Origin of the sequence: Vibrio kasasachensis, assembly GCF_050337565.1 — a bacterium.
Classification (GTDB): domain Bacteria; phylum Pseudomonadota; class Gammaproteobacteria; order Enterobacterales; family Vibrionaceae; genus Vibrio; species Vibrio kasasachensis.
The window spans coordinates 57,672-115,342 of the sequence record NZ_JAKJTB010000020.1 but is presented as its reverse complement, the minus strand read 5'-3'; the positions used below and the strand labels follow the sequence as shown (position 1 = coordinate 115,342).

The window sequence follows — 57,671 nt, the reverse complement described above, 5'->3', positions numbered from 1 at the left end:
CTTCACGTTGAAGCATACGAATACGACCTTTCACTTCCGGCTTACCTTCTGTTTCTTTGTATTCGTCTTTTATCTCTTGCTTGGTCATTTTCAACTGGTTAGCGTGTTGCCAAATCTGAAAAGGAATATCAATACCAACCACGATCAGCAGCGAACAACTGATCAACAAAATGAAGTTAAGCAGAATATCCAATGCATGAAAAATGTTTTGCGGAAAAACATCCAAACTCAGTTGGAATAAATCCTCTTTCGCTGCGTTGATCAAATAAAACGCCATACCAGAAACCAGCGAAACTTTTAAGATTGATTTAACCAACTCAACCCAACTTTGCATCCCAACCATACGTTTAAGACCGCTAAGCGGGTTCATTTTTGACAATTTAGGCATTGCCGCTTCAGCAGAAAAACTTATCCCGCCCAGCCCAGCAGCGCCAGCCAATGCTGCGACGAATAGCACCACGAGAATCATCAATAAGGGCAAAATCAGCGCAGTAAGAGAACCTAAGGCTATATCAAACAATTTCGTTTGATCGAACACCTCCTCTCGAGTGAGATCGAATAGCCGCCCCATAACACTGTACAACGCGCGCGCCAAGTCGTCGCCAAACCACATCAAAGCGATAGACCCAACTACTAATACCGAAACTGACGCCAACTCTTTTGACCTTGCAACCTGCCCTTTCTCTCGGGCCTGCTGCAAGCGCTTGGGCGTGGCGTCTTCGGTACGTTCTGCACCGTCTGATTCTGACAATTCAGTCTCCTAGCGCGACACTAACAATCTAAACGAATAAAACGACAAATTTGCTGCTCACCTTGTAGCCATATCAATTCGTAGTGATTAAACAATCCACCAATGATGTACCAGCACAACAGCAAGCCAACAATCAAGGCAAAGGCAAAACCCAACGAAAAAATGTTTAGCTGTGGTGCAGCACGAGTCATAACACCAAATGAAAGGTTGATGGTTAACAAGGCAATAATACCCGACAGCGACATACTCAGCGCCAATTTAAACATGGTACCGAGCCATAAGGCTAACTCTCGAAAATCAACCGCGGTGAGTGTACCTGAGCCAATGGGTAATGATTTGAAACTCATCACCACCAGCATCAACATTTTTAGATGACCATCAGTAGCCAAAAAGAACATGGTCGCCAGAAACATAAACAATTGACCAAGCAGCGGCGTATTTTGACCGTTCGCAGGGTCAACCATGGAAGCAAAACCCAAGCTCGATTGCATACCTAAGATCTGCCCCAAGATAACAAAAACCTGAATCATGAATTGGGTCACGGTACCCATTGCGACACCAATCACCAATTGCTCTAGCAGTACCATAAAGCCCTCAAAAGAGAGTAGCTCAATGGATTGTGGTACTTGAGGAATGGCTGGCATGACAGCAAAAGTGATGGCTAAGCCGAGGTATAACCTAATTTTGGTTGAGACAAAACGAGCGCCCGTTACCGTCATCACCATCAGCATGGCAGAAATACGAGTGTACGGCCAAAAGTAATTGGCTATCCACTCTAAAACGATATTCGCGGGATATTCCATCGCCTAACCTAATAAAGAACTTGAGGCAAACGCTCAATGATGGAGTAGAAGTACTCCGTCATCATTTGGGTCATCATGTGACCAAAGAACATCAACGCCAGCAGCGTCACCACTAAACGTGGCAAGAAGCTTAGTGTTTGTTCATTGATTGAGGTCGCCGCTTGGAAAACGGCAACCACTAAACCAATCAACAAACTGGGGATCACAATGGCGCACACCATGATCAGAACCATCCACAGTGCGTCACGAAATAGCTCAACAAACATTTCAGGAGTCATGATTTTCTCCCGCTACAAGGCAAAACTGCCAGCTAAGGTGGAGAGTATTAGATTCCACCCATCAACTAGCACAAATAGCATCAATTTAAATGGCAAAGACACGATCATCGGCGAGAGCATCATCATACCCATCGCCATCAGAACTGATGCCACCACCAAGTCGATGACCAAAAATGGCAAAAACAGCATAAAACCAATCTGGAATGCCGTTTTTAATTCTGACGTGATAAAGGCAGGGATAAGCACTGCCATTGATACATCTTCAGGGTTTTCAGCGGTTGAACCGGAAATATTAACGAACGTCTCTAAATCTTTCACTCGGGTTTGTTTAAGCATGAAATCCTTCATAGGGATCTGTGCTAAATCAAATGCACCACGGGCAGAGATCTGCTCATTAATATAAGGTTGAATCGCAGTATCGTTTATCTTGGTCAAAACTGGAGACATAATAAAAAAGGTCAAGAAAATCGCGATACCGATGATGACTTGGTTTGATGGTGTCTGCTGCAAACCCATGGCTTGGCGCAAAATCGACATCACCACCACAATGCGAGTGAACGAAGTCATCAAGATGACCATTGCAGGCAAGAAGCCTAGCATTGTCATCAAGGCTAAAATTTGTAAATTGACCGAGTAATCTTCAGTACCGTCGGTATTGGTGGTCACAGTGAATGCTGGAATTCCCCCACCACCAGAACCAATCAATGAACTAGTCGATATAGTTTTTGCTGCGCCCTGCTCTCGCTCCATAGCCGAGACGGTTACCGAATTAGAGGCGACATTATTATTTACTGGCGTTTGCAGCTCTTCAGTTGCATAAGTGAAGGCTGATACCATCGCCAACATCAACGCCAGCAAAAGCGTCGCAATGCGATTATTTTTTGTCATTCTTTTTCAATAGCTGAGTCAGTTGGTTTGCAAATGGACTGGCTGCTAGCTCCTCCTGAGATAAAGGTTTATCCAGTTTAGAAATCAGTTGGATTGATTGAGGAGTAATGCCTACCAAAAACTGCTCTTCTCCGGCTTGAACAATCACAATTCGCTCACGTGTGCCAACTGCAATTTGTCGCACGACACTTAACCCCTTTTGATTGGCCATGGTGGGTACGCGCATACGCTTTAACAACCAAGCCATCAGTAAAATAAGGGCTATAACGAACAAGAGCGACCCAAACGTGGTCGCCCAATCAAACTGGTTAGGTGGCGCTGAAGACGCCGCCATTACCGAAGGAGATAACAGTAGTAGCCACAAATAATTCGGCTTCATAAGTTACCTAAGCTTCTTAATTCGCTCAGTTTGGCTAATTACATCAGTCAAACGAATACCAAACTTGTCGTTTACCACAACAACTTCGCCATGAGCGATAAGTGTACCATTCACCAATACATCGAGAGATTCACCCGCCAAACGCTCAAGCTCCACTACCGACCCTTGGTTCAATTGCAATAAGTTGCGAATACTGATTTGTGAGCGACCAACTTCCATCGAAATCGTTACAGGGATATCTAATATCGTATCGAGCTTACGACGCTCGTCATCTGAAATTGGCGTAGAGGTATCTTGCAGCTCATCAAACTGCGCAGCCATCACTTCATCAACGTCAATATCGGGTGCACTCGGATCTTCACCTAATGCTGCCGCCCATTCGTCGGCTAGTCTTTGATCGTCACTTGGTTCCATACCTAAATACCTATCTAATCGATTTAATCTTCAATTTCACCGTCATCTTGCTCTAACTCAGAAATTACGTCTTTTCCAAGGAAAGCAATATCGGTTTTCACCACATCTGGGCGTCTAATTTTTTCTGAAACTTGAACGGCTAATTTTTCGCCTGAACGCCCCATCTTAACTCGATAGGTTGGCAGTTCTTCAACAAACATTACCGCATGTTTTGGCATCTCAATCGGGATGATGTCGCCAGGTTGCAACTCCATCAAATCTCGCAATGAAATGTCTTTTTCGAGTAAATCAACACGGAAGTTTACCGGCACGTCCATGATCTCTTCGCGTAAAGCTGAGCTCCAACGGACATCGGTTTCCATTTTGTCCGATTGCACACCCGCATCAAGCAATTCGCGGATCGGTTCGACCATCGAGTAAGGCATCACCATGTGGAAATCACCGCCACCGCCATCCACTTCAATATGGAATGAACTCACTACGATAACTTCGGTTGGGCTAACTATGTTCGCCATGCTCGGGTTTACTTCTGAGTCGAGATATTCGAACTCAACTCCCATCACCGGAGACCATGCTTCTTTGTAATCTTCAAAGACAATTTTCAGCAGAAGCTGGATGATACGACGCTCTGTTGGGGTAAATTCACGCCCTTCGATACGAGCATGGAAACGACCATCACCACCAAAGAAATTCTCTACTAAAATAAAGACTAATCGAGCTTCCATGGTAACCAGCGAGGTACCTTTAAGCGGTCTAAAGCGCACCATATTCAAACTGGTCGGCACGTAGAGTGTATTTTGGTACTCACCAAACTTCATCATCTGCACACCGTTGATCGATACTTCTGCGGTTTTACGCAGCATATTGAACAAGCTTATACGCATATGACGAGCAAAACGCTCGTTAATGAGTTCGAGCGTTGGCATTCGACCACGAACAATTCTGTCTTGTGACGAGAAGTCAAAGTCTACCGCATCTGTATCACTGACGACCTCATCATCATCGACGTCATCAACATCATCTACGCCATGCAGCAGCGCATCAATTTCGTCTTGGCTTAATAAATCGGTCACACTAATTCCTACTGAATAACAAAATCAGTGAACAGCACTCTTTCAATTACTGGCTGTCCTACTGCGCGAGTTAAACTCGCTTTAATATCTTCGGTTGCTTTTTTACGCAGTTCTACACGCCCATTGGCACTGCGTAATTGATCAACAGTGGCAGAAGCAAATGTTGCCAACAGCGAACTTTCAATCAACGGTGAGTGGTAACGAGCTAAGTTTTCATTGTCGATACCGCGCACCATCAGCTGTACATTAATTTGGACTAGACGATCTTTCTTATCACCCGTCACGTTGAACAAAAATGGCTGCGCTATATTCACGTATGACACTGGCAGCTCAGCTGAAGCGGCCGAAGCTTGTGCTGCAGAGCCGCTCTCTGCACTGTCGCTAGAACCCATCAAAAAGAATGCAGCCGCACCACCGCCAACAAGTAGCACGAGTACTGCAACAACAATTATGATCAGTTTTCCTTTGCCTTTTGGGGCTTCACTTGTGATTTCTTCTGCTGCCATAGTCTAAGATTCTCTAGCCAATCAATCCGTTAATACCATCTCTAATGGCATAGTCTAAGCGTAATAACTAATTCCATCACGCTTTGATGCCACATTCAAATCAAGTTTGACGTCAGGTTCAAGGTTTTCTTCACCATTGGTGCTCTGAATGCTGTTACCTTGACCAGTTCCATCCTCGTTAGAGGTAGCGTATTGCCCTTGTTGCTGCCCTGAAGCTTGTTGTTGTACTGACGTATCACCAAGTTGCAGCCCCTGTTGAGCCAGCATTTCACGTAGTCGAGGCATCGCTTGTTCAACTATATCTCGAGCCTGTTGGTTAGCGACCGTAAAATGCACTGTGGCATTATCGCCATTCATATTCATGCGAATCTGCATGCGACCTAGCTCAGGTGGGTCTAGGCGAATATCGATATTCTTCAAGTTTTTCGACATCATCATCTGAATGCGTTCAGACACTTGCTCGCTTGCCATCTCTCGGTTCAATTGCATAGTCGGTTGAGGCTGTGCTGTTGGCTCTGCTCTCACCAGTCCATTAACACTATTTTGCCCAGCTGCTTGACCCAACTGTTGTGCAAATGAAGCTTCTACACCATTATTGCTCGTCTCACCTTGCTGTCCTATTTTGCCAAGCGTTGCAGCAGCCTTTGCTCCCATTGTCGCTTGTAGTATTGCTTGTTCAGGTTTGACGGCTAGCGCTACACTCGCTTGTAGCTGCTGTACTGCCGAAAGATCCATTGGGGTCGCAGGTGTCAAAACACTCGCATTAGTCGCTGACGAAGTTTGATTGGTGCCTTGCGTTTGAGCAGCTGCCAAATTAGCTTGTAGCTGCTGATTAGCCGCAGCCTGATGAATCACAGGTTTATTCGCTTGCTTATCCAATACGTCATCGCTGACAGGTTTTGTCACTTCATTGGTCGACGTAGAGGTCGATTGCCATGCAATAGCTGCTGGTTGAACGGCTTCTTCACTTAACTCGCTGTTCAAATCATCCATCGATTCATTCAGTTTTACTTCACCTTGGGTGACCGTCACTTCACCTTCAGTGGCGACTGCTGTGCCATTTGCTTGTATTTGGTCAGCCGGTATTTGACTGGCTTGAATTGCAGGCGTCGCCACTTCCACGGCTTCTACTTCCGTAGCTTCTACTACTTCTCCAGCAGGGGCTACACCACCTTCAATCGCAACAGAGAGAGATTCTCCCTCTGCCGGTAGCAACTCAGAGGCCTGCGTAGCATTAGCTTCGATAGTTTGATTGTCAGATAAAGCTAGAACTGATGAAGTCGTCAGGGTTTCTTCGACTGGCAATGGAGATGACGATGTCTGCTGCGACTGATCCACTTGTTGTTGTGGCAAAGTGTTGCCGTCTACCTGTTGCAATGCCTTGCTAGACTGGTCTAGTCGCCCAAGCAGCTCTTCGCTCTCAGCGACGGTTTGTTCAACCTCAGAACTCATCAATTTTTGTTCGTCAGCGTTTTCGATAAATTTTTCTAGTTCTTTAGGGATAACGACCGCTTTATCACCGACTGTTTTTTCATTGGTAGATTGACCATCTTCGGCGTTTTCATGGCTTACTTTCTTAGCCAGTGCAGCCTCTCCTTCTTCGCTAAGTTCAAGGTTGGCTTCACTCTCAGCTGAATTTAATACTGCATCCGTGCTTTTTCCAGCGGTGGCATCAATCTTAACCGCGTCGTCTTCGCTCGTTTCTTCACTGTTTGTCTCGACAGCGACATCCGTCGTCTCAAGTTCAGCTTTGCTCTCGCCTTTGAGCATCGCGGTCAACTTTGCAAAAAAGCCCTCAGCTTCAGAAGTCTCATCCGAAGACGTGGTTTTTTCACGGCCCCCTTTGGTGAGCTTGGTTGATTCTGTAGCGGATGTTAAATTCACATTCATGGGCGCTGACTCGCTTTTTACTGACTGATCCAATCACAGTGTTCTTGGTGGTATTCAATATGCTGGCTTGTTCTGCTTATCCAGACCAGCCCGCACTCTATATTTGATTAAAAAAGAAACACCTAACTAAGCCTTAAATAAGCAAAAATCGCGCCAATACCTTGCTTTACTCTAACCGGTTTGAATGACGTCGAGAATATTGCAGCGTAGAGAATTCATCCAACAGCTTCTGCTCTCGAATGTTCTCCAAACGTTGCTTCTCTGTTTGTTTTTTCTCAATCAGCCATTCATATGAACGACGCTGCTTCCTACACTCAAGCCAATGATTCTCGCAACTTTCGACTTGGTCTTTAAAATGGGATTCAGCTTGCTTTTGTTTTGATAGCGTATTGTCTAGCGTGGTGAGGAATCGGTTTAAATGAGTGTATTGGCTTGCAGTCAGCCCTTGCTTACCGCGGTCAATTAACTGTTGGCAATAATCTAAACGATACTTTTCGATCTGCTGTAGCTGCAAGTAGTAACCATCTAGTTCAGTGCGTGCTGTTGTGAGCGCGAGTACTGCTTGGTTCTCGCGTTCTTTCGCCTGTTCAACTAAAAAGCCAAGTGCGTTATCCATAGCTTATGCTTACTCCCCTTTCAACAATCGTCCGAGCATATTGACGCACATGTCGTACGGCACACTCTCTTTCATGCTTTGCTGTAAGAACATATCCAACTTAGGTTTGAGAGTGAACGCGCTATCAATCGCCAGATCAGTGCCTGGTTTATATGCTCCAATCGAAACCAAGTCTTGGTTCTTACGACAAATTGACAACACTTGACGTACTGCTTTCGACATCAGCATATGCTCATCGGTAGTGATCTGTGGCATAACACGGCTAACAGACTTTTCAACATCAATCGCAGGGTAGTGACCAGCATCAGCCATTTCACGTGATAACACGATGTGACCATCCAAAATAGCACGAGAAGCATCCGCTATTGGATCTTGTAAATCATCACCCTCGGTCAATACCGTAAAGAATGCGGTTATAGAACCTTGTTCAGGGCTACCATTGCCCGCTCGTTCAACCAGTGCTGGCAATTTGGCAAACACCGATGGTGGGTAACCTTTGGTTGCTGGCGGTTCACCAACAGAAAGCGCTATTTCACGTTGAGCTTGAGCAAAACGAGTCAATGAATCCATCAATAGCAGAACATCTAAACCTTGATCTCGGAAGTATTCTGCGATGGTCAATGCGGTTTGGCACCCTTTTAAACGCATAAGGGGGGACGAATCGGCTGGTGCCGCTACGACCACCGAGCGCTGACGTCCATCGACACCTAAAATTTCTTCGATAAATTCTTTAACTTCTCGTCCACGCTCACCGATAAGACCAACCACCACAACTTGCGCTGTCGTGCCTCGTGTCATCATACCCAGCGTCACCGATTTACCCACACCGGAACCAGCAAAGAGACCAATACGTTGACCTTTACCTACGGTCAAAAGACCATTAATCGCCTTCAGACCAACATCTAACGGTTCACTAATAGGTTTACGTGATAATGGGTTGATAGGTTCTGCGTTAAATGAAGCGCGTTTCTCAGTGTAGATCGGCCCTAAACTATCAAGTGGATTGCCCACACCATCAATGACACGACCCAGTAACTCCATTCCTACCGGCAAACCTACCTCACTGGTGAGAGGGGTGACTTTAGCCCCCGGTAATACGCCGGTAATTTGTTCACTTGGCATCAAAAACAGGTTATCACCAGAAAAACCCACCACTTCAGCTTCCATTTCACCTTTCATGGTTTCAACTGTACACAAGCTACCAATCGGTGCACGGCAACCCGTTGCTTCAAGGGTTAAACCAACCACCCGAACTAACTTACCAGACGCGACTGGTCGGCAAGTTAACCCTTGTGTTTTGTATTGGGAGAGGCGATCAGCCAGTGCGAGCACTATTCACCACCTTGATAGCGGTTAACACCACAAAAGCTTTTTAGTACTGTGCGAATACGCTCTTCCATTCGATAATTAACACTGGATTCACCCGCCTCAATCTGAACATCACCTCGGTTGAGCGCAGGTTCAGCGACCAGCGTCCAATTACGGAACTCTAATGATTCTTCACCATAGGAAGAACGGATAATTTCGACATCATCTGGATGCAGCTTAAGGGTGATAGCGTGTCCAGAAACAGGCAGTGCTTCTACCGATTGTTTTATGGTATCGAGAATAACTTGTGGGTTTGTCTGTACTTCAACATGAACAACCTCTTTGACTAAGGTTAAGACCATGTCGACTAACTGTCTTTCAACTTGAGCGTTCATTAACTCAAGCGGCTGAGCAAATTGATTAGCAAGACCGACAAAGGTTTGTACTTGCTGCTGAATGAACTCTTGTCCAGCGGCTACACCTTCAATTTTTCCGGCTTCAAGACCTTCTTGCAGCCCCTCTTCCACACCTTGCTCTTTGCCTTTTTCGTAACCTTGTTTAAATCCAGCTTCTTGACCTTGATGCAAGCCTTCTTGATAGGCTTGTTGCTTGATAAGCTCAATGTCTTCATCAGTCAATTCGACTGGCACCTCTTCCTCTGGTTCAGAGAAACTCGGCACCCAAGCTGGATCGTAATTCATTGCGGTTTCACGAGCTTGTGAGTGCCTAGAAGGCGTGTAGTCAGGTAAGCCCCATTTTTGTGCTTTTTCGACTTGTTGATCGTCATCGAGACGCAAAAAGCCGCGTTTTCTATCACCTGACATGATTATTCCCCTTGCAACAGCAATTAATTATAGGAATTCGTCGGCACCGCCAGAGAGCATTAACTCACCAGCGTCTGCCATGCGACGCGCAATCGCCAACACTTCTTTTTGCGCAGCTTCAACATCAGAAACTTTAATTGGAGGCATTGCTTCTAGATCGTCACGCATCATTTCAGCAGCACGTTTCGACATGTTCTTGAATACTTTATCTCTTAGACCGTCATCAGCACCTTTCAGTGCACGCTGCAGAACATCTTGTGGTACGTCACGCAATAGCTTCTGAATACCTTGGTCGTCCACTTCGATAAGGTTCTCGAATACAAACATAAGATCTTGAATTTGAGTTGCCATATCTTCGTCTTGATCGCGAATCTGCTCCATCAAGACACCTTCTACATTGTTGTCCATGTAGTTCATGATCTCGGCGGCTGCTTTCAGGCCACCAATCTTGGCAGCTTGAGCACCCGCTTGACCAGCGAACTGCTTCTCCATGATCTCATTCAACTCAGCCAATGCCGATGGTTGAACTTCTTCAAGGTTGGCAATACGCATCATCAGATCGAGGCGGTCGCGTTCAGCAAACTGTGACAATATTTCCGCTGACTGGTCCGGATCAAGGTAGGAAAGAACGATAGTTTGTATCTGTGGGTGTTCGTTGATAATGATGCTGGCCACTTGACGTGGGTCCATCCATTTCAATGAATCAAGACCTTTAGAACCAGTACCTAACAGAATTTGGTCAACAAGATTATTTGCTTTATCTTGCCCTAACGCCGCTACAAGGGTATTTCGCATGAAGTCTTCACTGCCCATACCAATGTTGGTGTACTTCTGAATGTCTTCCAAGAAAGCACGATGAACCGCGCCTACTTTATCTTGACTAAGATCAGCAGCGCGCGCCATCGCACTACCAACACGTTGGACTTGTTTTGGTTCCAAGTGGCGAATGATTCCAGCCGCATCTTCTTCATTCAAACTCAGCAATAAAATAGCAGCACGCTCTTCACCGGGAATGGTTGAGATATCCACGGTGTTTTCAATGACTTCGCCGCCTTGGGCTTGAGGTACGATTTCGTTAGGCATCTTTCATCCAGTTTTTAACAACTTGCGCCGCTAACTCTGGCTCATTTGCCACAAGTGCACGCACAGCTTTCAATACATCTTCATCTTTATGGAGATTTGGCAGATCAATACTAGAGCCAAACTCAAACAGATCGCCACCATCAAGATCACCACCAATCAAGCTGGTTTCACCACCCGCTCCAATTGGTAAGCCATCTGGACCGTACATTTGATCTTCTTCTTCCGCTGCTGGGTTAAGAAGTTTCTTCATTGCAGGACGAACCAGTACCACAATTACAATAATAATAACGAGGGCACTCGCTAACCAACGAATCCAATCGTTGAAATTCGGATGTTCCCAAATTGGTGCATCAACAACAGCATCCATCTCTGGCTCTGCAAATTGCATACTAAGCACATTCAGCAAATCACCCCGGGCTTGACTAAAACCCACCGCACCAATAAGCACTTGGCGGATAGAGTTCAAATCGACTTCAGACAGAGGTTGGTAGCTGGTATCACCCGTTTCTGGATTGACGATCGCGCGGTTTTTAATCGCTACCGCGACAGTTTGGCGATTAACAACGCCCGTTTGGCGACGCTCGTGGCTAATGGTGGTATCAAGTTCAAAGTTGCGCGTAGCCTCTTTATGCACTGAACCTTGCCCAAGTACAGAGCCGTCCTTCATTTGCGCCACATCTTGTGGAATTGAGGCATCGGCAGGTGGTTGATTACTCAAAGCACCAGGAACTCCAGCCACCACGTTGCCATTGTTGTAATCTTCGAGAGTGTATTCACTGCGCGTTGATGGCGTATTAGGATCAAAGCTCTTGCGAGTTTGCTCTACGGCGCTGAAGTCGAGTTCAATATCCACCTGCGCGGTATAGTTACCAAAGCCCAGAATAGGAATAAGTACCGAGTCAATTTTATCTCTTAATGCGGCTTCTTGTTTGCGCTCTAATTCATGCTCTTTACGGCGAGCCATTGACGCTTCATCTTGAGAACCAGAACTGAGCAAGCGCCCATGTTGGTCGGTTACCGTAACGCGACTTGGCTTCATACCCGGAACGGCGCTAGAAACCATATCAACAATAGAATCAACTTCCCCTTGTTTGAGAGCATTACCGGATTTAAGGGTTAAGAAAACCGAAGCCGACGCTTCTTGATTATGACGAACAAAGACACTTTGTTTAGGCAACGCAAGTAACACGCGTGCTCGGCGAACTTGAGTCATCTCTTCCATTGTTTTTGAAAGCTGACGCTCACGGCTGAGCTTCAAACGCTCTAATTCAAGGCGTTGGGAAACACCAAAGCCCATATCTTGCAATAAGATATCATCACCCGCTTCCGTCGCTTGATTAAGTCCAGCGCGAGCAAGATTGAGCTTTAGACTGTTGTATTCACTGGTAGGAACAAGGATGGTGTTACCTTCAAGCTTGTATCCTTGTTTCTGTTGATCAAGATGATCGAGTATTGGGATAAGCTCTTCAGTTTCATAAGCGCCAAGAGGACGCATTTCGGGTTCTTTTACCCAAAAAAATAGCATTACAATGAGCGCGACACAGATCGAAATAGACAGTACTAACACGACCTGACGCATCAGATCGAGGTCACCAACTGCCAAGTCAAACTTAGAGCTGCTCTTTTCATCTAAATCGGGATTTTGCCCACCACCGTCTAAGTCATTGTGCGCAACAAGTGCACTGCCTGATGAAGAATCGGATAAAGCTAAGTCTGTTGACTGGTTTTGTTCAGACACTGACGATACCTAAATTATACTGGCATATTCATTAATTGTTTATACGAATCTACGAGCTTATTTCGTACCTGAATTGTAGCCTCAAACGCGACACTCGATTTGTTACGGGCGATCATCACATCTGACAATGAAACATTCTCATCACCACGATCAAAACGAGTTTGAAGGTCACTGGAAGTCTTTGCAAGGCTATTGACGTTATTGATGGCATTGTTCAATAGGTCTTTAAAATCGGCACCCACTACTTGACCGGTTGCGGCTGGTTTTGTGCTGGCAGCTTCCAACATCATCACCTGCATTTCGTTATTAAAGCCATCAATTCTCATTATTACCTCAGAAGTCAATTCTTTGACTGCCAATTTCGTTATTTTACTGACACTGCAAGCGCTATGCCATCAAGTTATTAACTTACGAAAATAGCACGTTAGTTTGGAATATCAATCCCCGAATCGCGCATTTTTGCGAGCTTGTAGCGTAAAGTTCGTGGGCTAATACCAAGCTTCTCCGCCATTTCTTTACGGCGACCTGCGCACTCAACTAAAGTGTCAAGGATGATAGCATACTCTTGATCCCTAAGTTCATTTCCAAGACCAGAATGGCTAACTAAACCGTTAAGTGCCTCGACTTCGGCAATCGGTCTAATTGTAGGCGCGATAACAGCACTATTTTCAACCACTCGTTGTAAGCTACTTGCATCTTGCCAATCTAATCCTTCGAGTAAGATATGCTCACCGCCAATATGACCATTTTCACTCAGGATCAACGCACGCTGAATGACATTATCCAGCTCGCGAACATTACCCGGCCATGAGTAAATCAATAGTTTGTTGAGCGCATCTTGATTGAGGGTTGGCACTGCGATCCCTTGTTTCTGACAATGGCGCTCGACAAGATGCTTGGCAAGAGGTTCAATGTCGTCTTGACGTTCGCACAAAGCAGGCCAAGTAATTGGGAATACATTCAGACGATAGTATAAATCTTCACGGAAATTGCCTTCTTGTACGTATTGCTTAAGATCTCGGTTACTGGTTGCCAATACACGTACATCAAGCTTGATGCTCTTACGGCTACCAAGGCGTTCCACTTCACGCTCTTGAAGAACACGTAGTAATTTTGCTTGTAAGCTAAGTTCCATCTCACTAATTTCATCGAGTAAAATGGTTCCGCCTTGTGCTTGCTCAAATTTACCAGGACACGCTTGTACCGCTCCGGTAAACGCACCTTTTTCATAGCCGAATAAAGTTGCTTCTAGCATATTGTCGGGAATAGCAGCGCAGTTGATAGCGACAAATGGTCCATCTTTGCGATTCGACGCGTTGTGAATATAACGCGACATTACTTCTTTTCCGGAACCGCTCGGTCCCAACACCATCACGTTCGCATCCGTTTTGGCAACTTTTTCGGCCAAAATCAACAACTTCAAGCTTTTCTCATCTGCAACAATCGCATCACCATTATCATCCGACCTCACTGGTGCATAACGACTCACCATGTTCAATAGAACTTCAGGGGCGAAAGGTTTCGCCATATAGTCAATTGCGCCATCTTTCATGGCTGATACCGCATCTTCAATGTTGGCGTATGCCGTCATCAATAATACTGGTAGATTCGGCCAATGCTGTTTGATATTACGCAGCAAAGCTAGCCCCCCCATACCGCCCATTTGCACATCAGAGACGACGATATCAACGGCATTCGATTTTAGCTTAACTAGCGCGTCTTCCGCACTATCAGCCTCTAGCCATTCGTAGCCAGCTAGAGCTAAGGTGTCTACGAGCGCTTCTCGTAAACCTTCGTCATCCTCTACGATAAGTACCTTGCTTTGAGCCATGTTATTCTCCAGTCGTGACTGATTGGGCTAGAGGTTGATTGCGCTCCAACGGAATACAAACCGTAAAACAAGCACCTTCACCCTCTTCTGAAATAAGTTCGAGCCTTCCATCATGTGCGCGGCACACCATTTGTACTACCGCTAACCCCAAACCCGTACCTTGAGAGCGAGTGGTGAAGAAAGGTTCCATAATTTTATGTTGTAGCTCTTGAGGCACTCCCGGTCCGCTATCTTGTACCGAGATTTTTAGTTCATCATTCACAGGGCGGAAAAATACGTCAAGTTGCGATTCTTTGCCTGCTATTTGGATTGCATTCATGACAAGATTGCTCAGTGCCGAAGCGATAGCGTTCGCGTTACCCATTAATCGCGTTGACTCATCTTCCACTTCTAGGCAGTAATCAATCGTATTATTTTTAAGGGCACTTTCTACCATCGGAGAAAACTCTGTTACTAAATCGGCAATGGTGAACGGTTTCACTACTTTATTATCACCGCCTTTAGCAAACAACAGCATGTCATTTACCTGTTTTTCAAGGTCTTGCAATCTATCAAGTAACTTGGTTTGAAAACGGTCTTTAGTTGCAGGGGGTAAATTCGGCGCACTTAAATTCGCAGCGTATAGCATCGCGCTCGACAATGGCGTTCGAACTTGGTGCGCAAGCGACGCCACCATGCGTCCTAGCGACGACAAACGTTGTAAGTCACTAATACGTGACTGCAATAAACGTGTTTCAGTTAGGTCAGTGATCAGAATCAGTTGCCCAGTCGTCGATGCAGAGATAGCAAGGCGTACTTTACGTCCATTACGCAATGAAATTTCATGCCCATCGTCATCACGCGGTGCAAATGCCCATTGGATCACTTCAAACCATTTATGCCCCACTAAAGGCACTTCCAGTAAACGCTCAGCTTCAGGGTTCGTTTCCCTTACCACACCTTGAGTATCCAACAAGATAACGCCTGCAGGCATAACATCAAGAACTTGTTTATAACGTTGTACTTGTTCTTCTAAAGATCCTAAATGGTTATCCATTGGTTGACCAACTTACTCGTCGTTAATTTGCCTTAAATACTACAATGGCTTGGAATGCAAAAAGCAAGCCAAGCCATTTATCATTATAATACAACAAGTTAACATATGGTCAATTTTTTGACCATGTTTAGTAGCTATCGCTGCAAGTTATATTTACGCATCTTTTCTACCAATGTTGTACGCCGCATACCCAGCATATCAGCCGCCCTTGCGACAATGCCACCTTGTGCATCAAGCGCTTGATTGATCATGGTAACCTCGAGATCCGCTAACATCTCTTTTAAGTTTACGCCTTCCGGTGGTAGTGCTTGTGGCGCATTGTCACCAGCGGCGAAAATGTCTAGGTGATCGGCACTGAAATCATCAGAGAAGATATCCTGCAATACATCTCGTTCCTGTTCTTCGATTGAAGCGGTGGAGTTGTACTCTGGTTGAAACTCAGGTATATCACTATAACGATATTTCGTTGGTAAATGGTTCACGTCAACCAAGCTATTCGGATAAAGAATAATCATGCGTTCGACCAAATTAGCTAGCTCACGTACATTACCTGGCCAATCGTGTTCCATTAAAGAATTGATCGCTCGTGGCATGAAGCAAATTGGCTGTGAACCTTCAGCTTCCATTCGCGTCATCAACTCTTGAAGCAACAGTGGGATGTCTTCTTTACGATCACGCAACGCAGGCATCTCAATTGGAAATACATTCAGGCGATAGTAGAGATCTTCTCTAAACGAACTGTCGTTTATCATTGTTTCTAAGTTGCGGTGTGTTGCTGCAATCACTCGCACGTTAGCTCGAATAGTATTATTTCCACCCACACGTTCAAAACAACGCTCTTGTAATACTCGAAGCAGTTTGACTTGCATCGGCATTGGCATATCACCGATTTCATCGAGAAACAGGGTGCCGCCTTCAGCTAATTCAAAACGCCCTTTACGTGAGGTAATCGCACCAGTAAATGCACCTTTCTCATGACCAAACAGTTCACTTTCTAATAAATCTGGTGGGATTGCACCACAATTGATTGGCACAAACGGACCACTTCGACGTGCGGAATGGTAGTGAATATTGCGCGCGACCACTTCTTTGCCTGTACCCGATTCACCGAGAATAAGTACGTTCGCTTCTGTTGATGAAACTTGCTCAATAAGATGGCGAACGTCTTTAATACCATGGCTCTGACCGACTAAACTACGGAACAAGGTGTTCTTTCGAGCCGACGTGACGACATTGACACCTTTGCGCCCCAGAAAATCTCGGCAATGGCGTAATGCTTCGCTAAGCTGAGGGTAATTTAGTGGGTAAGCGAGATCACCAACGTAGTTGGTTAGATCCTCGGCGAAAGGAAACTGTGAATTGGTAATTAAAAGTGGAATATGGCTTGCGCGTGAAAGTCGCTCATTCAATTTCGTCGCGTCTTCAATCTTGCCGATCGAACCGACAATACAACCAGACCAGATACCGGAAAGATCTAACGAGTCGAGTTGTTCAACATTGACTACTTCACACTGCTCTCCAACAAAATCTAAAATAGAAGTTAGATTAGTTTGTGCTTGAGCGTCGTCTTCAATGACAAGTAATTTTGCTAAGCCTTGCATAGATGAGAATGATTGCCTTGTTAATACTTGGAGTTGCTAGAAATAAAATATGAAAATCAATCTCTTAGTTCGAGTAATTTTCAATCGATATTCACAGTATGACTTTAAGCAACTGAAATTGGCCACTAGGGATAGTTAGTGGCGTCTATTCTATTTGATTAAAAAAATAAGGCAACTAGGCAATTATGTGGTGTGATGTTCACCCAAGGCTATTGTTTCTAACTATCTAATTTAACTTGCAAAACATTAACAATATTTTTACACGCCTACATCTTTAGCTGTAAGGTTATGAAACTCAGCTGGGATCTGATCCCAAGCCGATTTTATCTCTCGAATAATGTCTATTACGTCATCTATCAACTGAGGGTCATTTTTGTGGTTGGCCGCAGTTACTTGTGTAATCATAAATTCGTATAATTGATCAAGATTTTGAGCAATATCAGCACCATCATCCATCGATAGACAACTGCGTAAACTGATAATAATGTCCAAAGCTTTACCCAAGCGCTCACCTTTTACAGGAATATTGCCTTGCTGCATCGCCGCTTTGCCCTGAATCAATCGCTCAATAGCACCTGCCATTAGCATTTGCACTATTTTATGCGGGGAGGCCGCACTGAGCTGGCTATCTACTGATACCTTCTTGTAAGCCTGTAACGAACCACGCATAACATTCCTCTTTTATAAAAACTTTTTGTATTGCTGAACAGACTTGTTGCCATGTCGAAATTTATGTAAAGATTGACCGACCAACTTAGTTTTCTCTTGCATTAATATCAGAACTTTTTGGGTCTGATTGATTGCCGATTGCCACCGCTCAGTTTGAGCTAATTGAGGCGACTCGTCTATCATGTGCAAAAGACTCAGCAATAATTGTTCCCTTTTATCGACCAACTCTCCAATTTCTTCAGCATTAATGTCGCCCGATGAAAGCTCTTTATTAATAATGAGATCTACATCACTCAAAATGGTCAATTTTGTATAAAAATCATCCTCCAAGCGCATTCATCATTCCCGCTAATTGCTGTTGCATTTTGCTTGTCGAATCTTGCATTGCCGTAAATTTGGCATGCGTACGTTTCTCTAAACCATCCATTCTTCTATCCAAGCTTCGTTGATCATCTTGAATGCGGTAATTTCGTTCGACCAAACCTTGTTCACGGGTACGAAGTGATCCCTGTACGCCGGTAATACCATGAATGGCATCTTCAACTTTTTTGGCAAAACCTTGGTTGCCACCAAAGAAATCCTCAAGCTTATTGAAGTTGTTATTAAGCTGCCTGTTAAGCATTTCATCATTAATTTCAAGCGAACCTTGACGCGTTGTCGTTATACCAAATTCAGTCAGAGTTTTTAGATCTTCCGGGGCGGGCTCTACCGTTGCGGAAAATACCGCTTTTAGTCTTGAATCTGCACTTCGCACGACACTATCACCGGCGAGTGGACCTCTTTGTCCTGAAACTGGATCAACACTGGCTAAGTCTTTCGACAGCTGATGAAACTGATTATAGGCAGCGACAAATTGTTCAATATCTTCACGTACACCCTGTCGGTTATACTCAATGTCAATTTCTGACGCTTGTTTACCGGGCTGTGTGCGCCCTTTCAAGGTTAAGTCAACGCCATCAATCGCATCTTCAATGATATTGTTGTTGCTCGACAACTGCGCGACGCCATCAAGCAACACTTTTGAATTTTGTGCGGCTTGCACTTGGCTCATACCGCTATATGTGTCAAACGATGACTGGGCAGCTTTAAGGTCTCGCTGGGCGCTCTCAATACGCTGTATATATTCTCGTTGCTCCACTGGCAGTAAATCCAGTTTCGCCTGCCTCGCTTCAGCGCTGTTTAAATTGCCCGCAGCTAATGCTGCATCAATCTGGTCGATTTCATCTTTATTAGCCGCTTCAATTACAGCTTGTTCTGCCGCCAGCTTTTTTTCCAATGCTAACTGCGCTTCTTTGGGGGTGACATAGGAATCTGTCAACGTACCAGAGGCGGTATTGTTCCAACCCGGGACATCACCTGCCTTCTCCAACGCTTTACTGTCTAACTCGGGTTCTGGTTCCCAATAAGAATCAAGCAGTGTGCCTGATGCCGTCTCTGTCCAACCAGGGATGCGGTCTTCCGGTTTGATGTATTTATTCGCAGCTTGTCCCGCACTGGCTGCTGCCGCGAGCGCTTTATCCGAAACAGGATTAGTTGGTGTAACATCTTGGGCTGCATTCGGGTCGACAATCGTTGCCGCTTGTTTGGTTGCATCGGCAATTTCTTGATCTACATTTTTTGCCGCATCAACATTTCGCTGAGCAATACGGTCAGCGACGAGCTGCTCTTGAGGGGTTAACGGATTGAGTAGCTCTTGAGCATTGGCTCGAGCTTTCTCTAAATCGGAAACTCGATGTTCAAGGCTTTTATATTCGAATTGTTTTAAAGGATTGGTCGGATTTTCGGTTTCAACACGCATGCTAACCGCATTGTCTTGACCAGAAAGTTCAGATGCGACGATTAAACGCGGGCCATTTACGTCGTTAATGACCGAAGCGCGCACGCCTGGATTCGTTTTATCGCCATTAATACTACGCACAACATCAGGTAACTTGGAGTGCTCTTTTACATCGACAACAAATGATTTGTTGCCCATTGAAATGCGCAACTTACCAGCACCAAATTTTGCATCTTCAGGAAACACATCGGAGGCAATTTTGTGGCTCTGAGCAAGTTGCAGCACATCAACGGCATAACGACCAGCGATCGCTTCAGTAGTGGCGGTTGCTGACACGACGGCATCATCCGTAGTTTCTACCTTTCTTGCCGCAAACGCCTTCTCTTGGCGAAAACTCGCCATTAAACTTTTCATCGTATCCAGCGACTCTTTGAGTCGACCATAGGCACTGATACTGGAATCAATCTGGTTGAGCTCATTGTTTATACGTTGCTGCTTGGGGGCACGCTCCGCTTCAACAATTTTGCCAACCATGGCATTGATATCCATGCCAGCATTCATCCCAATAGGGCCTAAACTCATTCAATCACCTCAAAAATACGATTACACCTTATCGATCAGCAGTCCCGAAGAATATCGGGCAGTTTGTTCTCTAAGACGTCGCAAAACTTCTAGCATTTCTTCATCTGGTATCTGGCGAATTATTTCACCGGTACTTTCTTCAAAGATCGTCACAACATCTCGTCCAGATTGCTCGTCAATCCGAAACGACAAACCAGTTTTGATAGATGAGATAAAATCATTCATCTGCTCTACCGCTTTCTCGCGCTCTTGCTCTGAAAGTTTCTGCCTTGATTGCATAACTTCCACAGCTTGTTCAACCCCACGAGAGGTCAACTGGTCCATTTCTGATGTCACTACCTTCTTTGAAGGTAAAGAAACACCTTGCGGGTTATCATACTCCGAAGCAATTTTAGTGCCACTTTGTGAGCCATAGGACTGGATGTTCGACGCGTAGGATGGTATTTCCATGACAATCTCCCTTCCACCTCATAGGTAAGTAACCTTAGTATATTTACTTACCTATTCAGCTCGGCATTATTATGCCTTAACCCAAAAGACTCAATGCAGCTGTCGGACTCTGCTTAGCTTGTGCCAACACAGAAGTACTCGCCTGTTGCAGAATTTGCGATTTGGTCATTTGGGTCGTTTCTTTAGCATAATCTGTATCACGAATACGACCACGCGAGGCGTTTACGTTTTCGTTAATATTTTCTAGGTTATTGATCGCATGATCAAAACGGTTTTGGAATGCACCTAGTGAGGCACGTTGGCTATCAACTGACTTAAGCGCACCATCAATAACTGAAACAGCTAACTGAGATCCAGCAATAGAGGTGACATCTACATCAGCAACAGTGACCTCTTTACTCGCAGCGAAACCTAGGTCAGTACCTAGATCACCAGCGATAGTGACATCACCATCCACTTTGTTGTTCGCGGCAAATAACTGCATCTTACCGCCTTCGCCTACTGAAGCTTTAACATCATCACTTTGACCATTAATGTAGGTTGCAAGCTGCTCAATATCATCGCCCGCTTTCGCATTGATGGTTAGAGATTTAGCTTCACCATCAACATCGGTGTAGTCAAGTTTGATATCACTGACAGCCGCATCCACACGCCATTCAGCCGCTTTACCGGTTGTTACAGCATAGGATTTGCCACCCATTTCAGTGGTATCAGAACGCATGTTGCCCATTGTAAGCTGAACGGCTTCACCTGAACTCGAACCAATTTGGAAAGATTGACTGCCAAATTGACCATTCAAGAGCTTGTTACCACCAAAAGATGTGGTCTCTGCAATACGATTGAACTCATCGTTCAGTGCAGTGACTTCTTCTTGAATAGCAACACGTTCTGAACGAGTGTTCGAACCATTTGAAGACTGTAGCGCAAGGTCTCGCATACGTTGCAGAATATTGGTGGACTCATTCATCGCACCTTCCGCTGTTTGCGAGATTGAAATGCCATCGTTCGCATTTCTTACTGCCATATCCAAACCGCGACTTTGAGAAGACAAGCGGTTTGAGATTTGCAGACCCGCTGCATCGTCTTTAGCACTGTTGATTTTGTAGCCAGATGACAAGCGTTCCATCGACTTCTGCATACCATCGGTTGCATTGTTAACGTAGCGCTGTGCTGTCATCGCAGACACATTAGTGTTTACGTTGATCGCCATTATTGATCTCCTTAGGCATAGGGCTATGCATCTCGGTGTCTCTCACCTCACTTCAATGCATATCATTTCTCTCAGCCCTTTAACGGCTAACGAAATATAACCTTTAGAGAAAACTTACTTTTTTTTCCTAATAATATAATTTAATAAAAAAAACGTGAGATTCATCCAAATCTCACATTCAGTTTTTTAAAACGTTACAAAGCAAAAAATCCAGCCGAAGCTGGATTTTTTTATTCGCTCTACAGATTAGCCTAATAGGCTTAATGCTGAGTTTGGCGCTTGTTTTGCTTGAGCCAAAATTGAGCTTGAAGCTTGAGAAAGGATCTGCGATTTAGTCAGTGCAGTCGTTTCTTTTGCGAAGTCAGTATCTTTGATACGGCTCTTAGATGCATTAACGTTTTCGTTAATGTTATCTAGGTTGTTGACTGCGTGTTCAAAGCGGTTTTGGAAAGCACCTAGCTCTGCACGGTGGCTATCAACATATTTAAGCGCTGAATCGATAACAGCAACGGATTCTTGAGAACCACCAACAGTCGTTACATCGATGTTATCTACAGTTTTCGCTACGCCAGCACCCATTGTTAGATCACCAGCAAGTGAACCTGCAAACGTTACGGCACCAGAAACTTTATTGTTATCAGCGAAAACCTGCAATTTACCTTCTTCGTCAACTGATGCTTTTACCATGTCAGTTTGACCATTGATGTAAGTTGCTAGCTCTTCAATATCATCGCCTTCTTTAGCTTCAACTTTAATCGCATGCGCTGTGCCATCAACATCTGTAAGTGCGATATCTAAAACAGCACCTGCACCAACTTCCCAATCAGCAGCTTTAGCGTTAGCTGCAACGTAGCTAGTACCACCCATGCCACTATTGTCACTGCGCATATCATTCAGCGTTAGCATTACTGCTTCACCGTTGTCTGCACCGATCTGCATTGATTTAGTCGTAAACGTACCGTTAAGTAGTTTGTTACCACCGAATGATGTGGTTTCTGCAATACGATTTAATTCATCGTTTAGTGCTGTTACTTCTTCTTGGATTGCACCGCGCTCTGCTTTAGTGTTAGAGCCGTTTGAAGATTGTAACGATAGATCACGCATACGTTGCAGGATATTCGTTGTTTCGTTCATCGCGCCTTCAGCGGTTTGAGCGATAGAGATACCGTCGTTCGCGTTACGTACAGCTACGTCGAGACCGCGGCTTTGTACGTTAAGACGGTTTGAAATTTGTAGACCCGCTGCATCATCTTTCGCGCTGTTGATTTTCGAACCAGATGCCAGACGTTCCATTGAAGTCTGTTGTGAGCTAGTCGCTTGATTTAGGTAGCGCTGAGCTGTCATTGCTGAAACGTTAGTATTTACATTCACTGCCATGGTGTTTTCTCCAATTGATTTTTTGATGTTTCAGGTTTCCGACGTCTCGCAAAACCAAATAGTTCTCTCAAAGTTACTTTTATTAACGGCGTATACCTGCAAACCTTTAGGAAAAAAGTGAGTTTTTTTTGATATAAATGTGTTTAGAAGAAATAGTGTGACCAAATGGATAAAAGAGAGAAAAAGTAAAATATTTTGCTAAAGCTATTTATTTACTGGTCGATACAATTCTCTTTTTTGAGACTAGCCAAGTAGCGTTATAGCAAGATTAGGTTGTTGCTTGGCTTGAGCAAGGATAGAGGTACTCACTTGCTGTAGGATCTGTTGTTTTACCAGTTGCGCGGTTTCTTTGGCGTAGTCTGTATCTTTAATGCGACTATTGGATGCCGCTAAGTTCTCGTTAATGTTACTCAAATTGTTAATGGCGTGACCAAATCGATTTTGCATTGCACCTAATTCAGCACGATGGCTATCGACAAATTCTAAAGCAGTATCAAGTATAGATACTGCTCTTTGCGCACCACCAGCATCTCTTATGTCAATAGCATCAACCGATTCATAGCCACTTAAGCTCATATTAAGTTGATTGGCAAGATCACCCGAAAAGCTAATCGTCCCCGCAGTTTCCTTACCAGCCATATAAACTTGTAGCTGTCCCTCTTCATTCACAGAAGCTGAAATTTTGTCCGTCTGCCCGTTTATATAAGTCGCAAGTTGTTCAATATCATCGCCTTCTTTGGCCTTAATTTTGATACTTTCTAACTTACCTTGAGCGTTGGTATAAGACATATTTAGCTGTTGCGACCCGCTACCAACCACCCAATTAGACGCAGTCTTTGTTGATGCTATATAACTGAAACCACCCATTTCTAACGTATCAGTACGCATATTATTGAGTGTAATATTTACCGCTTCACCCGAGCCGGAACCAATTTGAAAAGCAGCATCTTTGAATGAACCATTGAGCAATTTTTGACCACCGAAAGAGGTGGTTTCGGATATTCTATTTAATTCATCATTCAAAGCGCCCATTTCTTCTTGTAAGGCTTGCCTCTCTGAAGAACTATTCGCACCATTAGTTGACTGCAATGATAGGTCTCGCATACGTTGCAAGATATTGGTGGACTCTTTCATTGCCCCTTCTGCGGTCTGCATAATGGAAATTCCATCATTTGCATTGCGCATAGCAACATTAAGACCACTCATTTGAGTCTCAAGTCGATTGGAAATCTGCAAGCCAGCAGCATCATCTTTAGCACTATTAATACGACTCCCTGAAGCGAGCCGCTCCAAAGATTGATTCAGCAGATTGGTCGCATTGCCTAAGTGGCGCTGCGCAATCATTGCTGAGACATTGGTATTAACCGTGATCGTCATAAAATTTGTGCCTTTAAGTCGTTACTTCTTTATCGGCAACAGCTAGAGAACTTTAAATATTTTTGACATAGAAAAACAAAAACCGAGCATCCATGTGCTCGGCTCGTTCACTAACAGTAACGCTATTTCAACGCTAGACTCTGTAGCATCTCACTGCTTGGGGCAAAGAAATATGCTCCCGTAACGGCGTGGGTAAAACGCAACATCTGATCGGTTTTGCCATCTGTCACACCATACATGCTTTCAAGCATTGTTTTAAAATTGTGTAGCTTATTGCAGTAAGCGATAAACAGTAAACCATGCTCACCGCTCACTGTGCCATACGGCAAGCTATGGCGAACAATCTTCAGACCTTTGCCTTCTTCTTTAATATCAACACGACCAACGTGCGATGCTGCTGGTACATCTTCTAATTCAATTGAATCCGGCTTAGTACGACCAATCACTTTCTCTTGCGCTGCCACATTTAAGCGATTCCATGCGGGTAGATCATGAATGAAGCGTTGCACCATCACATAACTACCACCAACAAAATCACCCTCAGGAATAATCGCAACTTCTTGGCGGGCTGCTTCTTTTGGATTCTCAGTACCGTCAATGAACATCGTCATATCACGAGCATCTAAGTAACGGAAGCCTGCTGTTTCATCAACAACAGTAACGTCATCTGCAATCTCGGCTAACAGCTTACGCATCACATAGAAATGTAAATCATGACGATTTGAGTGAAGGTGAATTAGCACATCAACATCAGTCGTCGGCGCGACAATTTCGCCTTCCCCTAGTTGAGGAAACTCAATCAACTCAGCTGGCATTATTTGATTTAGCTGGCTCCAAAAACCATACGAGAATGCTATAGATAATGTCAATTTTGCTTCTGGTTGCTGCTGGTTCAATTCAGTAATAAGAGCCGGTAGAGCTTGCAGTTTCACCAACACTTGTTGTGCGTTTTGGCGCACTTTAACCTGTGTGTAATGCGCGAACGGTTCCGCTTCTGGAAGAATAGCCGTTTGAGGGTATGACATTTAATTGCTCCTGATTATTTTAATTTTGCTCAGTGTATTGACTATGATCACTTGCTATCAGTTTCATTGATTTTGAAACAGTCCCTTACCGTTTTACTCTTGTAAACGTAGATGGCGAGCCACAGTAGTACCAACATGATCACGCCATTGGCCCAGCTAAACGCGCCTGATTGCAAATAAACATGATAAATACTTTGTCCCAATTGGCTCACCGTTACCAATAATGTAATAGGTTTCCCCCAAGAGACGATTTTAGCCACCCATCGACGTTCAGGTGAGCGCAAACTGATCAACCACATCAACACAATGCTAGGCAATCCCATCACTAATCCAAGATAAAGCATATCGTGATCAGGATAGACATAGCTCAATATAGTTGATCCACTATCACGGCTTGCTCCTGCGACAACAAATACGACCCATGCTTTCGCTAGCAGCATCCAGCCGAGCCAAAGCCATTTGGGTGCCTGGAGAAAACCATTTTTGTCATATTGTTCTATTGAGTAAAGCACGAGACAGGACTTATTCAGTTACGGAAAATATTGTCGCCACTCTATAACAACTCACTTTGCTTACTGAAGCATTATTTTGCTATCAATTTAGAAAACTTAGTTGTGCGAAACTAGCGGTTGGTATTTCGGCAGTTAATCTGTGTAGCGCTTCGGTAGATAAAAAACAGTAAAGCCAGTATAGGCAGACCCCAAAGTAACGCATTGCGCGCTGAAAATGCAGGGTTATAGCGAACGAATTCTCCATAGCGAGCCGTCATATAATCAATCACCTGCTGCTCACTTTGTCCTTGATCTATCATTTCAAACACAATCAAGCGTAGATCAAGCGCAATGGGTGAATTTGATTCGATTAAGTTTTGATTTTGGCATTGAGGACAACGTAACGACTTGGCAAGTTCAATCGCCTGTTTCTGTAATTCAGGTGAGGCAAACTCAAACAATTCAACCTGTGTTTTTCTCGCATCAGTAGAGTCCACGAAAACTTGCATTGAATCTGCCCATACAAAGGGGGCGATAAAAAACCAGACAACCAACAGCCATCGCATAATGTTAATCCTTTAAGCCAAAGTAACGGGCAAAGAATCTATCCCATGATTTTTCATCTAACTCCCCACTGAATTTAGCGACAACACCTCCTTTGCGATCAATCAAGTAAGTCTCTGGCGTCCCCATCACACCAAGGTCAATCGAAAACTTACCACTCGGATCATAAATAATCTCTTGATAAGGATTACCTAGATCATCGAGATAACTCAAAGCATGGGAACGTTTATCACGGTAATTCAAACCAACAATCGGCACTCCGTGCTTGGCTAATTGATTGAGAAACGAGTGTTCCGATCGACAGATGCCACACCAAGATGCCCAAACATTGACCAGTTGATATTCCTCTCGAAGAAGCGATTCAGGCTTTAATGCTTGCTGCTGCAACAATGTAGTGACTTGTTGTATCGGGAATTGTCGTACCGTTGATTTGACCTCTGCCCCTGATGGTTGCGAATAGACCCCCAGCAATAGCAGCGTAATAAATGCGCCTAAACCAACAATAAACAATGTGATTTTATGCTTGTGCAACAGCATGGTAGCTTTCCTTTGTTCGATAACCCGATATTAACGCAAGTAACGCACCGCATACGGTGATTAAGGCTCCAATCCAAACCCAACTAATATACGCTTTATATTGAATCTTAACCGCGTAGGCACCAGCGCTAACTCTAGGTCCCAACGTCACATAATAGTCACCGTTCCAAGCACTGCGTATTGATGGTTCACTCATATTCATCACGCGCACAGGATAATGACGACGCTCTGGTGTGAGCACAAATAAGGTCTCACCTTGGCTAAACTGCAGCACGCCTTGTTGAGCAGTATAATTACTGCCCACATACCAATTTGTTTCTAGGTAATCAACTTGCCAGTCAGCGATTTTAATTGATGTGCCCGGCGACATTTTTTTATTCATCTCATAAGAGTGTTCTGCATTCATCATCGCCCCGACACAGCTAACTGCGATTCCAATATGAGCCAGTACCATAAAGGTGATTTTACGATGACGTGCCACCCAAAATAGATGACTTATAACAACCCAACTTGCTACGACCCACATAAGCAAGGTAGTAAAACTGACAACATTTACTTGTAAGGTATAAAACAACCCACCCACCAAAGCGCTAACCGTAAACAAAACGCCAACAAAGCGCCATGATGCATTCACCCCAGACTTACTTTTAAAAAACGGCACCATTCCCATTGTCCCGAGAACAAGCACCGTTAAAGGAAGAAACAAGGTATTGAAATATGGGGCTCCCACAGAGATCTGACCAAACCCAAGCATTTGATAAATCATCGGGTAAAACGTTCCAAGCAACACAGTTAAGGTGGCAACAGACAATAGCCCCAACGCTAACAACATTAGGTAACTTCGGCTAAGCAATGATTCTATAGTCCGGCTCTTTATTGAGTCAGCTCGAATAATCAGCAACACAAAACCTGCCGACATTGCGCAAGCAAGAATCAAGAGCAGAGCAATACCTTTATTCGGATCGACAGCAAACGCATGAACTGAAGTCAAAATGCCAGAACGAACAATAAATGTACCTAAAATGCTTAAGCAAAACGTGATGAGTGCAAGAGTCAACGCCCACAATTGCATCTGTTGATTGCGCCTTACTGCCACCATGGCATGCAGTAACGCGGTTCCCGTCAACCAAGGCAGCAAGGAAGCGTTTTCAACCGGGTCCCAAAACCACCAACCGCCCCAACCTAACTCGTTATATGCCCACCAAGAACCAACCAAAACCCCCGCAGTTAAACATAACCATGCAGACTGCGCCCACGGTAAACACATTCTAATCCATTGGTTGCTATAGGTTGGGGTCATTAACGCCGCCAAAGCAAAAGCGAATACGGTGGAAAAACCAATGTAACCCAAATAAAGCAACGGAGGGTGGAAGATTAAACCTACATCTTGCAGCATAGGGTTCAGATCTCGCCCTTGCTCTACTATTGTTTGCGAAAAACTAAATGGATTAGATGCCAAAATAGTAAACCAACCAAACGCTGCAACATACAGCGTCATCACCCACAGAACATCTTGAATAAAACGGCAATCATTGCTCTTTTTCAGTGAAATGAGCGCCGACCATAACGACAAGGTAAATACCCAAAAAAGCATCGAACCTTGATGCCCACCCCATACGGCTGCCACTTTGAAATAGACAGGGAGTGCAATATTGGAATGTGATGCCACATAGTCATATTGAAACTGGTCTTGAACGAACATAACCGCCAATAAAATAAGGCTTAATGTCGCCAATAAGCCATTCAGCCTAGCGATGTTAGATAAAGAGAGTGGTTGAACCAATTTTTGGTACTTCTGCCAAGCGTAATAAACCGCGCTCACTGAACTTGAAACTACAACCCAAATAAGAGCAAAATGCCCCCACTCTCCTACCATTGTTATACCACCGTCATCTGACCTGCATAGAGGATAAAGGTGCGTAACATAAGTACGCCAACCAAACTCAATAACGTTACAACAAAAATATATCCCCCGTTATGACGCGTTTGCTTCGACGTGACACTGTTGAGAACCAAAGGTAAAACCATCCCTATCAGTACCACACCAAACCAGAACCAGTTTGACCAAAAACCACCACCAATGGCATTCCAAGCCGCCAGCTCATTTTGACCACCACTGAAGATCAAACCAGTGAAAAAAGCCACTAACACAAACAGTTCAAACATCACCACAGGGCGTTCAATATAGTGAACCCAAGATACACTCGGACTTGACGCTGGCTCTTTAAACGCCAAGACACCAAACATTAAACAAGCAGCGACCCCAGAAGAGATACTTGAGAAAAGGAACAGAATAGGCAAAACTGGATTATTGAGCATTGGGTAAGTTTTCAATGCCGATAACAAAAATCCAGTATAGGCAGCCAATATAATGGCGAGGAAACCAAGAAATAGCTCAATGGCATTGCTGCTATTTTTTAGCTTAATCAACAGGGCATCAGCCCAATTGAGTAACCCATCTGGTAACTTACCATCAAACCAGTTCATGATCGGCGCTCTAAAGATCATTCCAATCCAAATAAACAACACCACCATATAGACTTGGAATAAAATCACCCCCATCGACATCACTGATGTAGGGTTAAAAAAGACCATTATCTTCCAAAAGGATAGAGGTTTAGTGAGGTGGAAGATAAGAATTGTCAGACCCGATATTATGCCAAATGGCGCAAGCCATGCCATCGCCTTGATGATGCCATTGTTGGCAGGGTCACCTTCAATAACACGGCGCTTAAGATAGAGCGCAATCATTACCGCACCCGCTGACATACCTGCCAAAAAGAGATAAACCGCAATGATCCAGTCCCACACCAGAGAATCAAATTGAAACGCACTCTCAAATCCACTCATTATGATATCTCCCCTTTTTGATGAGGCACTTTGTACAACTTAGGTTTGGTTCCTAACTGTACTTTGTCGCGATATACCACTTTGTTCTCAATCACTTGGTTAACATCGCTGCTTGGGTCGTTTAAATCGCCAAAGATAAGCGCTTTGGTCGGGCACGATTCAACACAAGCCGGTTGCTTACCTTCCGCCAGATTCGTGTCTCGACAGAAGTTACATTTGTCCGCTGAATGATCTTCTGGATTAAAGAAGCGCACTTGATATGGGCATGCAGCTAAACAATAACCACAGCCGACACATTTCTCTTTGTGCACATCAATAATGCCTGTTTGCTCATCTTTATAAGCGGCACCCGTAGGGCAAACGTAGACACAAGGTGGGTTTTCACAATGCTGGCATGACTTGCGAGTAAATCGATAAGACACATCTGGATACTCACCCTGAGGCTCACTACGCAAGATCTCTAAGCGCGACACACCTTCCGGAACCTTGTTAACGTCGCGGCAAGCATCACTACACGCGGTACAGCCGATACATGCAGTCTCATCATGGACCATTCCATAACGTTTTACCTGAGAGGAGGGCTCATCAGCAGCAACTTTCTGACTGCTCAACACAGACAGACCGACACCACCAGTTGTAAAAATGACTGCCCCTGTACCCGTTAAGAAGTTTCGTCTAGAACATTTCATACTACTTCTCCTCCTTCAACTGAGTCATATCAGAGTGGCAGTCGACACACAGTTTAATGCGCCCTTTACGTTCAAGCCCCAACACCTTCGCATCACTTGCGTGAACATCGTGACAATTTGAACAGGTCAAATTCTTAGCATGCACATCATGTGTCCAGCTATATTCACGTAACTTCGGTGGCTGATGGCAATCAGTACATTGACTGTTTGCTTTAAGAATCGCCTCTGGGTCGAGCTGAGTTTTTCCGTGACCAGGCTGAGATTGAGCGCTGCTAAACTTAGTGACCTGAGGCGCACCTTCACGGTGATCAGGACCAATACTGACATGGCAATCGACACAATTTACATCGCGTCCTAGCGACTTAAGCGCTTCATCGCCATGCGAGCCTAATAGCGTTTCTTTGGAGTCCTTGTGACATTGAATACACTTGTAGTCTTTATCACGAGTAAGAGCGACTTCATGACGTGTAGATTGAGGACTAACCTCAACTGCTGACGTATCGGCAACGGCATGAAGAGAATAACCATAGAGACATGATGAGAGGATGAATTTCAGCATCATGACTATGGCCAATTTTATATTGCCCATATTATCCTTTCCTCGTTACCATTCTTATTCCACTCGATATAATTCAAGTAAAATTAAAATGGATAAAATTTAAAATCCTTCAACACATATATAATGTGCCAAACGAAATAAATTCTTATTTTGGAAAAGCCACAACGCTAGTTATTAGTCTACTCGCCTATTTATTCAACAACACCACCTCAATGTTAAAACTAGATCACCATCACCAACTTAGCTGCAAGCCTATAAAATCAATGCGTTAACGATAATGACTCCCATTATCATAACAATATATACCGCTACCACTTTAGGGGTATGCTTAATTATTTATGACTTTGATCACCTATAAAAATTGATCTGAAACAATCAAACTGGAATGGCTAAAAAACAAACGCTTACACTTTATTACACTGTGAATCAGCAACTCCAATTCTTAGTTTGGAATATAGTCAGAACACAACGCTGCTAATAAAAAACAGAATATGGAGATAGCACTGTGGAAAAATCGCACTGGATAAAAACATCCGTTGCAGCATTAGTGATAGTGGCGAGTTCAGTAATAAGTGCCACTAGCATTGCTGCACCTGAAAATAAAGACCTAATCGACCCTCGTAACGACGCATATGAGCAGCAGCACCCTGATCAATACCATTCTTGGAAAGCAACATCTGAAAGCGACAGTTTAGATGACGCACTTGCTGACGACCCAAACATGGTCATTCTTTGGGCGGGCTACGGTTTTGCTAAAGATTATAACAAAGCACGTGGTCACTTTTACGCAATAGACGATGTACGCCAAACGCTGCGCACTGGCGCCCCAACTGATGAAACATCAGGACCAATGCCAATGGCATGTTGGAGCTGTAAAAGCCCAGATGTCGGACGCACGATTGACGAACGAGGCGAAGATGGCTATTTCTCCGGAAAATGGGCACGTTTAGGTGATCAAATCGTCAATCCTATTGGCTGTGCAGACTGCCATGAGACCCGTAGTGACGAGTTTAAAAATGGTGAGCCAGCCTTAGCATTAGCCAAGCCTTACGTTGAAAGAGCATTCAAAGCGATCGACAAACCATTTGAAAAACAATCTCGCTTAGACCAACAAGCTTCGGTATGTGGACAATGTCACGTTGAGTACTACTTCACAGGAGAGAACAAATCAGTGAAGTTCCCATGGGATATGGGCACAACGGTAGAATATATGGAGAAATACTACGACGCGCTTGGATTTAAAGATTGGACTCACAAAGTCTCTAAGGCCCCAATGCTAAAAGCTCAACACCCGGGTTACGAAACTTGGCGTGATGGTATTCATGGCAAAAACAAAGTGGTGTGCGTAGATTGTCACATGCCTAAAGTGACCAAAGAAGATGGCACAGTTTACACCGATCATAAAGTCGGCAACCCGTTTGACCGTTTTGAAGATACCTGTGCAAATTGTCACACTCAGACAAAAGACCAGATGCTTGAAATCGTCAACACTCGTAAAGCACAAGTACTAAACATGAAGCTCACCGCTGAGAAACAAATTGTTGCCGCTCACTTTGAAGCGGGCGCAGCATGGGATGCAGGTGCAACCGAAGAAGAGATGAAAGATATCTTGCAAGATATTCGTCATGCACAGTGGCGTTGGGATTATGCTATCGCATCACATGGCGTCCATATGCACGCACCAGAAGTTGCGCTAGAGGTATTAGGTACTTCAGTAGATAGGGCTGCCGACGCTCGTACTAAGTTGATTCGTTTACTGGCGAAAAAAGGCATTACCGACCCTATTAAACTACCTGACATTTCAACCAAAGCGAATGCTCAAAAAGCGCTCGGTATGGATATGGACAAGATGAATACCGAGAAGAAACACTTCCTAGAAACCGTTGTTCCTGAATGGGATAAAAAAGCAGAGCAGCGTGAAGCAGAATACTAGATAAGCAACATAACCATGAAGCCAGCAATTAAGCTGGCTTCTTTTTTTGTTCTAACTCGGGGGGCTCTGACCTAAGCATCTTTAGGATTCTTGGGGATACACTACTGTGAATTTTGCATTTGTTTGGCTTGATTGAGAGAGTGGATAATTGATACACGATCTAAATCAGTGTTCTCTGATTCAAGCAATTGTGTCCACACAGCCACCGCTTGCGCATAGCGAAGACTAATAAAATGATCACTCGCCATTAAAGTCAGCACAGTAACGTTATCAGGTTCAAGCTGAAGACTCTGCTCAAACAATGCCTTTACTTCATTAGTAATATGCTGATTTCCCAGATAGTAGATTGCCGTTGCTTTAGCTGCTATTTGGCTAGCACTTGGTTTTTCATTGAGTCGAACAGCGTAATCAAAGCAGGTAAATGCCGACTGGAAATCTTGCTGATTCAAATAACCATGCCCAAGTTGAAACCATAAATCAGCTTGATTCGGATCTTGTTTCAATTTGGTTTGAATATCAGACATCTTCTGCTGATGGGTAAATACTCCTCGCTGCAACACATCTAATTCTGGCGGCGTTCCGCGCAATACAAAAAACATCGGAACAGAAAGCAACAGACTCACAATAAGTACTTTTTTCATGAAATGAGCCTCTTGATGGATTGTGCGATTTATAAAGGATTATATCGTGATAGGATAAGGTTATCTTTGATCCCGCAGTACATAAAAACGATGAAAAACAAAGTTGTTCCATCTCAGCAAACACAGCAAGAAGCAATGGCCGTTGCGAAAGCCACACAAAAAACAGGTCAAACTAAAGAACAAACTAAACTGATAGCATTGGGCATTGAAAAAGGCATAGCTGTCTATAAGAAGCAACAAAAAGAAAAATCGCGCCAAGCAGACAAAGCCAAAAAGAAAACGCTCAAAACTAAGCGCGTAGAGCAAGGGAATGATCACGAAGTCAAGCAACAACCGGTTACCGAGACAACACCACCAGCGAAAAACGCTATACTCCCATGGACTCTACTTATCATTAGTTGGATTGGATTCATTATTTATGTCACACAGTCTGCGTAACACCAGCATAGCTTTAATGATTGGGGTACTTTTATCTGGATGCAGTACCCCTGTCACCACACTAGAAGATAAAGCATCTGAAGTGCATGTAAGGTTAGATTATGGATTTAATGCCGACGAATGCGTTTGGCTAGGAGAAGTAACTGGTACCGAAGGACATTGGTATTCTTATTTGTTTTTCACTAATGATGCCATGGTGCAAGGCGCACTGAACGACATAAAAAATCGCGCCAAGAAACTTGGCGCGAATACCGTATTTATGATAGCTCCACAGGATTTTACCACCTCATTTACGGTGGTAGGGAATGCATATAAATGTGGTTGACGAGAAAGCTAAGCTCTAAAACCTAAGCTAGAAGCAATATCGGATTCTCGCTCACTTACCCATTGGCTATCGAAAGGACCCCAATCTGATAGTTGATAATAACCATCATTATGACGCCTACCGTCTTGTACAAATGCAAGCTCAATTCCGATGCCCGGCAGCGCTTTGATCACATCTTGAATAGTTCGACGTGGCCAGCCAGTTTGCTCAATTAATTTAGGAACATTTGGTCGCTCTAAACTTTCGACGAGAAGAGCCAAATACAAACGCCTTGCAAACACAGGACTCAGTTCCATTGATACCTCCTATAAACTTCAGGGCATATTATTTCTCTTTATCCAAACAATATGTTGCGTTTGATCAATAACTGGTCTTACTACCCTCTTTTCAAGTGTATTTTTTACTCATCAAAATATATGCGTCACACTTTTGCCCTTTCACAAAGTTATTGATAAAAATCAAAAATAACAAAAAAGTCACCAACAATGCTCAATTTGACACTAAATGTGTACGAAAAACCCAACTGCGTGACATTTTATACGTTGTCGTGAAATGCGTTATTTTTAGCCTTACCCTAAAAAACACCTTCAAATAAAGCATACACCGGTGCCTCCAGCAGCTAGTCAGCTTGAGCAAAATCGTCTGTAACGGTAAGCTGTGTTCATCTCACTGATCTCTAGTTCAAATGGATGAAAATATGACTGTTACTATGTACGGAATTCCCAATTGCGACACGATTAAAAAAGCAAAAAAATGGCTTGAAGCCGGTAACATTTCCTTTGAATTTCACGATTACCGTAAGCAAGGTGTTGATTCAGAAATGGTGGCTATTTTTTGCCAAGCATTAGGTTGGGAAAATGTAATAAATAAGCGCGGTACAACTTTTCGCCAGCTAAACCAAGAACAAAAAGACAACCTCAACGAACAAAGCGCGTTAGAATTGCTGATAGAACAACCAGCGATGATTAAACGCCCTATTTTATTGGTTAATGACCAATATCATATTGGATTTAAAGCGGATCAATACGCTGCGATTTTTGCATAACAAAAAGGATTTCAAGGATGACAGACAGCCCTGTATTGGCTCTGGCAAAAGATCTTATCAGCCGTCAATCAGTAACCCCTGAAGACGCGGGTTGCCAGCAATTAATGATAGAACGCCTAAAGGCGTTAGGGTTTGAGATTGAAGTGATGGTGTTTGAAGACACCACTAACTTTTGGGCAAGACGTGGCAACCAAGCACCATTATTTGCCTTTGCAGGTCACACTGACGTCGTGCCTGCGGGTCCACTTGACCAATGGCATACCTCACCATTTGAACCCACTGTAATCGAAGGGTATTTACATGGTCGTGGTGCTGCGGATATGAAAGGCTCACTAGCCTGTATGATTATTGCGGTTGAACGCTTTATCGCACAGCACCCTAATCACAACGGCTCACTGGCATTTCTCATCACTTCCGATGAAGAAGGTCCCTTCATCAACGGTACAACCCGTGTAGTTGATACGCTAATGGCGCGCAATGAAAACATTGAGATGTGCATTGTTGGTGAGCCTTCGAGCACTCACGCAGTGGGCGATGTAGTGAAAAACGGTCGCCGTGGTTCTATAACTGGCGATTTACGCGTTAATGGTATTCAAGGGCATGTTGCATACCCTCACCTAGCTAATAACCCTATTCATCAGGCGTTGCCAGCACTCTCTGAGCTTGCTACGACTAAGTGGGATAACGGTAACGACTACTTTCCACCAACCAGTTTTCAAATTCCCAACCTCGCTGCAGGTACAGGCGCTTCAAACGTGATCCCAGGAGAGTTTGATGTACAGTTTAATTTCCGTTTTAGTACTGAATTAACCGACAGCGACATCAAGCGTCGCGTACATTCAACTCTTGATGCTCACGGTTTGGACTACGAGCTCAATTGGACATTGAGTGGACAGCCATTTTTGACCGATGCTGGAGCACTATTAGATGCTGTGGTTAAAGGCGTTTCGGATGTAAACCATAAAGCACCTGATCTGCTCACTACCGGTGGTACTTCAGATGGGCGTTTTATCGCCAAAATGGGCGGTCAAGTAGTTGAATTAGGCCCTGTCAATGCCACCATTCATAAGGTCAATGAATGTGTCAGCATTGCCGATCTCGAAAAACTGACTGATATGTACCAAAATATTTTGGAGAACGTATTAGCGTGATCATGACGCCTGAGCAGCTCTGTGGAATAACTAGCGATCATTTGGTCGAGCTTCTGTTTGGTCAAAAGACATTCTTAGTGCATCCAGAGGTGAAAGCAGATTTGCTGAATTTAAAACACGCAGCTGCTCAAGCGGGGTTTAATCTCAATATCGCCAGTGGCTTTCGTGATTTTGAACGTCAAAAGATGATTTGGAATAACAAGATGGCAGGCAATAGCGCCATCTTGGATAGCGACAGTCAACCATTAGATGCCAGCACACTTTCCACAGAACAGAAGATCCATGCAATCTTACGTTGGTCGGCTTTGCCGGGAGCAAGCCGACACCATTGGGGCTGTGATTTTGATGTATTTGATCGTGATTCGTTACCACTAGAGACAAGCTTACAACTGGAACCTTGGGAATATTTAGACGGGCATCAAACCAAATTTTACCTGTGGCTTAAGAGCAACCTATCTCAACATGGTTTCTTCTTTCCCTATGCGGAAGATTTAGGTGGTGTCGCTCCCGAGCCTTGGCATATTAGTCATAGTTCAACCGCCAGCCATTGCCTAAAACAACTCAGTGTCAAACAGCTCAAACAACGTCTGTGTTTATCGCCCGTTTTAGGCAATGAAATCGTGCTAAAGCAGCTCAATAAGATCTACAATCAATTTATCAGTAACATTAGCGGAGAAGTATGATGGACTTACTAACCAATCCTTGGGTGATTATTGCTATCGTACTGGCGGTCATCATCGGCAATATCACCGCACTCAAGTACACCGCCAATATGAAAATGAGGCAGACGAAGAAACAAACACCAGCATCAAACGAGCAAAACTCTCAAGATTCAGAAAAAAAAGACCCGCCGGAGTAGCAGGTCTGTTCTATTGAGAACATCAATACCATTCAGTTACTTGATATGGTCCCAAGAGATGTTGGAAACGATTCTGCAGTCATCACACTTAAAGTAGAAAACATCATGCAGTGGTGCATCAAGTCGCCATTCACCACCACATTTGGGGCACTTACGCGCTTGCTCTTCAACAAGACTTTTACCACCAACACGATATTGATAATAGTAGGTTGGAATTTTAGTTAAATACTCCATTCGCCCACGCAAATCCCAGCCACGGCGGAACAGCACACTATCAGTGTCACAAATCTCATGCAGTGCAGCATGCTCTGCGCGACAGCCTCCCGCCATTTGTAGCTCATCGCACGCCTGCCATTCCGTTTGCCACTTCACCACAGCCTTGTGATCACCATTCAATGTTGGCGGGTTACGATAAAGCGGGATTGGCAATAAAGTTTCACCACTGCGAAGCGGCGAGCATGTGTGGACATAAGTAGTATAGAGTACTTGCCAGCTTGGAGTCTCTTCTTCAGCCGCTTGTTCTGAATTTAGATCGCGCCCCAATAAGCGAACTTTGGGCGCAAGCAAGCAAGCATCTGCTAAACGGTCAATACATACTTTAACAAAATCAGAGCGATATTTCGGGTGCAAACTTTCCTTTTCAGGACACACGACACGGACGTAAAACTCTCCCTCTCCCATTACGATGGGGAATTCTCTGCCTAGTACTTGCCCGTTATAACGCAACGCATCCATCAAGCCATTAATCGCTTTATCAACCGCACTAACCGTGGTGTTATCAAAACATTCAAATTGCAGTTCTACAACGTACATAATTACACCGCAGGCTCAAGATTGGTTAAAAATTCCGCAACACTCTCTGCAAGCACATCTCGTTTATCAGTGCCAAGACGTTCAAGCACAACATTACCAGTAAGATTACAAATAGAGATCACATCTAACTCTGCATCAGTCGCTGCAATGAACACAGTCGGCTTCAATTTCAGTCGACGCTGGGCAACTAAATGACCAAGGATATTCTCTTGCAAAAGCACAAAGTCATCATCATTCCATACCTGCAATAGTGACAACCCATTGCCATTCCATGTTGCGTCCATATCCGCACTGTATTGCGCACCATAGAATGTTTTAATGTCCTCATGCAATACCAACTCGATACCGTTTTCCACATTGCTAAAATCAGCAAACTGTTCTCGAGGATAAGCTTGCCACTCCACACCATCTTCGCGTTTATGTTCAACGCAAGGAGAAACCAATTCAGCTAAATCTTCACTCAAAGGCAAGCAGCCGTGCTTATTTTGATGTTGGGAACGGTATTTTTCGCTAAATGTGCGTAGGGCTTGCAAGGCATTATCAGCCATTCGAGTCTCCAGGGTAGTTGCGTTAATGACACTGAGTACGAGATTGCGTAAAATTCCCAATATTCTAATCGAAATCTATTAAAAATATGAGCAAATATTCAAACGCTAAAGAACTAGCAGGGCTAACACTGGGTCAAAAGACTGAGTACGCAAGCCAATACGATCCTTCACTACTTCAACCTGTACCACGCAGCCTAAACCGTAACGACCTCGAACTAGGTGATACTCTTCCCTTCAACGGTTGTGACCTCTGGACGTTATATGAGTTGTCTTGGTTGAATGAAAAAGGCCTACCACAAGTTGCAGTGGGTGACGTGTGCATTCCCGCGACCAGTGCCAATTTGATTGAATCTAAGTCATTCAAACTTTATCTAAACAGCCTGAATCAAAGCCGGTTTTCTCAGTGGGACGACGTTGAACGCACCTTAACTGAAGACCTATCTGCTTGCGCAGGGGAAGCTGTCTCGGTAATTCTACGTTCAGTTGTCGACTATACCGATTCACTGATTGTCACCATGAACGGTGAATGCATTGATGATCAAGACATCGAAATCACAAGCTACGATTTTGATGCCAGCCTACTGGAAGGTGCAAGCAATAAGGAAATAGTGGTTGAAGAAGCGCTACATAGCCATCTTCTGAAGTCTAACTGCTTAATCACTAATCAACCAGACTGGGGGAGTATCGAGATTCAATACCAAGGTCAAAAAATCAATCGCGAAGCTCTGTTACGCTATATCGTCTCGTTTCGTGAGCACAATGAGTTCCACGAGCAATGTGTAGAACGGGTTTTTACAGACATTATGAAGTATTGCCAACCGAAAAAGTTAACGGTTTATGCTCGTTACACTCGTCGTGGTGGATTGGATATCAACCCTTATCGAACCACTGAACAAGAGCAACCAAACCACAATCAACGCATGGCTCGTCAATAAGGAAAAAGCTAAGGATGCTAAAATTGCTCTGGGAACGTTGGCTCTGTTTAATCGTGCTAATACTATCAAGTCACACGATGGCAAATCCTGTTTATACTTCGCCAACCCTCAATGAGGCGAATAGTCTTGTCGACATAGTGCCAAAACAAGCCCGTCAACTTGCGACTAATTACCTTTCCTTGCGCAAGTTGTCTGGCAACTCAGAAAAAAGCCCTTCCGCCATCTCTCGAGATGAAGCAGATAGCCATATACGCACGCCTGGTGCCACCATCGACGCATTGAGTATTTTAGCTAATGCAGAGTTCAACCTCGGTAATCCCAAAGCAGCTCTAAAGCATCTAGCCGAAGCCAAAACACTCACAGATGTGTATGAACTTCCTTATTTAGGGCTTGATGTCCAACTGCATCAAATTCGCTTACAGTGGCAGTTTAGCGGTGACGGTATATTGGCGAGAGAGCAACTGCACAAAGTTGATGATGCCTACAAACACATCGAGAACCCAGAGCAGCTGGCAAAAGGTCTAAAATACAAAATGACCATGCTCAAAGCTGAAATCGCCTCCAAAGAAGGTGAGTTAAATCTCGCCAATCAGCTGTTTTCACAAGTTAAACCATACATTGATAACGTAAACTCCTCTTACATTGTAATCAATCACCATATTACGGTTGGTGAACACTTACTTGCTCATAAACAATACAATAAAGCGCTTTCCGAGTTTCTAATTGCTTATTGGAAATCGATTGAAGAAGACTCACGCGCATTGCTCGGTAAAGTGAATTATCGCCTTGGGCAATTGTTCTATGATCGCAAAGTGTTAGATAAAGCGAACAATCATTTATCTCAAGCTGCTGATTTTTACGACAACTACGAAGAGTCACCGGTTCTACCAGCGGTCTTAAAACTCATGGGTGACAGTTATTACCTACAAGGTAAGTACAACTTGGCACTGGTCCAATATTTCAACGCTATGGATCATGAGCGTACTATCAAGAATATTGTAAACGAGATTGACGTACGTATAGCACTTTCTGCCACCTACCTTAATTTGGTTAATTATCCCCTAGCCGAGCAATACTTAGAGCGCGCTGAAGAGCTGCTACTGTATGCCGAGGCGCCAAAATTAAGAGCTTATGCTTACCTACTTAGAGCAGGGCTTGCAGCGAAAAAAGGTTTGGGACACGAAACCATAGATAACGCAAGAAAAGCGTTAGAAATAGCGCAGGAAATTGAAAATATTAGTGCACAAAAGAACGCCTATCGATTGATGAACCGTGGCTATGAACTCAATAAAGACTACAAAACCGCATTGCAGTATTTGAAGCACTACAGCGAACTTTCCAACATAGAACAACAACAGCTTGATCTTATTAGTGAAGATGCATTCCGTCAGCAAAAAGACTTTGTTGAACGTAATCTCCATTTGACGGCTCAGCAGCAAGAGTTGGAGTACACCCAAACGGAATATCGAAAATTCCAAAGAATTGCTTTTGCAATGTTTCTCATCGCTTCATTGCTTTTCATCTTTCTGTTACGACGCGGACACATAATGCGATTGCGTAAAGAAGAAATAGATAAACTCAATCAGAATCTATTTACCCATTCGCGATCCGGTTTACGTAACTTGAGAATGCTCAATGCCAAACTTCCTGCATCTCTCGAAGCGAGCAGCGATCAGTTTGAAAAATGGTCAGTAGGTGAACTTATACATGAACCGTTAAATGACCGACTTCGATTTGTGATGGTCGATGTACCCTTTTTACGTAACCTACATATGCAGCATGGGTACTGTGAAGGGCTAGCTCTCGAAAAGGAATTCGGCGAGTATATGAGAACCAAAGTGGTTTCCCCTGCACGCCTATATCACTTCTCTGACGCAAACTTGCTCTATATTGAGCCGAATAGCGATAGAAATAGCGCTCCCAATGTGTTGATCGATAAGATTCAGCAATGGGTAGAAGAATTCAAACCGCAGCACAAGTTAAACCGAGTAGTACGAATGGGTATGGTTGATTATCCATTTTTGCCTCGCGCCTATACCGCACTAAATGACAAAGAACTAATGGACATTTTACTAATGGCTACAGGTGCAGCACGCACATTAAGTCTTGAAGATCACTCTAGCCACTGGGTGTATCTGAAGGCAATAGAAAATGCCCCTGCGGCGAGTTTAGCCACCGGTAACGTTCGAAAAGCTTGTAAACATTCCATCAACCAAGGGTTAATTAAAGTTCATTCATCATTCAATAATGAGGAGAGCCTCAAAAAAATCTTAAAAGATGACTAGTTTTAACGTGTTCATAGCCAACAGACCGTGACGTTATGGATTTATTTGTTATTATCAATAAATTAATTAATAGGACTATTCTGGTCTAATTATAATAAAGAATATAGTTACATGGGCGTGCTCGAAAAAGATATTCAGTCTCAGCTTCACAATCTGAAATCTCAATTGGAACAAGCTCGATTGACGCAAAGAGATACTTCTTTCAAGTTCAAACGAGAGATTCAGGTATTGCAACGCGTGGTAACTTCATTAAGTAGTGCGTGTATTAGTGATAACCCAAATCTGCGAACAGAGCTCCTAGAGCTTAAATTTGCAATTGAGAAACAGAAAGATATTAGTGCATTGATACCGAAATTATTGGTATTAGAACGTTTAATTAAACAACATACAGTGGTTATGGATTCGCACAAACAACAGCTAGATTCGCAAATAAAACATGCGGGTGAAACGCTGCTTCGCGTCGCCGGCATCCCCTCAAAAATCAAACGCGACCTTCGCGATTTGCTGAGTTTTTGTGCCAGTCACCACGACTCCCGAACTGAGCAAGCAATGAAATTGCTCGCGATTTATGAGCGCTCAGTCAAAATACTAATCTCAAATCCAGATTCAACTTCTGTGATTTTGTCCAACGAGACAGACAAAGATCTCTTACATCAACTCAGTGACGAACTGCAACACTTAATCACGGAATTAGATTTCACTGGAGAATCTGGTGAGCTTCTTAACGATATCCGCGCTAAGTTATTGCTTGGAGTGAACACCCATTCTTTACTTGAAGATACGTTACATATCTTAAAACTGGTGATTCAAGGCACTCACTATGAGCGCAAAACATCACAGCAGTTTTTGGCTCAAGTTAATGATTCCCTTTCCAACTCACTCAAAAGCTCAGCTCAAATCTCAGACCAAAGTGAGAGTTACTATGAACAGCGTATCGAACATGGCAAAGAACTCAGTGTCTTGCTCTCTAATGGTCAGACTGTTTTGTCTCAATCTCAGTCGCTAGAAGATGCACAAAACAACCTTTCGCCTCTATTCGACCAACTTTATTCACTCAATGAGCGATTAAAACACGCCGAAGAAAGAGAGAAGTCATTGCTTGAGAGAATGAAATTCAATCACTGCCAATTAGAATCTTTGTATGAAACAACACAAGATTATCGACGCAGGCTTGATGATCAAGCAGAGCGTATGCAACAAGACCCACTGACTAAAGTTTACAACCGTTCAGCCTTTAACGAGCGTTTAGAAGTTGAATACCGCCGCTGGATTCGCAACCAGCATAGCTTGCGAGTAGTTAAGTTCGATATCGACAACTTCAAAGCGCTCAATGATAGCTTTGGTTATACCGCCGGTGATAAGGCTCTTAAAATCATCGCACGTAACATCAAGTCAGAACTTAGCGACATGGATACGATTGCGCGTTTCACTGGTGAAGAATTTATTGTCCTACTTCCAGAGCGAGCAGATCCGGAAAGCTACGAGCTGATTAAAGTCATTCAAAAACAAATCTCACAATTGCCATTCAAGTTCCGTGAACAAAACATCACTATCACGGCAACAGCTGTCAGTACTTACTTTAAAGATTCAGATACCCCAGAAGAAGTACTTGATCGCCTACGAGTGATGCTAAGAGAAGCCAAAGGTATTGGTCCAGAGCAAATCCTTTGGAAATAGACTCATAATCTAGTAAGCCGCTTAGGATAATAACTAAGCGGCTTTTTTATTTTTGCCAATATGTGATAGGTTTAAAGATATCAATTGCTTAGTAATATGGATTTGAGCAACTGATGCGAGCCCAACACCAAATGGGAAATGCAAACCGATTAAGCTAGTGGCTAAAGGTTCTGCGCTATAAAAATAAAAACAATAATGGCTAGCTCTACGTATAAGATTAAGCTGCCATAAAATAGCCAAGGAGGTCACCATGATCACCCACATCAGCCCTGCGGGTAGTATGGATTTGCTATCTCAACTAGAAGTTGAGCGCCTTAAGAAAACTGCGTCTAGTGATCTTTACCAACTCTATCGTAATTGTACCCTCGCAGTTTTAAACTCAGGTAGCCACACTGACAACTCGAAAGAGCTGTTAGAAAAACACAAATCGTTTGATGTAAATGTAATGCGTCGCGAACGTGGCATTAAACTCGAACTGACTAATCCACCTGAACATGCTTTCGTTGATGGTCATATAATCAAAGGTATTCAAGAGCATCTGTTTGCCGTATTGCGTGACATCGTCTACGTCAATATGCACTTAGCTGATAATCAACGTTTAAACCTGACCAACGCTACGCATATTACTAATCTTGTGTTCGGTATTCTGCGCAATGCCAGTGCGTTGACCCCTGGTATTGAACCTAATTTAGTGGTCTGCTGGGGTGGACACTCCATCAATGAAAGCGAATATCAATACACACGCTTAGTTGGTCATGAACTTGGTCTGCGTGAACTAAATATTTGTACAGGCTGTGGTCCTGGTGCAATGGAAGGACCAATGAAAGGTGCGGCAATTGGTCATGCGAAGCAACGCTATACAGATCAACGTTACTTAGGGTTAACCGAGCCATCAATTATTGCTGCCGAGCCACCAAACCCTATCGTTAACGAACTTGTTATCATGCCAGACATTGAAAAACGCCTAGAAGCATTTGTACGCATGGCGCATGGCATTGTGATCTTCCCTGGCGGTCCGGGCACAGCAGAAGAATTACTCTATATCCTCGGCATAATGATGCATCCAGAAAATGCTGAGCAGCCATTGCCAATCGTATTAACTGGTCCAAAAGAAAGTGAAGCTTACTTCCGCTCTATCGACCAGTTTATCGGCGACACACTGGGTGAAGCGGCGCAAAAGCATTATCAAATTGTGGTTGATGATCCAGAGCAAGTTGCACGCATAATGAAACAAAGCATGGACCAAGTCCGCCAACACCGTAAAGATACAGGCGATGCTTATAGCTTCAACTGGTCACTTAAAATTGAGCCAGAATTCCAACTGCCCTTCGACCCCACTCATGATGCAATGGCAAGCTTAGACTTACACCTTAACCAACGTCCAGAGAACTTGGCAGCCGCACTGAGACAAGCATTCTCAGGTATTGTGGCCGGTAATGTTAAAGCGGAAGGTATTCGCGAAATTGAGCGTAAAGGACCGTTTGTTTTAGATGGCGATGCTGATTTGATGAAAAAAATGGACCGGCTGTTAAAAGACTTTGTTAACCAACACCGCATGAAACTTCCTGGTGACACTGATTATGTACCTTGCTACAAAATAGTGTCTGAAACGAAATAAGTGCATTCACTGACTTTCCAATTTAGTTCAATTACAATAAGGGCCTGTGGTCCTTATTTTTTATACCTTTATGTCTATTCATCTTGTTATCATCGATGCTTTAAACTTGATTCGGCGTGTGCATTCAGTACAACCCGATGCGAACGATATCGCCAGAACGATAGACACCACCGGACGCACTCTGACTCGTATTATTAACGAATCAAAGCCCACCCATATCATCGCTGTATTTGATCACCACTTACAAGAGCGTGGTTGGCGCGCTGAAATCCTCCCTGAATATAAACAAAACCGCAAGCCAATGCCTGAAGCGTTACTGAATGGCTTAGATGCCATACAAGATGCTTGGTGGAAACTGGGAATTGATTCATTGTTATCTGAAGGCGATGAAGCTGACGATTTAGTTGCAACATTGGCAATCAAGGTAGCAAGCCACAATGAGAAGGTAACTATAATCTCAACCGACAAGGGCTATTGCCAATTGCTCTCACCCACTTTGCAGATTCGCGATTACTTTCAACATCGCTGGCTTGATGAGCCCTTTATTGAAGAGAAGTTTGGCGTAAAGCCAACTCAGTTAGGTGATTTCTGGGGCTTAGCGGGGATCAGTTCTAGCCAAGTGCCCGGCGTTACCGGTGTCGGTCCTAAAGCTGCGAAAGAAATATTGACGCAATTCAGTGATATTGAGCAAGCGTATCTCAGCGACGAGCTGCCAACTAAATATCGAAAAAAACTAGACCAACATATCGAGATGGCAAGAATTTGCAAACAAGTAGCCGCGTTAAAAACGGATATTGAATTGGGCTTTAACCTACAAGACTTACGCTATAACGGTCCAAATCAATAAACCAATATACAAAAAAAGCTCCCATTGGGAGCTTTTCAATTTAAGTGCGCACAAATTAGTGCGGTGAGATGTTCGATAAGCACTGTAGGTGCACCGTAATTTCTTCACGGTCATGATAGAGATGTTTTGCTTGAAGCCTAAAGTGCACGTTATTATCTTTTAAGAAGACCTTCAAGTTTTCAATATCTTGAAGTACTTCATCGTAACGACCTTTCATCGGAAGTTTAAGGTTAAAGATTGCCTCTTTAGCCCAACCACTGATGATCCACTCACCCATAAGCTGTGCAACGCGCGATGGTTTTTCGATCATATCGCACACTATCCAAGTCACGTTTTTACGCTCTGGCTCAAACTTAAAGCCATCCTTTTGATGGTGTTTAACTTGACCTGTGTCCATCAGGCTTTCCGCCATCATGCCGTTGTCTACTGCATGGACAAACATAGAACGTTTGACCAATTGATACGTCCAACCACCCGGACAAGCGCCGAGATCAACGCACCACATACCCGAAGCCAAACGCTCATCCCACTCACTGCGTGGAATAAACACGTGAAATGCTTCTTCCAGCTTCAATGTTGAACGGCTTGGAGCATCAGCAGGGAATTTTAGACGCGGAATACCCATGAAGAATTGCGAGCTGTTGCTTGGCAGCGAGTAACCAATGTAGCAATGCCCTGGAGCAACAAAGCAGATATGTAGTACTGGCTTTTTCGCATGTTCTTTATTCATCAGCACACCTTTACCACGCAATGCTTGGCGCATCGGCACGGTAAATTTACGGCAGAATTTTAAAAGCTCTTTCGCTTCATTAGTATCTGGCGTTTCAATGCGCAAGTCACCACACATAGGCATATTATCGCTCTCACTCAATTCAGAAAGAATTGGTGAAATACGATCTTCACGTGGTAGATCCGTCACTTCCGTTGCCACAGCAAACATTTGGCGTGCAAAAATCAACGAATTGAAATCTAGCCCTTTAACCAGCTTTTGTGCATCACCATTCTGGTAGCACTCAAACAGCACGTAACCAGAGTTCTTTTGTAAACGTGGAAAACCAAACACTTCCAGCGCCGAAGCACGGTCTTGAATCTCACCTGCACACTCTTTTTCAAAGCCCGAACGGCAATAAAGCATCAGTTGTTTCACTTACTCACCTCTTTTGATCTGTAGTGCTGCATAAACGAACAATGCCCAGCCGACCATAAAGGTCATGCCACCAAGTGGCGTGATAGGTCCAAACCATTTCACGCCCGTTAGCGCTAAGGCGTAGAGACTGCCGCTAAAACAAAAGATGCCGATAATAAAGCAAATTGCCGAGATGAAAAAATACTTTTGTGCTTTTGTGCCAAGTTTCATTAATAGCAGCATGCCACAAAGGATAATAGCAGTGGCATGAATAAACTGATATTGAACGGCAATGGAAAATACATCGAGTAAATAAGGTGACAAAATCTTCTTCAAACCATGAGAAGCGAAGGCGCCCAATGCGACACCAACACCAGCAAGAATGCCACCAAACGCGATCAAATTATTTGCTCTCATGATTCACCTCAAAGATAAAATGTGTCAGCGCTTCTATCACCAACGCAATGTTTTGCGCCTCGGTATAGCCGGAGCTTTTCCGCGGCTTAAAACTATGATCGCCATCAGGTATGAACACTGTTTTCACGCTATCTGAAAGCGCAAAATCAGAAAATTCTTCTCGCTTACCAAATGTGTCTCGCTCACCTTGCACGATCAAACATGGCTTTACCAAGCTAGCTAAGTGCTCACCTTTGTATTTTTCAGGTTTACCTGGTGGATGAAATGGAAAACCTAAGCAAGCAATTCCGGAGACCAATGAGTTCTCACCCAGCAGGCTCGCCATCCGCCCTCCCATCGATTTACCACCAATCACGATTGGTTTCTCCGTATATGCAGCTATTATCTCTTCAAATGCTTCGAGTAACTTCGGCGCTCTATCTGGTGGGCGCCTTTTGCCATCTTCGGCTCGTTTAACCATATAAGGAAAGTTAAACCGTACAACTTTGATGCCTTTTGCTACCAGCCCCTTAGTAACCTGTTGCATGAAGCTATGATCCATATCAGCACCAGCCCCATGGGCAAACACAAACAGTGGCGTGTTATTTTCACCGTCGATGAGGCTGTTACTCGTCATCTTCCAGCAACTCCTCTTGCTCACTCTGAGCTTTGGCTAACATCCAATCTCGAAACGTTGCGATACGCCCCATCTCTGCCTGTTTTTCATGGCAAACAACATAGAAAGCGTTCTTAGTTTGCAATACTTCATCAAAAGGAGCGATCAAACGTCCGGCTTCAAGCTCTGGTTGCGCTAACACGTTATTTCCCAAGGCAACCCCTTGTCCGTGTGCCGCAGCCTGTAGAACCATAGTTGAATGGCTAAAAATAGGACCATGATTAAGATTCACGCCTTCAATGCCATGAAATTTAGCAAAGTGCTTCCAATCTTTACGTGAGGTGTCATGCAGCAAAGTATGATTGTTTAAATCACTCAATTCAGCGAGTGGTTTAGGCCCGAGTAATAGCGAAGGAGAACAAAGTGGGATTAGGAATTCTTGGTATAACTTGTCTGCGCGCAGACCTGGCCAATTTCCTCTACCATAGTAGATAGCGACATCGACATCATCGGTTAGAGAACCTTCTTCAATATCGACGGCTTTGATACGAACATCAATATCAGGCTCTTGCTGATTGAAGTCAGCTAAGCGCGGCACTAGCCATTGAATCGCAAAACTTGGCGATAAACTAATCGTTAGCGCACCTTTTTCACTGCGTTCTAATACTTTATCTGTTGCCTCTGATAGTGAAGTAAAGATGTCCTTTATATCGAGGAAATAGCTTTGCCCTTCCTCGGTTAATAGCAAAGAACGGTTGCGACGACGAAACAGCTTTAAACCAAGAAATTCTTCTAACGCTTTGATTTGATGGCTAACTGCGGCCTGAGTCACAAATAACTCTTCTGCTGCTCGAGTGAAACTCAGGTGTCGAGCGGCAGCTTCAAATACCTTCAATGAGTTCAAAGGCGGTAGTCTTCTGGACATTGGGAGCCCTCAATGTATTGGATTAGTTTTTTTTATCTGAAACATTATAAAATGTCCATTGCCTGACGACCAGAGAAATTCTATATTTCATTCAGCAATACAGACCTGAACGGCTTGGTTTTCAACCAATTGGTTTTGTTGTTGCGATGTTGTGTTTGCAAACTCGTACTTCGAGTTCGGTAGTCTTCTACCAAAGTTTTGCTTTATCAATCCTAGAAGCAAAACTTATACTTTCTGTATTTATTTTGACCTGTCTGTCAAATTTTATAGCACCGCCTAAATGGCGGTGTTTTTTTATTGCCCAATATTTGTATTTTGTACGTGAGACATAAAAAAAGCAGACTCGAGAGAGCCTGCTTTCTATCTAATCACATTGCTTGGCGCTTAACACCAATCTATGGACGGTAAACCTTAACATTAGCAAAACCTTGCTCTTGTAGGTAAAGCGCTTGCAAACGGCTCATCACACCACGGTCACAATACAATAAGTAAGTTTGGCTCTGGTCTAGATCACCGAACTGAGTCGCTAGTTTGTAGAATGGCAGGTGTTTCACTTCCACGCCTTCAATTTCCAGCGGACTCTCGTCTTCTTCATCTGGGCTACGGATATCAAGCACAATCGCGTGCTCTTCTACCGCTTGAACTTGCTCAACTTCTGGTGCCGCTTTTTCCGACTCTTTTGCAATATCACGAATATCCATTTGACGGGCATCGCTAACAACTTGATCGAGAATCGAGAAATCAAAATTGGCTTCTTCCGCTTCTAATTTGCCTTTGACCGCTTTTACAGTTGGCTTCTTAGAAATCACACCACAATATTCAGGCATGATTTTCGCGAAATCTTCAGTTCCAATCTTACGTGCTACGTCAATGATATCTTCTTTGTCCCAGTTAATAAGTGGACGTAGAATCAGTGTGTCTGTCACGTTGTCGATATGACGTAAATTTGTCAGTGTTTGGCTGGATACTTGACCAAGAGCCTCACCCGTGACCAAAGCTTGGATACCAAATTTCTCTGCTATCTGACCCGCGGCACGCATAAACATACGTTTAAGAACCACGCCCATTTGACCATCATCGACTTTTTCTAATATTTCAGCCACGACTGGCTCAAAGTCGACCGAGATAAAGCGTACTTTTGCTGAAGAACCGTATTTATTCCATAGGTAATGTGATACTTGCTTAACACCAATTTCGTGCGCAGGTCCACCTAAGTTAAAGAAACAATAATGTACTTTAGAACCACGCTTGATATGGAGGTAACTTGAAACACCAGAGTCGAAGCCACCTGAAATCAGGCTGAGTACATCTTCTTGTGTCCCTAGAGGGAAACCACCAAGACCTTTGTGACGAGCAAGAACTTGGTTAAGTTTGTCGTTTGAGACTTCGACGTTAATGGTTACGTCAGGCTTGTGCAGTTTAACACGTGCGGTTTCAACCGCCTGGTTCAAACCGCCACCAACATAACGCTCTAGTTCGATAGAAGTGAAGTCATGCTTACCACGACGTTTAGCACGCACTACAAACGTTTTATCAACAATCAATGAACCGCTTAACTCGAGCACTTGCTCATAAATATGATGTAGGTCCGTAAAATCAGATTGCTTAACTTCCAATGTATGATGGATCCCCGGCGTGTGCGTTAGGATCTCTAATACCTCAGCGTGGTATTGGTCACTCTCTGATGTTACTTCAATATGGTCGCGACGGTTAAATACCGCTACAGACTCGGTACGAAGCTTGATAATGTTGCGAATGTTACACTCAAGAATCTTTGTGAAGCGCTTGCGCACCGACTCACTTTTTACAAAAATTTCCGGATGGGGCTTTACAATAAATTTCATACTTCACTTCACTGGTTAACAGTTTTCGCAATCATCACTACTGTGGCGGTTAGTTTGGCTACCATTTCACAGAGGACCTTTAGGGCGCAAGATTATACACGATGAAAAGTCCATAAAAAAGACGAGCGTTACGCTCGTCTTTTTAGTGTGCCCATTTTGCGCATTTAATTCTGCGTTGCGGGGATCGTTTCGCTATAAAAAGGCTCTCCCTGCATTATGCTAATTTCAACGCGCCGGTTACGGGAACGCTGCAACTCTGTGTCATTTGGTCCAAGCGGTTCAGTATCCGCCATACCTCTAACTCGCAATCTTTGATGAGAGAAACCGCGAACCTTCTCCATCTCTTGCGCCACTGATACTGCGCGTTGCGCCGAAAGATCCCAGTTAGAACGATAAAGCTCTGAATCTAATCGTTGATTATCAGTATGACCTGACACACGAACAATTCCCGGTACATCTTTAACTAAGTCAGCAACTTGGCGAACAAGCGGTCTAAATTTGGGCTGTAAGAACGCAGAACCGGCAGGAAACGCACCTTGCTCTCGAATACGAATAACGATCTGTTGACCTAAATTTTCTACCTCTATCGCACCTTGCTCGATTTCTCGTGTAAGGGCTTTCTTAATATTTTCCGTCAGCGTCTCCATCTCTTGTGACGCCTGAGCAGATTGCTGCTGATCTTTGTCTGTTTCGGAATTCTGATTATTCTTCGTTGACGTTTCTGGGGATTGCCCGCCGGTCAACTTACCTTCATCCCTTTGGGTACCACCAGCTCGATCTGACTCACCTTCATGAAATTCTAGCGTTTGCTGAGTAATATCGATCGTTTGCTGCATGATGACATCAATCGGAGTAGGCTCTGGGCGTCCAGGACGAAACTCTTGTGCGATAATACTGGTGCCCTTAGGTATATCTTTGACTTCTAATCTATTTTGCACACCAAAAGCGAACTTCATTGAGCCCGCTATTTGCTTAAATTTCAGTACGTCCATTTCCGAAAAAGAAAGCAATAACACGAAAAAACACATCAGAAGTGTCATCAAGTCTGAAAATGTCGTCATCCACAAGGGCGCGCCAGGGGGCGGACATTTACATTCGTTATCATCATCCATAGTCGCCCCTTAATTGTTATCGATATCGAGCGAACGCTTACCTTCATTAAGGTAATTCTTCAAGTAGCTATCAATAACACGCGGGTTTTGCCCATCTTGAATGGCAAGCACTCCGTCCATGATCAAACGACGGTTGAGTTTTTCTTGTTCTCGGCGTAAAGACAGTTTATCTGCGATAGGGAAGAAAACCATGTTCGATAAAACTGCCCCATATAGCGTGGTCAACAACGCAACCGCCATTGCAGGACCAATTGATTTCGGGTCATCCATGTTTGATAGCATAGCAACCAAACCAACCAAGGTGCCGATCATCCCCATCGCAGGGGCTACATCACCATAGGCTTTAAATACGCTGGTACCTTTCTCATGACGTTCGTCAGTCAATGCAATATCTTTTTGTAGAGCTGAGCGTACAACGTCAGCATCATGCCCATCGACCAGTAAATCAATGCCTTTTTGCATGAAGCTATTAGTAATTTCCATCTCTTCGAGAGCCAAGAAGCCACCTTTACGTGCCGCATCTGCCATCTCAACAACTTTAGCGATAAGATCTTCAGGCTCATCCGTTTTAAACATGAAAGCTTTGCCAGCAATCTTGGCCGCACCAAAAAATTGCCCAGCTGTGAACTTCATCAACACAATAAATGAAGAACCACCAATTACGATTAGAATCGACGTAACGTCGACGAACATCATAATGCTTCCGCCTAACAGCATAGCCATGATAACGAAAGCGAAACCGCCAATGAGTCCTATTAGCGTTGCTAAATCCACACGCACTCCTCATGCTAACCTATTACTCTATCTCTGGAATTATATCGGCAGGCTCGGTGAATCTTTAGCTTTTTATTGGTACCACACTCACAATATATCTAAATCGGTTTCCATTCTCGTTACTTGATGATCGTGAAGTGCGCTAATCAATCGCTATCTCACTCAACAAAATTTGAACCCACGTTGTCGATTCCCCCCGTTCCAACTCAATTTTTCTAACAAATATGCTCGGTTAAATTTGACCATCATTAGCCTCTAGGGTAACTTTCGTGCATCTTTCCAAAACTAGAAAAATTATGGCGAGCAAGAAACCCGAAAATATGACCTTTGAAGCAACCATTGGTGAGTTAGATTCGATTGTTGAAGATCTTGAAAATGGTGATTTAGCGTTAGATGAAGCACTGAAAAAGTTCGAACGTGGCATATCTTTAGCTCGTGCTGGTCAAACTAAGCTCAGTGACGCGGAGCAGCGTGTAAGCATATTAATGCAAAACGACGATGACGCTCCACTTGCTGAATTTACCCAACAGCCTGAATAATATTGTTAGAAGATCGCTCTATGCTTGAGGCATTAAACTCGTTCCAGCAACGAAATAGTCAACAACTAGAATGGTGGCTAAGCCAGCTTCCTCATCAAAATCAACCTCTTGTGGATGCTATGCGTTACGGGCTATTGCTCGGCGGTAAGCGTGCACGACCTTTTCTGGTTTATATCACAGGTCAAATGTTGGGTTGTAAGATAGAGGATCTTGATACTCCTGCATCTGCAGTTGAGTGCATCCACGCTTATTCTCTAATTCATGATGATTTACCAGCAATGGACGACGATGAACTTCGTCGAGGGCAAATGACTTGCCACATCAAATTTGATGAAGCGACAGCAATACTAACTGGCGACTCATTGCAGACGCTCGCGTTTACAATTCTTGCTGATGGTAAACTAAATCCAAACGCTGAGCCGTTACGTATTAAAATGGTAAAATCGCTCGCGCAAGCGTCTGGTGCCGCTGGAATGTGTATGGGGCAAGCACTCGATCTACAAGCTGAAAACCGCTTGATTGGGCTCGAAGAGCTTGAAGAAATCCATCGCAACAAAACCGGTGCATTAATGAAATGCGCAATCCAACTGGGAGCATTAGCCGCTGGCGAAAAGGCCATTGATGTCATGCCGTTATTGGATAGATACGCCGATGCCATTGGATTGGCGTTCCAAGTACAAGATGACATTCTCGATATCGTTAGTGATACCGAAACCTTAGGCAAGCCTCAAGGCTCAGACCAAGAGTTGAATAAAAGTACTTACCCTGCTCTGCTAGGCTTACAGGGAGCGATAGATAAAGCGAATAACCTGCTACAGGAAGCGCTTCAAGCACTAGATGCAATACCATACAATACCGAGTTATTGGAAGAGTTCGCCCGATACGTCGTCGAGCGCAAAAATTAACACTATAAGCGCGCAAAATTATGACTCTTGATATTTCAAAGTACCCAACACTAGCACTGGCGGATACACCAGTAGAATTGCGTAGCCTTCCTAAGGATGTGCTACCAAAGCTATGTGATGAGTTACGCACTTACTTATTAAATTCTGTAAGCCAGTCGAGTGGGCACTTGGCTTCAGGATTGGGCACGGTTGAATTAACCGTGGCGCTTCATTACGTCTATAACACTCCGTTTGATCAACTTATTTGGGATGTAGGTCATCAAGCTTACCCGCATAAAATTTTAACGGGTCGACGTGAACAAATGCCAACGATTCGTCAGAAAGATGGCTTGCACCCATTTCCATGGCGTGGAGAAAGCGAGTACGACACGCTTTCTGTCGGTCACTCATCTACTTCGATTAGCGCCGCTTTGGGCATGGCTATTAGTGCTCACAAAGAGAATAAGAACCGTAAAGTGGTCAGCGTGATCGGCGATGGTGCTATCACTGCTGGTATCGCTTTTGAAGCGATGAACCATGCCGGTGATATTCACTCAGATATGTTAGTGATTCTTAACGACAACGAAATGTCTATTTCTGAAAACGTGGGGGCATTGAACAACCACCTTGCACAGCTACTTTCAGGGAATTTCTACACGTCTATTCGTGAAGGCGGCAAGCGCGTACTTTCCGGTGTTCCACCGATTAAAGAGTTGGTAAAACGCACCGAAGAACACCTGAAAGGCATGGTCATACCAGGAACGTTATTCGAAGAACTGGGTTTTAACTATATTGGACCTGTCGATGGTCATGATGTTAATGAGTTGGTAAAAACGCTAAAAAACATGCGTGAACTTAAAGGTCCACAGTTCCTGCATATCATGACCAAGAAAGGCAAAGGTTATGAGCCAGCGGAGAAAGATCCGATTGGCTATCACGGCGTGCCTAAGTTTGACCCAAGCCATTCAAGTTTGCCAAAAAGCAGCAGTAACAAGCCAACTTTCTCAAAAATATTTGGTGATTTTCTGTGTGACATGGCCGCCCAAGATCCGAAGCTAATGGCCATAACCCCTGCCATGCGCGAGGGCTCCGGCATGGTGCGTTTTTCTAAAGAATTCCCACAGCAATATTTTGATGTTGCGATCGCTGAGCAACACGCTGTTACGCTAGCAACAGGTATGGCAATTGCGGGTAATAGCCCGATTGTGGCGATATACTCTACTTTCTTGCAACGCGGATACGATCAATTAATCCACGATGTTGCCATCATGGATTTACCTGTGATGTTTGCTATCGATCGAGCTGGTTTAGTTGGTGCCGATGGTCAAACTCATCAAGGTGCGTTTGATATCAGCTTTATGCGCTGTATTCCAAACATGGTGATCATGACACCAAGTGACGAAAATGAATGTCGCCAAATGCTTTACACTGGTCACAAGCATACTGGTCCTAGTGCTGTGCGTTACCCCCGTGGTAGCGGCATGGGGACAGCTATTGAGCAAGATTTTACCGCATTAGAGATTGGTAAAGGTCGCATGATTCGCCAAGGCGAAAAGGTCGCTATTCTAAACTTCGGCACCTTTATGCCAAGTGTACTAGAAGCTGCCGAAGCACTTAACGCCACTGTCGCCGATATGCGTTTCGCCAAACCGCTCGATCATGCGCTAATTAAACAGTTGGTCATTGATCATGATGTTCTCGTCACTATTGAAGAGAACGCAATCGCTGGCGGCGCTGGTGCCGGAGTGATTGAATTTATGATGCAAGAGAAAGTGCTAAAACCAGTGCTTAACCTTGGTTTACCTGATCGCTTCATTGCGCAAGGGACACAAGAGCAGCTTTATGAAGAACTAGGGCTAGATGCAAAAGGTATTGAACAGTCTATTCGAGATTACCTAAGCAAATAGCACTTCAATCGAGTGACACTTAGACTCGCTAAGTAAATACAACAAAGCCCTCAAATGAGGGCTTTGTTGTTTTAAATTTGTGGTGTTTGCCAGCTAAACTCCTGACAGAGCTTGTGCCATGTTTCATCAAAACCCGCTTTAATGATGATAGTTTCACCGCTAAATGGGTGAACAAACTCTAAACTGGTGGCATGTAGAAGTAGCCTGTGTGAGTCATAGACATCGCGAAACAGTTTATTGTGCTTTCCATCACCATGAGTAGTATCGCCCACGATAGGGTGGCGCAGGTGTGCCATATGACGACGCAGTTGGTGTTTTCGACCTGTATGTGGGCTAAGTTCCATCAAACAGTAACGGGTCGTCGGAAATCGCCCTGTCGAGAGTGGCACTTCTACTTGGGCAAGGGGCTGATAATCCGTCACCGCTTCTTGAGCTTCTTTTTCCGTGCTCGCAAACTTATCGGCAATTTTATCCAACTCCACTTTCAATGGGTAATCAAGCGTTGCACCTTCTTCTATCCAACCACGAACTATCGCATGGTACGTTTTCTTCATTTCGTGATTAGCAAACATTGGCATTGCTTGAGATGCAGTTTGACTTGATAGTGCAAAAATCAATACACCTGATGTTGGTCTATCTAATCGGTGTAACGGAAAGACGTGCTGACCTATTTGATCACGCAAAGTTTGCATGACAAATTGCGTCTCATGCTTATCCAACCAACTTCGATGCACTAACATTCCTGCCGGTTTATTCACCGCAACAAAATACTCATCCTGATAAACGATTTCTAACACTTATGCGCCCTCTTGATCAATTTGGCGAATAACCACCAGTAACGTAGATAACTCTTTTTTATGCTGCCAGCATTCATCAAAATACGGTGCAATAGCAAACCCTTTAGGTAATGTTTTTTTTGCCTCGATTAACATGCGCATACGCGGTAAAAAAATCCACTGTAGCCATTGCTGAGGCTCCAAAGTGTCTAACGCGAAAGGTTGTTCACTTGTCAGTAATTGAGGTAAAGGGGGGGTATCCTGCCATAGCTTGGTATCACGAAGTTGCTGTTCTAGCTCATCAAGTAAAACCTTGAGCGGAATATCATGTTTCATTTATCTTTGTCGATGACCTTGAAATTAACCTATAGAGTACCATTTATAAGGGAAAGAAAGTTAGGAAAAGTCTCCCATGGAAACCATTCATACTCTCAGTGAGTTACTACACAATAGCGATTGTCAATTTAAGATCTTTGATCTT

The 57,671-nt window shown here is 43.9% G+C and carries 62 protein-coding genes (2 of these 62 cut by a window edge); 16 read left to right on the top strand and 46 right to left on the bottom strand.

All coding sequences use genetic code 11. The features are described from left to right. The 33 genes from flhB to nrfB all read right to left on the bottom strand — a co-directional run. Positions 1–751: the 5' portion of a flagellar biosynthesis protein FlhB gene (gene flhB, locus L4C38_RS16840; protein ID WP_428798716.1), read on the bottom strand. It extends 380 nt beyond the left edge of the window; the window shows 751 of its 1,131 coding nt (coding positions 1–751); the start codon lies at positions 749–751; its stop codon lies off the left edge, out of view. Positions 752–771: 20 nt separating this feature from the next. Then, positions 772–1,554, bottom strand: a complete 783-nt coding sequence (gene fliR / locus L4C38_RS16835) for a flagellar biosynthetic protein FliR (protein ID WP_428798715.1) — start codon at positions 1,552–1,554, stop codon at positions 772–774. An 8-nt stretch (positions 1,555–1,562) separates the two neighbouring features. Beyond that, entirely contained in the window at positions 1,563–1,832 is a 270-nt protein-coding gene (fliQ, locus tag L4C38_RS16830; protein WP_182109727.1) for a flagellar biosynthesis protein FliQ, read from the bottom strand. A gap of 12 nt (positions 1,833–1,844) precedes the next feature. After that, positions 1,845–2,720, bottom strand: a complete 876-nt coding sequence (gene fliP, locus L4C38_RS16825) for a flagellar type III secretion system pore protein FliP (RefSeq protein WP_428798714.1) — start codon at positions 2,718–2,720, stop codon at positions 1,845–1,847. Further along, positions 2,707–3,099: a flagellar biosynthetic protein FliO gene (gene fliO / locus L4C38_RS16820; protein WP_428798713.1), complete on the bottom strand. Its 393-nt coding sequence runs from the start codon at positions 3,097–3,099 to the stop codon at positions 2,707–2,709. The genes fliP and fliO overlap by 14 nt, the downstream gene beginning before the upstream one ends. A gap of 3 nt (positions 3,100–3,102) precedes the next feature. Further along, positions 3,103–3,513: a flagellar motor switch protein FliN gene (fliN, locus tag L4C38_RS16815; protein WP_428798712.1), complete on the bottom strand. Its 411-nt coding sequence runs from the start codon at positions 3,511–3,513 to the stop codon at positions 3,103–3,105. Between the two features lie 23 nt (positions 3,514–3,536). After that, the gene (fliM, locus tag L4C38_RS16810; RefSeq protein WP_428798711.1) at positions 3,537–4,586 is read right to left on the bottom strand and encodes a flagellar motor switch protein FliM; all 1,050 of its coding nucleotides are present in this window, start codon (positions 4,584–4,586) and stop codon (positions 3,537–3,539) included. Positions 4,587–4,594: 8 nt separating this feature from the next. Continuing rightward, positions 4,595–5,092: a flagellar basal body-associated protein FliL gene (fliL, locus tag L4C38_RS16805; protein ID WP_428798710.1), complete on the bottom strand. Its 498-nt coding sequence runs from the start codon at positions 5,090–5,092 to the stop codon at positions 4,595–4,597. Positions 5,093–5,146: 54 nt separating this feature from the next. Then, positions 5,147–6,982, bottom strand: a complete 1,836-nt coding sequence (locus tag L4C38_RS16800; RefSeq protein ID WP_428798709.1) for a flagellar hook-length control protein FliK — start codon at positions 6,980–6,982, stop codon at positions 5,147–5,149. A 166-nt stretch (positions 6,983–7,148) separates the two neighbouring features. After that, entirely contained in the window at positions 7,149–7,598 is a 450-nt protein-coding gene (gene fliJ, locus L4C38_RS16795; protein WP_428798708.1) for a flagellar export protein FliJ, read from the bottom strand. A 9-nt stretch (positions 7,599–7,607) separates the two neighbouring features. Then, positions 7,608–8,930 carry a flagellar protein export ATPase FliI gene (gene fliI / locus L4C38_RS16790; protein WP_428798707.1) on the bottom strand — a complete coding sequence of 441 codons (1,323 nt, stop codon included), beginning with the start codon at positions 8,928–8,930 and terminating at the stop codon, positions 7,608–7,610. Continuing rightward, a complete protein-coding gene (gene fliH / locus L4C38_RS16785) occupies positions 8,930–9,730 on the bottom strand; it encodes a flagellar assembly protein FliH (protein WP_428798706.1) in 801 nt (266 codons plus the stop codon). Before fliH ends, fliI begins: the two co-directional genes overlap by 1 nt. Positions 9,731–9,757: 27 nt before the next feature. Then, positions 9,758–10,813 (bottom strand): flagellar motor switch protein FliG, encoded by a 1,056-nt coding sequence (gene fliG / locus L4C38_RS16780; protein WP_428798705.1) that lies wholly within the window; start codon positions 10,811–10,813, stop codon positions 9,758–9,760. Further along, positions 10,806–12,551 carry a flagellar basal-body MS-ring/collar protein FliF gene (fliF, locus tag L4C38_RS16775; protein ID WP_428798704.1) on the bottom strand — a complete coding sequence of 582 codons (1,746 nt, stop codon included), beginning with the start codon at positions 12,549–12,551 and terminating at the stop codon, positions 10,806–10,808. The genes fliG and fliF overlap by 8 nt, the downstream gene beginning before the upstream one ends. A 14-nt stretch (positions 12,552–12,565) precedes the next feature. Continuing rightward, positions 12,566–12,877, bottom strand: a complete 312-nt coding sequence (gene fliE / locus L4C38_RS16770) for a flagellar hook-basal body complex protein FliE (protein ID WP_428798703.1) — start codon at positions 12,875–12,877, stop codon at positions 12,566–12,568. Between the two features lie 98 nt (positions 12,878–12,975). Next, positions 12,976–14,382, bottom strand: a complete 1,407-nt coding sequence (locus L4C38_RS16765) for a sigma-54-dependent transcriptional regulator (RefSeq protein ID WP_428798702.1) — start codon at positions 14,380–14,382, stop codon at positions 12,976–12,978. Between the two features lies 1 nt (position 14,383). Beyond that, positions 14,384–15,418, bottom strand: coding sequence for a sensor histidine kinase (locus L4C38_RS16760; protein WP_428798701.1), 1,035 nt, complete (start codon positions 15,416–15,418; stop codon positions 14,384–14,386). A gap of 134 nt (positions 15,419–15,552) precedes the next feature. Beyond that, entirely contained in the window at positions 15,553–17,019 is a 1,467-nt protein-coding gene (locus tag L4C38_RS16755) for a sigma-54 dependent transcriptional regulator (RefSeq protein ID WP_428798700.1), read from the bottom strand. A gap of 258 nt (positions 17,020–17,277) precedes the next feature. Next, entirely contained in the window at positions 17,278–17,688 is a 411-nt protein-coding gene (gene fliS, locus L4C38_RS16750; RefSeq protein WP_428798699.1) for a flagellar export chaperone FliS, read from the bottom strand. 12 nt (positions 17,689–17,700) lie between these two features. After that, the gene (fliT, locus tag L4C38_RS16745) at positions 17,701–18,024 is read right to left on the bottom strand and encodes a flagellar protein FliT (protein WP_428798698.1); all 324 of its coding nucleotides are present in this window, start codon (positions 18,022–18,024) and stop codon (positions 17,701–17,703) included. Beyond that, positions 18,008–20,047: a flagellar filament capping protein FliD gene (fliD, locus tag L4C38_RS16740; RefSeq protein WP_428798697.1), complete on the bottom strand. Its 2,040-nt coding sequence runs from the start codon at positions 20,045–20,047 to the stop codon at positions 18,008–18,010. Before fliD ends, fliT begins: the two co-directional genes overlap by 17 nt. Before the next feature lie 21 nt (positions 20,048–20,068). Further along, positions 20,069–20,497: a flagellar protein FlaG gene (flaG, locus tag L4C38_RS16735; RefSeq protein WP_428798696.1), complete on the bottom strand. Its 429-nt coding sequence runs from the start codon at positions 20,495–20,497 to the stop codon at positions 20,069–20,071. 76 nt (positions 20,498–20,573) lie between these two features. Beyond that, positions 20,574–21,707 (bottom strand): flagellin, encoded by a 1,134-nt coding sequence (locus tag L4C38_RS16730; RefSeq protein ID WP_428798695.1) that lies wholly within the window; start codon positions 21,705–21,707, stop codon positions 20,574–20,576. 246 nt (positions 21,708–21,953) lie between these two features. Next, the gene (locus L4C38_RS16725) at positions 21,954–23,084 is read right to left on the bottom strand and encodes a flagellin (protein ID WP_428798694.1); all 1,131 of its coding nucleotides are present in this window, start codon (positions 23,082–23,084) and stop codon (positions 21,954–21,956) included. A gap of 243 nt (positions 23,085–23,327) precedes the next feature. Next, the gene (locus L4C38_RS16720) at positions 23,328–24,461 is read right to left on the bottom strand and encodes a flagellin (protein WP_428798693.1); all 1,134 of its coding nucleotides are present in this window, start codon (positions 24,459–24,461) and stop codon (positions 23,328–23,330) included. A 122-nt stretch (positions 24,462–24,583) separates the two neighbouring features. After that, entirely contained in the window at positions 24,584–25,486 is a 903-nt protein-coding gene (locus L4C38_RS16715; protein ID WP_428798692.1) for a Dyp-type peroxidase, read from the bottom strand. A 47-nt stretch (positions 25,487–25,533) separates the two neighbouring features. Beyond that, positions 25,534–25,998, bottom strand: coding sequence for a DUF2919 domain-containing protein (locus L4C38_RS16710; RefSeq protein ID WP_428798691.1), 465 nt, complete (start codon positions 25,996–25,998; stop codon positions 25,534–25,536). Positions 25,999–26,108: 110 nt separating this feature from the next. Next, positions 26,109–26,543, bottom strand: a complete 435-nt coding sequence (locus tag L4C38_RS16705) for a cytochrome c-type biogenesis protein CcmH (protein ID WP_428798690.1) — start codon at positions 26,541–26,543, stop codon at positions 26,109–26,111. Between the two features lie 4 nt (positions 26,544–26,547). Then, positions 26,548–27,078, bottom strand: coding sequence for a DsbE family thiol:disulfide interchange protein (locus L4C38_RS16700; protein WP_428798689.1), 531 nt, complete (start codon positions 27,076–27,078; stop codon positions 26,548–26,550). Next, a complete protein-coding gene (locus tag L4C38_RS16695; protein WP_428798688.1) occupies positions 27,059–28,954 on the bottom strand; it encodes a heme lyase CcmF/NrfE family subunit in 1,896 nt (631 codons plus the stop codon). The genes L4C38_RS16700 and L4C38_RS16695 overlap by 20 nt, the downstream gene beginning before the upstream one ends. Positions 28,955–28,956: 2 nt before the next feature. Then, positions 28,957–29,928, bottom strand: a complete 972-nt coding sequence (gene nrfD / locus L4C38_RS16690; protein ID WP_428798687.1) for a cytochrome c nitrite reductase subunit NrfD — start codon at positions 29,926–29,928, stop codon at positions 28,957–28,959. Next, a complete protein-coding gene (gene nrfC / locus L4C38_RS16685; protein WP_428798686.1) occupies positions 29,928–30,617 on the bottom strand; it encodes a cytochrome c nitrite reductase Fe-S protein in 690 nt (229 codons plus the stop codon). The genes nrfD and nrfC overlap by 1 nt, the downstream gene beginning before the upstream one ends. Before the next feature lies 1 nt (position 30,618). Next, positions 30,619–31,206, bottom strand: a complete 588-nt coding sequence (nrfB, locus tag L4C38_RS16680) for a cytochrome c nitrite reductase pentaheme subunit (protein WP_428798685.1) — start codon at positions 31,204–31,206, stop codon at positions 30,619–30,621. A 475-nt stretch (positions 31,207–31,681) separates the two neighbouring features. Here nrfB and nrfA point away from each other — a divergent pair, with 475 nt between their 5' ends. Next, positions 31,682–33,109 (top strand): ammonia-forming nitrite reductase cytochrome c552 subunit, encoded by a 1,428-nt coding sequence (gene nrfA, locus L4C38_RS16675; RefSeq protein ID WP_428798684.1) that lies wholly within the window; start codon positions 31,682–31,684, stop codon positions 33,107–33,109. A 101-nt stretch (positions 33,110–33,210) separates the two neighbouring features. Here nrfA and L4C38_RS16670 read toward each other — a convergent pair whose 3' ends face one another. Beyond that, a complete protein-coding gene (locus tag L4C38_RS16670) occupies positions 33,211–33,750 on the bottom strand; it encodes a TPR domain-containing protein (RefSeq protein ID WP_428798683.1) in 540 nt (179 codons plus the stop codon). Positions 33,751–33,840: 90 nt separating this feature from the next. On the opposite strand from L4C38_RS16670, the gene L4C38_RS16665 reads away from it, so the two are divergent. Beyond that, a complete protein-coding gene (locus tag L4C38_RS16665) occupies positions 33,841–34,188 on the top strand; it encodes a DUF2956 domain-containing protein (RefSeq protein ID WP_428798682.1) in 348 nt (115 codons plus the stop codon). Further along, positions 34,169–34,513, top strand: a complete 345-nt coding sequence (locus L4C38_RS16660) for a DUF4156 domain-containing protein (RefSeq protein ID WP_428798681.1) — start codon at positions 34,169–34,171, stop codon at positions 34,511–34,513. The genes L4C38_RS16665 and L4C38_RS16660 overlap by 20 nt, the downstream gene beginning before the upstream one ends. Before the next feature lie 8 nt (positions 34,514–34,521). On the opposite strand, the gene L4C38_RS16655 is transcribed toward L4C38_RS16660, so the two are convergent. Further along, a complete protein-coding gene (locus tag L4C38_RS16655; RefSeq protein WP_182109694.1) occupies positions 34,522–34,809 on the bottom strand; it encodes a winged helix-turn-helix domain-containing protein in 288 nt (95 codons plus the stop codon). Between the two features lie 401 nt (positions 34,810–35,210). Here L4C38_RS16655 and L4C38_RS16650 point away from each other — a divergent pair, with 401 nt between their 5' ends. The 4 genes from L4C38_RS16650 to L4C38_RS16635 are packed head-to-tail and all read left to right on the top strand — an operon-like array spanning position 35,211 to position 37,568. Next, positions 35,211–35,558: an ArsC family reductase gene (locus L4C38_RS16650; RefSeq protein WP_428798680.1), complete on the top strand. Its 348-nt coding sequence runs from the start codon at positions 35,211–35,213 to the stop codon at positions 35,556–35,558. Positions 35,559–35,575: 17 nt separating this feature from the next. Beyond that, entirely contained in the window at positions 35,576–36,709 is a 1,134-nt protein-coding gene (gene dapE / locus L4C38_RS16645; protein ID WP_428798679.1) for a succinyl-diaminopimelate desuccinylase, read from the top strand. Between the two features lie 2 nt (positions 36,710–36,711). Continuing rightward, complete coding sequence (locus L4C38_RS16640; protein ID WP_428798737.1) at positions 36,712–37,392, top strand: M15 family metallopeptidase; 681 nt, start codon at positions 36,712–36,714, stop codon at positions 37,390–37,392. Then, positions 37,392–37,568, top strand: coding sequence for a DUF2897 family protein (locus L4C38_RS16635; RefSeq protein ID WP_428798736.1), 177 nt, complete (start codon positions 37,392–37,394; stop codon positions 37,566–37,568). The genes L4C38_RS16640 and L4C38_RS16635 overlap by 1 nt, the downstream gene beginning before the upstream one ends. 36 nt (positions 37,569–37,604) lie before the next feature. Here the strand turns inward: L4C38_RS16635 and L4C38_RS16630 are convergent, their stop codons facing one another. Together L4C38_RS16630 and syd are read right to left on the bottom strand one after the other, a co-directional pair. Next, positions 37,605–38,381, bottom strand: coding sequence for a Zn-ribbon-containing protein (locus L4C38_RS16630; RefSeq protein WP_428798678.1), 777 nt, complete (start codon positions 38,379–38,381; stop codon positions 37,605–37,607). Positions 38,382–38,383: 2 nt separating this feature from the next. After that, the gene (gene syd / locus L4C38_RS16625; RefSeq protein WP_428798677.1) at positions 38,384–38,929 is read right to left on the bottom strand and encodes a SecY-interacting protein; all 546 of its coding nucleotides are present in this window, start codon (positions 38,927–38,929) and stop codon (positions 38,384–38,386) included. An 86-nt stretch (positions 38,930–39,015) separates the two neighbouring features. Here syd and queF point away from each other — a divergent pair, with 86 nt between their 5' ends. From queF to xni, 5 genes are all read left to right on the top strand, one after another. Then, positions 39,016–39,864 (top strand): NADPH-dependent 7-cyano-7-deazaguanine reductase QueF, encoded by an 849-nt coding sequence (gene queF / locus L4C38_RS16620; protein ID WP_428798676.1) that lies wholly within the window; start codon positions 39,016–39,018, stop codon positions 39,862–39,864. A gap of 14 nt (positions 39,865–39,878) precedes the next feature. Next, positions 39,879–42,149, top strand: a complete 2,271-nt coding sequence (locus L4C38_RS16615) for a tetratricopeptide repeat protein (protein WP_428798675.1) — start codon at positions 39,879–39,881, stop codon at positions 42,147–42,149. Positions 42,150–42,260: 111 nt separating this feature from the next. Then, complete coding sequence (locus L4C38_RS16610; protein WP_428798674.1) at positions 42,261–43,826, top strand: GGDEF domain-containing protein; 1,566 nt, start codon at positions 42,261–42,263, stop codon at positions 43,824–43,826. A 250-nt stretch (positions 43,827–44,076) separates the two neighbouring features. Then, entirely contained in the window at positions 44,077–45,444 is a 1,368-nt protein-coding gene (ppnN, locus tag L4C38_RS16605; RefSeq protein WP_428798673.1) for a nucleotide 5'-monophosphate nucleosidase PpnN, read from the top strand. Positions 45,445–45,514: 70 nt separating this feature from the next. Further along, positions 45,515–46,291: a flap endonuclease Xni gene (gene xni / locus L4C38_RS16600; RefSeq protein WP_428798672.1), complete on the top strand. Its 777-nt coding sequence runs from the start codon at positions 45,515–45,517 to the stop codon at positions 46,289–46,291. Between the two features lie 55 nt (positions 46,292–46,346). Here xni and rlmM read toward each other — a convergent pair whose 3' ends face one another. The 7 genes from rlmM to pomA form a co-directional block, all read right to left on the bottom strand. Beyond that, entirely contained in the window at positions 46,347–47,438 is a 1,092-nt protein-coding gene (rlmM, locus tag L4C38_RS16595) for a 23S rRNA (cytidine(2498)-2'-O)-methyltransferase RlmM (RefSeq protein WP_428798671.1), read from the bottom strand. Then, positions 47,439–47,834, bottom strand: a complete 396-nt coding sequence (locus L4C38_RS16590; RefSeq protein ID WP_428798670.1) for a DUF423 domain-containing protein — start codon at positions 47,832–47,834, stop codon at positions 47,439–47,441. It lies immediately after the preceding gene. Next, positions 47,821–48,450 (bottom strand): alpha/beta family hydrolase, encoded by a 630-nt coding sequence (locus tag L4C38_RS16585; protein WP_428798669.1) that lies wholly within the window; start codon positions 48,448–48,450, stop codon positions 47,821–47,823. The genes L4C38_RS16590 and L4C38_RS16585 overlap by 14 nt, the downstream gene beginning before the upstream one ends. Continuing rightward, a complete protein-coding gene (locus tag L4C38_RS16580) occupies positions 48,440–49,354 on the bottom strand; it encodes a transcriptional regulator GcvA (protein ID WP_428798668.1) in 915 nt (304 codons plus the stop codon). The genes L4C38_RS16585 and L4C38_RS16580 overlap by 11 nt, the downstream gene beginning before the upstream one ends. Positions 49,355–49,749: 395 nt before the next feature. Next, a complete protein-coding gene (gene thiI / locus L4C38_RS16575; protein ID WP_428798667.1) occupies positions 49,750–51,198 on the bottom strand; it encodes a tRNA uracil 4-sulfurtransferase ThiI in 1,449 nt (482 codons plus the stop codon). A 164-nt stretch (positions 51,199–51,362) separates the two neighbouring features. Continuing rightward, a complete protein-coding gene (locus L4C38_RS16570; RefSeq protein WP_428798666.1) occupies positions 51,363–52,310 on the bottom strand; it encodes a flagellar motor protein MotB in 948 nt (315 codons plus the stop codon). Between the two features lie 9 nt (positions 52,311–52,319). Continuing rightward, entirely contained in the window at positions 52,320–53,084 is a 765-nt protein-coding gene (gene pomA, locus L4C38_RS16565; protein WP_428798665.1) for a flagellar motor protein PomA, read from the bottom strand. 296 nt (positions 53,085–53,380) lie between these two features. On the opposite strand from pomA, the gene xseB reads away from it, so the two are divergent. The 3 genes from xseB to dxs are packed head-to-tail and all read left to right on the top strand — an operon-like array spanning position 53,381 to position 56,414. After that, positions 53,381–53,623, top strand: a complete 243-nt coding sequence (gene xseB / locus L4C38_RS16560; protein ID WP_428798664.1) for an exodeoxyribonuclease VII small subunit — start codon at positions 53,381–53,383, stop codon at positions 53,621–53,623. A gap of 20 nt (positions 53,624–53,643) precedes the next feature. Then, positions 53,644–54,528 carry a (2E,6E)-farnesyl diphosphate synthase gene (gene ispA, locus L4C38_RS16555; protein WP_428798663.1) on the top strand — a complete coding sequence of 295 codons (885 nt, stop codon included), beginning with the start codon at positions 53,644–53,646 and terminating at the stop codon, positions 54,526–54,528. A gap of 20 nt (positions 54,529–54,548) precedes the next feature. Next, positions 54,549–56,414, top strand: coding sequence for a 1-deoxy-D-xylulose-5-phosphate synthase (dxs, locus tag L4C38_RS16550; RefSeq protein WP_428798662.1), 1,866 nt, complete (start codon positions 54,549–54,551; stop codon positions 56,412–56,414). Between the two features lie 71 nt (positions 56,415–56,485). On the opposite strand, the gene truC is transcribed toward dxs, so the two are convergent. Then, the gene (gene truC / locus L4C38_RS16545) at positions 56,486–57,211 is read right to left on the bottom strand and encodes a tRNA pseudouridine(65) synthase TruC (RefSeq protein WP_428798661.1); all 726 of its coding nucleotides are present in this window, start codon (positions 57,209–57,211) and stop codon (positions 56,486–56,488) included. Further along, positions 57,212–57,526 carry a YqcC family protein gene (locus L4C38_RS16540; RefSeq protein ID WP_428798660.1) on the bottom strand — a complete coding sequence of 105 codons (315 nt, stop codon included), beginning with the start codon at positions 57,524–57,526 and terminating at the stop codon, positions 57,212–57,214. Between the two features lie 76 nt (positions 57,527–57,602). Between L4C38_RS16540 and L4C38_RS16535 the strand changes: the two genes are divergently transcribed. Then, a protein-coding gene (locus tag L4C38_RS16535; protein ID WP_428798659.1) for a DUF3549 family protein crosses the window boundary here: on the top strand, positions 57,603–57,671 show its 5' end (the start). It continues 969 nt past the right edge of the window; only the first 69 of its 1,038 coding nucleotides appear in the window; it begins with the start codon at positions 57,603–57,605; its stop codon lies beyond the right edge, outside the window.

Bases quoted from the DNA above. Each gene is read 5' to 3' on its own strand.
- fliP (WP_428798714.1), bottom strand. From the start codon at position 2,720: ATGACAAAAAATAATCGCATTGCGACGCTTTTGCTGGCGTTGATGTTG.
- L4C38_RS16755 (WP_428798700.1), bottom strand. From the start codon at position 17,019: ATGCAAGGCTTAGCAAAATTACTTGTCATTGAAGACGACGCTCAAGCA.
- L4C38_RS16540 (WP_428798660.1), bottom strand. From the start codon at position 57,526: ATGAAACATGATATTCCGCTCAAGGTTTTACTTGATGAGCTAGAACAG.
- syd (WP_428798677.1), bottom strand. From the start codon at position 38,929: ATGGCTGATAATGCCTTGCAAGCCCTACGCACATTTAGCGAAAAATAC.
- L4C38_RS16725 (WP_428798694.1), bottom strand. From the start codon at position 23,084: ATGGCAGTGAATGTAAATACTAACGTTTCAGCAATGACAGCTCAGCGC.
- thiI (WP_428798667.1), bottom strand. From the start codon at position 51,198: ATGAAATTTATTGTAAAGCCCCATCCGGAAATTTTTGTAAAAAGTGAG.
- L4C38_RS16650 (WP_428798680.1), top strand. From the start codon at position 35,211: ATGACTGTTACTATGTACGGAATTCCCAATTGCGACACGATTAAAAAA.
- fliD (WP_428798697.1), bottom strand. From the start codon at position 20,047: ATGAGTTTAGGCCCTATTGGGATGAATGCTGGCATGGATATCAATGCC.
- L4C38_RS16765 (WP_428798702.1), bottom strand. From the start codon at position 14,382: ATGGCTCAAAGCAAGGTACTTATCGTAGAGGATGACGAAGGTTTACGA.
- L4C38_RS16760 (WP_428798701.1), bottom strand. From the start codon at position 15,418: ATGGATAACCATTTAGGATCTTTAGAAGAACAAGTACAACGTTATAAA.
- L4C38_RS16660 (WP_428798681.1), top strand. From the start codon at position 34,169: ATGTCACACAGTCTGCGTAACACCAGCATAGCTTTAATGATTGGGGTA.
- L4C38_RS16630 (WP_428798678.1), bottom strand. From the start codon at position 38,381: ATGTACGTTGTAGAACTGCAATTTGAATGTTTTGATAACACCACGGTT.
- fliQ (WP_182109727.1), bottom strand. From the start codon at position 1,832: ATGACTCCTGAAATGTTTGTTGAGCTATTTCGTGACGCACTGTGGATG.
- L4C38_RS16585 (WP_428798669.1), bottom strand. From the start codon at position 48,450: ATGACGAGTAACAGCCTCATCGACGGTGAAAATAACACGCCACTGTTT.
- L4C38_RS16655 (WP_182109694.1), bottom strand. From the start codon at position 34,809: ATGGAACTGAGTCCTGTGTTTGCAAGGCGTTTGTATTTGGCTCTTCTC.
- nrfC (WP_428798686.1), bottom strand. From the start codon at position 30,617: ATGAAATGTTCTAGACGAAACTTCTTAACGGGTACAGGGGCAGTCATT.
- L4C38_RS16730 (WP_428798695.1), bottom strand. From the start codon at position 21,707: ATGGCGATCAACGTAAACACTAATGTGTCTGCGATGACAGCACAGCGC.
- nrfB (WP_428798685.1), bottom strand. From the start codon at position 31,206: ATGGGCAATATAAAATTGGCCATAGTCATGATGCTGAAATTCATCCTC.
- ispA (WP_428798663.1), top strand. From the start codon at position 53,644: ATGCTTGAGGCATTAAACTCGTTCCAGCAACGAAATAGTCAACAACTA.
- fliE (WP_428798703.1), bottom strand. From the start codon at position 12,877: ATGAGAATTGATGGCTTTAATAACGAAATGCAGGTGATGATGTTGGAA.
- fliO (WP_428798713.1), bottom strand. From the start codon at position 3,099: ATGAAGCCGAATTATTTGTGGCTACTACTGTTATCTCCTTCGGTAATG.
- fliR (WP_428798715.1), bottom strand. From the start codon at position 1,554: ATGGAATATCCCGCGAATATCGTTTTAGAGTGGATAGCCAATTACTTT.
- flaG (WP_428798696.1), bottom strand. From the start codon at position 20,497: ATGGAAATACCATCCTACGCGTCGAACATCCAGTCCTATGGCTCACAA.
- fliT (WP_428798698.1), bottom strand. From the start codon at position 18,024: ATGCGCTTGGAGGATGATTTTTATACAAAATTGACCATTTTGAGTGAT.
- fliS (WP_428798699.1), bottom strand. From the start codon at position 17,688: ATGCGTGGTTCGTTACAGGCTTACAAGAAGGTATCAGTAGATAGCCAG.
- L4C38_RS16670 (WP_428798683.1), bottom strand. From the start codon at position 33,750: ATGAAAAAAGTACTTATTGTGAGTCTGTTGCTTTCTGTTCCGATGTTT.
- fliG (WP_428798705.1), bottom strand. From the start codon at position 10,813: ATGCCTAACGAAATCGTACCTCAAGCCCAAGGCGGCGAAGTCATTGAA.
- fliN (WP_428798712.1), bottom strand. From the start codon at position 3,513: ATGGAACCAAGTGACGATCAAAGACTAGCCGACGAATGGGCGGCAGCA.
- L4C38_RS16700 (WP_428798689.1), bottom strand. From the start codon at position 27,078: ATGCTGTTGCACAAGCATAAAATCACATTGTTTATTGTTGGTTTAGGC.
- L4C38_RS16610 (WP_428798674.1), top strand. From the start codon at position 42,261: ATGGGCGTGCTCGAAAAAGATATTCAGTCTCAGCTTCACAATCTGAAA.
- nrfD (WP_428798687.1), bottom strand. From the start codon at position 29,928: ATGAGTGGATTTGAGAGTGCGTTTCAATTTGATTCTCTGGTGTGGGAC.
- L4C38_RS16715 (WP_428798692.1), bottom strand. From the start codon at position 25,486: ATGTCATACCCTCAAACGGCTATTCTTCCAGAAGCGGAACCGTTCGCG.
- L4C38_RS16695 (WP_428798688.1), bottom strand. From the start codon at position 28,954: ATGGTAGGAGAGTGGGGGCATTTTGCTCTTATTTGGGTTGTAGTTTCA.
- dapE (WP_428798679.1), top strand. From the start codon at position 35,576: ATGACAGACAGCCCTGTATTGGCTCTGGCAAAAGATCTTATCAGCCGT.
- queF (WP_428798676.1), top strand. From the start codon at position 39,016: ATGAGCAAATATTCAAACGCTAAAGAACTAGCAGGGCTAACACTGGGT.
- L4C38_RS16640 (WP_428798737.1), top strand. From the start codon at position 36,712: ATGACGCCTGAGCAGCTCTGTGGAATAACTAGCGATCATTTGGTCGAG.
- L4C38_RS16570 (WP_428798666.1), bottom strand. From the start codon at position 52,310: ATGGATGATGATAACGAATGTAAATGTCCGCCCCCTGGCGCGCCCTTG.
- L4C38_RS16665 (WP_428798682.1), top strand. From the start codon at position 33,841: ATGAAAAACAAAGTTGTTCCATCTCAGCAAACACAGCAAGAAGCAATG.
- L4C38_RS16705 (WP_428798690.1), bottom strand. From the start codon at position 26,543: ATGCGATGGCTGTTGGTTGTCTGGTTTTTTATCGCCCCCTTTGTATGG.
- L4C38_RS16800 (WP_428798709.1), bottom strand. From the start codon at position 6,982: ATGAATGTGAATTTAACATCCGCTACAGAATCAACCAAGCTCACCAAA.
- ppnN (WP_428798673.1), top strand. From the start codon at position 44,077: ATGATCACCCACATCAGCCCTGCGGGTAGTATGGATTTGCTATCTCAA.
- fliH (WP_428798706.1), bottom strand. From the start codon at position 9,730: ATGTCAGGTGATAGAAAACGCGGCTTTTTGCGTCTCGATGACGATCAA.
- L4C38_RS16615 (WP_428798675.1), top strand. From the start codon at position 39,879: ATGCTAAAATTGCTCTGGGAACGTTGGCTCTGTTTAATCGTGCTAATA.
- fliJ (WP_428798708.1), bottom strand. From the start codon at position 7,598: ATGGATAACGCACTTGGCTTTTTAGTTGAACAGGCGAAAGAACGCGAG.
- L4C38_RS16720 (WP_428798693.1), bottom strand. From the start codon at position 24,461: ATGACGATCACGGTTAATACCAATGTCTCAGCAATGATTGCGCAGCGC.
- xni (WP_428798672.1), top strand. From the start codon at position 45,515: ATGTCTATTCATCTTGTTATCATCGATGCTTTAAACTTGATTCGGCGT.
- L4C38_RS16590 (WP_428798670.1), bottom strand. From the start codon at position 47,834: ATGAGAGCAAATAATTTGATCGCGTTTGGTGGCATTCTTGCTGGTGTT.
- fliL (WP_428798710.1), bottom strand. From the start codon at position 5,092: ATGGCAGCAGAAGAAATCACAAGTGAAGCCCCAAAAGGCAAAGGAAAA.
- dxs (WP_428798662.1), top strand. From the start codon at position 54,549: ATGACTCTTGATATTTCAAAGTACCCAACACTAGCACTGGCGGATACA.
- L4C38_RS16635 (WP_428798736.1), top strand. From the start codon at position 37,392: ATGGACTTACTAACCAATCCTTGGGTGATTATTGCTATCGTACTGGCG.
- L4C38_RS16580 (WP_428798668.1), bottom strand. From the start codon at position 49,354: ATGTCCAGAAGACTACCGCCTTTGAACTCATTGAAGGTATTTGAAGCT.
- xseB (WP_428798664.1), top strand. From the start codon at position 53,381: ATGGCGAGCAAGAAACCCGAAAATATGACCTTTGAAGCAACCATTGGT.